The sequence below is a fragment of the Cryobacterium sandaracinum genome, assembly GCF_004403415.1.
GTDB classification, from domain to species: Bacteria; Actinomycetota; Actinomycetes; order Actinomycetales; family Microbacteriaceae; genus Cryobacterium; species Cryobacterium sandaracinum.
The window spans coordinates 1-57,671 of sequence record NZ_SOGO01000009.1 but is presented as its reverse complement, the minus strand read 5'-3'; the positions used below and the strand labels follow the sequence as shown (position 1 = coordinate 57,671).

The following is a 57,671-nucleotide window of genomic DNA, read 5'->3' as shown; positions in this document are numbered from 1 at the left end:
CGGGCGAGGTGACTGTGCTGGGCAAGGCGCAGGCACGCGTGCGCCTTGTCTGAGTGGTCGTTCCCGATGACGAGCCCGGCTGCCTCCGCGCCGACCTTTGCCGACCTGACCACCATGGGCGTCGGCGGCCCTGCCGCCCGGATGGTGTCGCCCGCCACCGAGCAGGACCTTGTCGACCAGACCCTGATCGTGTGGGCCTCGGGCGATGAGTGGCTGCTGCTCGGCGGCGGATCGAACACGATCGTGGCCGACGAGGGCTTCGACGGTACGGTGATCCGGGTGCTGACCCGCGGGGTGGACGTTGTCTCGGCTTCCTCTCCCGCGTCCCCTTCGCCGTCTGATCACCCGGACCGGCTGGTGCTGCGAGTGCAGGCCGGTGAGCCCTGGGACGAGCTGGTGGCCTACACCGTGGCGCAGGGCTGGTCCGGTATCGAGGCACTCTCCGGCATCCCCGGTTCGACCGGGGCCTCCCCGGTGCAGAACATCGGCGCCTACGGCCAGGAACTCGGCAACAGCCTGGCTGCCATCGACTTCCTCGACTACGACAGTGGCGAACGGCGACGGATGGGGGCTGGCGAGCTCGAACTGGGCTACCGCACCTCGGCTCTGAAACAGGGGCTCCGCGGTCTGGTGATCGCGGTCGAATTGAACCTGCACGACACGCAGAGCGAGGCATCCGTTCTCGGCGGCGCGCTCAGCCGGCCGGTGTCCTACCCGCAGCTTGCGACCGCACTCGGCGTGCAGCTGGGCGATCGGGTGCCGCTCGCGCAGCTGCGGGGCGCCGTCCTGGCCCTGCGTTCGGGGAAGGGCATGGTGCTCGACCCGAATGACGCCGATACCCGCAGCGCCGGCTCCTTCTTCACCAATCCGATCGTGTCGCTGGCGTTTTCGCGCACATTGCCGGACGCCGTGCCCCGCTGGCCGCTCGGCGAGCAGGAACTGCCCGACCGGGTGATCCCGCTCGACGAGTATGCCGGCGTCGGACCGATCCCCGGGGAGCGGTCCGTGCCGCTCGTGAAGCTGAGCGCCGCCTGGCTGATCGAGCACTCCGGGATCTCGCGCGGCTTCCGGCTGCCGGGCTCCCGCGCCGCGATCTCCAGCAAGCACACCCTTGCGCTGACCAACACTGGCGGGGCCACCGCCGACGAGATCGCGCAGCTCGCCCGGCTGGTGGAGGCTCGCGTGCAGTCCGAGTTCGGCGTGATCCTGCAGCCCGAGCCCGTGCTCGTCGGCCTCGACGCCTAGCGCGGCCCGCGCCGCTCTCGCGGGCCTGAAGCCGTCAAACCGGGGTGTGAGCGCGGGCGGGGGCGTCAGCCGGCGCGGCGGAGCGCTGCGATGATGCCGACCACGATTAGCAGGAGTCCGATCACAATCACGCCGCCGAGCAGCCAGAGCGTGGGATCGGCGGGAGCAGGTACCAGCACCCCGAGCAGCACGTAGCCGGCCAGGGCGAGCAGGATCACTCCCCAGACGATCGTGCTGAACAGCGGGCGGCGGAGGGGTCGCATGGATGCCTCGGGGTACGCCGGTTCGGCGGCGGCGGCGGCGGTCGGGGCCGCGGCGCGGGCCGTCGGCACCGGCGCGACCGGAAACGGCGGGTCCGAGGCGAGAAACGCCGGTGCCGTCGCTGGCGGCTCGACGGAGGGCTCCATCGCGTAGTCAGGGATGGGGCTCGGACAGGCGACCGTGTGAGCCGGGGCTGCACGGGTGGTCTCAACCTCCACCTCGTGACCGCTCTCCCCATGGCCCTCGGGCTCGGCGGGCGCGGGGTCAGGTGCTGCCGTCACGGACGTGACGGCATCCGTGGGCTGATCGTCGAGCGGCCGGGCGAACGGCGGGTTCGGCGGCTCGTTCGGCGGCTGGTTCGGGTCGGGGGTCGTGGTCATCAGGGTTCCAGACGCGAGGGGCCGACGACAGTGACCTGGCCGAGCGCCGTCCAGACGCGGACGCGGGCCACTGTGCCGGTGCCGTCGTCGTTGAAGGTACGCGAGTCAGAGTAGAAGGCGCCGCCCTGCTGCACGGCGACCGAGCCGCCGACGTAGTCGATCCTGCCGGCCAGCGCATTCGTCTCCACCAGCACGGCCCGGCCGCGGGGCAGGATCAGCTCGGTGACGCCCACGCCCATCCAGATATCGATCGTGCGGTCCTCCACGCTCGCCGCGTTGAGGGCCGTGAGATCGATGGTGGCCCGGCCGGAGAGCACGGCATACCCCGGGGGAGCAGCGTCGGCATCGGCGCTGACCGTCCAGACCGGGATGCCGACCAGGAAGAACGCGGTGCCGCTCGGGAATAGGCCCAGCAGCACCAGGGCCACCGCCGCAAGGAAGGCGAACCCACCCAGGGCGCCGCTCTGCTTTCCGCGAATGCCCGACACGATGATGCCAACGGCCAGCACCCCCAGCGTGACGGCCAGGCCCAGCACCAGTGCGGCATCCGACCAGTTGCCGCCCGACCACACACCGGCGGCGACCGCGCCGCAGAGCAATGCCGACCCGAGCACGATCGCGCTGAAGCCGGCCCCGGGGCGAAGGTCGCGCCAGGAGCCGCGTCCGGGTGGTGGCGCGGCAGGGCCGCCGACGGTGACGGCGCCGCCGGCTGTGCCGGCTGTCCCGGAGCTGCCCGCTGCTTCGGCGGGCTGCATGGCCCCGAAAGCGACACCGGCCCCGATGCCTTCCGCGGCGGTGCTGTGCGGGTACCCGCCGGCCGGCGCCGTGGTGCGTCGGGCCAGGAAGAACACCAGCCAGATGAGCCCGATCGTCACCCCGACGCTCCAGCCCACCGCGAGTGTGGTCGCCAGCCAGTCGGGCAGCACGGCCGCCGGGCTCTGCCACCACAGGCTGCGCGTGTAGGAGGCGAAGCTGATGCCCACCAGCGCGATGATCCCGATCATGACGGGCGGGAAGACGCCGCGAACGGCCTGTTCGGCATGGATGCGACCGGTCGGGCCGGGCAGGAGAGCCCAGCCGACCGCGTACGTGAACAGAACCGGACCGCCGAGGACGCCCAGCGCGATGGTCACAACTCGCACCAGCGTGGGGTTCAGCCCAGCTCGCAGTGCGACTCCGCCGCAGACGCCGGCCAGCCAGCGGTCGCTCCCGCGCACGATCCCCGTGGAACGGATTGCGGCGAAGAAGTCGTTGCTCTCGTCGGAGGGGGTGGGGGGAGTGCCGGGCCCCGCGGCCGACGGCGTCGTCTGGCTCTCGGGTGCGTCGGTCATGCTGCCAGTGTGCTCGCGGTGGCCCAAGCCGACAATGCCGGGTGTCGTTCGGTGAGTGAGCCCTGATGGCTGCGGGCGATGGGGGTTCGCGGCTCGGGGTTCCGAGGTCGTTGTTCTGGAGGCCGACGCAGGCGCGCAGTGGACCGCGACGCGGGATGGACGTGCGCTGCAAACGCCGTGTCGGTCGAGTCTGGGCACTGCCGCAACTCGTCCCGAACGAATTCGACGGAGATTTCGCTCTGAACAGCGCGTTTGAGCTCAAAAATGGGTGTTTGGCCCAAAATCTCCGTCGAATTGGTTCGACGCCGGGCCCGGTGCTCAACCTGTGATGAAGAGTGTCCACGCGGTGCGGTCAGCTCTGACCTTCCGTGAGCGACACAACAAGCCGTTAGGAGACACGCCCTAGGTGTCCTTGCGGATCCAGCGAAACGTGACCCGGCTGAGCACCAGCCCCACCACCAGCCAGATGAGCAGGCTCAGCGCGATCAGCGGAAAGTCCCGGGAACCGCTCTGCTCAAGGTTCGCGAAGCTGTCGGGCAGGAACACTCCGCGCATGCCCTTCGCCATCCACTTCAGTGGGAATACGCTGGCCGCGTTCTGCATCCAGTCGGGCAGCAGGTAGAACTGCAGATAGACGCCGGAGATGAACTGCAGGATCGGCACGATGGGGATGACCAGCGGCAGCGGAATGCCGACGATCAGGGCGGCGGTGTGATGACTGAGGAAGGCGCCGGGTGGTATCCGTCGCAGGATGGCGGTGCGGCGCTCGAGCGTGGACAGGGTGCCGGAGATTGTCCACAGCCCCGGCCGAGCGACAGGAAGGGGGGAGCAGAAGGGCCCCTGACCCCCCAAGCTGTCGGTTCACCGGCGAGCCGTTTGGCGCGCTGCGCTAGGCGAACAGCCGCTGGAGGCGCTGCACGCCCTCGAGCAGGGCCGCGTCGCCGAGCGCGTAGGAGAAGCGCAGGTAGCCGCTGGGGCCGAACGCCTCGCCGGGCACGACGGCCACCTCAGCCTGGTCCAGGATAAGATCGGCCAGCTCCAGGGAGGTGGTCGGGGTGACGCCGCCCCAAGTGCGTCCGAGCAGGCCGGTGACGTCGGGGTAGACGTAGAACGCCCCCTGCGGCGTCGGCGTGACGATGCCGGGGATCGTGTTCAGCTCGGCGACGATGACCTGTCGGCGACGGTCGAAGGCATCCCGCATGGCGATCGCGGCATCCTGAGGGCCGTTGAGTGCGGCGATCCCGGCGCGCTGGGAGATGTTCGACACGTTCGACGACAGGTGCGACTGCAGGTTGGCGGCGGCCTTCATCGCGTCCTGCGGGCCGACCATCCAGCCGAGCCGCCAGCCGGTCATCGCGTAGGTCTTGGCGACGCCGTTGACCAGGATGGTGCGGTCGGCCAGCGCGGGGACGGCCTCGACGATCGAGATCGCACGCACGCCGTCATACGTGAGGTTCTGGTAGATCTCGTCGCTGACGATCCAGAGGCCGTGTTCCTCGGCCCACTCGCCGATGGCCTTCGTCTGCGCGGGGGAGTAGACGGCTCCGGTGGGGTTGGACGGCGACACGAACAGCAGCACCTTGGTGCGCGGCGTGCGCGCCGCCTCGAGCTGCTCGACGGTGACGAGGTAGCTCTGGTCACTGCCGGCGAAGACGTCGACCTGCACGCCGCCGGCCAGCCGGATCGACTCCGGGTAGGTCGTCCAGTACGGCGTGGGCACGAGCACCTCATCGCCCGGGTCGAGCAGCGTGGCGAAAGCCTGGTAGACGGCCTGCTTGCCGCCGTTGGTGACGACCACCTGGCTGGGCGAGATCGCCAGGCCGCTGTCACGGAGCGTTTTGGCCGCAATGGCCTCGCGCAGGTCGGGCAGCCCGGCCGCCGGAGTGTACCGGTGGTTCTTCGGGTCGCGGACCGCCAGTAGGGCGGCTTCGACGATGTGCTCCGGGGTGGGGAAATCAGGCTCGCCCGCGGCGAAACTGATGACCGGCCGGCCGGCGGCCTGCAGGGCCTTCGCCTTGCCGTCCACCTTGAGGGTCGCGGACTCCGCAATGGAGCCGATTCGGGTAGAGATGCGCTTGGATTCGTGGGCCACGCTTCGAGCATACGGGGCTGCCTCGTTCTGCTGGGGCTGTCTCGGCTTTACAGTGGCCCCCGGGTGACCTAGACTCGACGAGGTAATTCAATTCTGCCAATTTTTTTTGCGCCCGCTTGTCGGTTCGTTCCGGGGTCCGAGTGCTACGAGGTAGTTTGACTTTCGTTCCATAGGGTGGTGGCTCAATTGGTAGAGCAGCGGTCTCCAAAACCGCAGGTTGCAGGTTCGAGTCCTGTCCGCCCTGCAAGTCGGTGGCATTCCGTCGGCACATGAAAGGTGTAATCAGGTGGCCCGAAAAGTTGTCGACGAACCCAGTGAGGAAATCGTCGCAAACGCGAAACTTGCGCTCGATTCCAAGCGCGGTCCTTTCGCTCGGATGTCCCTGTTCATCAAGCAGGTCATGGCGGAGCTCCGCAAGGTCGTCACCCCCACCCGCAAAGAACTCCTCAGCTACACGGGTGTGGTGCTGGTATTCGTTGTCATCATGATGGCCATCGTTTCCGCCTTCGACTGGATGTTCGCGCTCGCCGTCACGTACGTGTTCGGAACGCCGGGCGGGTAGGCAGCTTCCGGTGCCGCATCCGCTCCCAGCGGTCGCAGCCACGCATCAATGAAGAAGAGTCACTGCAGAACTCAGGGCAAACGCTGTTTGGGTCACGGTTTCGTACCCACGCAATAGAAAAGGATTGAAATTTAGTGACTGACACGAATCACGACGATGCCGACTGGGCCACCGCCGCCGAGCAGTCCTCCACCGAGGACGAGGCGCAGGAGGGCAACACCCTCGCCGCTGAAGAAGACTCCGTAGAGGCTGCCGAGCAGGTCGCCGTGCACGTGTTCGACCCGAGCATGGGCGTCGAAGTCAACCTCGACGCCGCGCTTGACGCGTTGGCCGAGCCCGCTGACCCCGACGCCGACGCTCTCGTCGACGAGGCCCTCGACATCGATTCCGACGACGAGGCCGAGGCCGCCGTCGAGGCCGTGGAAGACGAAGACGAAGTGGCAGTCGAGGCTGAAGAGGCAACGGATGTCGATGCCGAGCCCGCCGCGGACGAGACCCCCGAAGACCCCTACGAGGAATTCCGCAAGGAACTGCGCTTCCAGCCCGGCAAGTGGTTCGTCATTCATTCCTATGCCGGCTTCGAACGCCGCGTGAAGTCGAACATCGAGAACCGCAAGCAGTCGATGGCCATGGAAGATTTCATCTACCAGGTCGAGGTTCCGATGGAAGATGTCGTCGAGATAAAGAACGGCCAGCGCAAGATGGTCACCCGCGTGCGCATCCCCGGCTACGTGCTCGTTCGCATGGACCTCAACGAAGACAGCTGGTCCGTGGTGCGTCACACGCCCGGCGTCACCGGATTCGTCGGCAACGCGCACAACCCCACGCCGCTTCGCTTCGAGGAAGCCTTCGGCATGCTGAAGAGCCTCGTCGAGATCCAAGACGTCCCCACCGCCAAGACCGGCGGACACGGCGGCAAGGTCCCGACCCGCGCCCTCCCGGCCGAGATCGACTACGAGATCGGCGAGACGATCACGATCAAGGAAGGCTCGTTCGCGGGCCTGCCCGGATCGATCAGCGAGATCAAGGCGGAAAGCGGCAAGCTCATCGTGCTGGTTTCCCTCTTCGAGCGCGAAACCCCGGTCGAGCTCAGCTTCGACCAGGTCACCAAGCTCTAAAGGGACTGAACACCCTCCCCACGGATTTAAGTTCACCGGGGCCCGTCCGGGCCACCGGGAGAGCGGCCCCTGGCTGCTCGTCATTACAAAGTAAGGAAGAACAATGGCACCGAAGAAGAAGGTAACCGGTCTGATCAAGCTTCAGATCAAGGCCGGCGCCGCCAACCCCGCACCGCCCATCGGGCCGGCGCTGGGTCAGCACGGCGTCAACATCATGGAATTCTGCAAGGCGTACAACGCTCAGACGGAATCCCAGCGCGGCAACGTCATCCCGGTGGAAATCACCGTCTACGACGACCGTTCATTCACTTTCATCCTGAAGACTCCGCCGGCGGCGGAGCTCATCAAGAAGGCGGCCGGCGTCGCCAAGGGCAGTGGAACCCCGCACACCGTCAAGGTTGCGAAGCTCACCCAGGCCCAGGTCCGCGAGATCGCCGAGGCCAAGATGGTCGACCTCAACGCGAACGACCTCGACGCAGCGTCGAAGATCATCGCCGGCACCGCCCGCTCCATGGGCATCACGGTCGAGGCCTAACCACCTCCCCCAGGCATCCCGCCACCAGCAGTACGTGGAAGAGCCAGCCAGGCTCGCACCACACTCTCAATTTCGTTTTACAGGAGATTCAACATGGCACAGAAGTCAAAGGCCTACCGGGCCGCGGCCGAGAAGATCGACGCAGACAAGCTCTACACCCCGACCGAGGCCGTCACCCTGGCCCGGGAGACCGGCTCCGCGAACTTCAACTCGACCGTCGAGGTCGCCCTCAAGCTCGGCGTCGACCCTCGCAAGGCTGACCAGATGGTTCGCGGTACCGTGATTCTTCCTCACGGCACCGGTCGCACTGCCCGCGTCATCGTCTTCGCAACGGGCCCCGCGGCCGAAGCGGCAATCGCTGCCGGTGCCGACGAGGTCGGTGGCGACGAGCTCATCGAGAAGGTGGCCGCCGGCTACACCTCGTTCGACTCCGCCGTCTCGACCCCGGAGCTCATGGGCAAGGTCGGTCGTCTCGGTAAGGTTCTCGGCCCGCGCGGCCTCATGCCGAACCCGAAGACCGGAACCGTGACGCCTGACGTCGCGCGCGCCGTGTCCGACATCAAGGGCGGAAAGATCGCGTTCCGCGTCGACAAGCACGCCAACGTGCAGTTCGTCGTCGGCAAGGTGTCCTTCACCGCCGAGCAGCTGAATGAGAACATCAGCGCCGCTCTCGAGGAGATCGTTCGCCTCAAGCCCAGCTCCTCCAAGGGCCGTTACATCATGAAGGGTGCCGTTTCGACCACGTTCGGCCCCGGCATCGCTCTCGATGTGAACAGCATCTAGTCAGTTCCACCGCAGCCCGGCTGCACCAAGAGGGGCCCGTCGAAAGACTGGGCCCTTCCCTCGTTAACGGATGCTCACTCGCTGGCCATCGTGGGGCGTGCGTCTCTGCGTGCGGGGTCGTCCCGATCGGTGTTCTGCGGGTGCGCGCGAAGCATCGCGGCGACCGCGATCGCGTCGCCCTCCGGCTGGTGCGAGGTGGTGTGCGGCTTCGCGATAAAGAGGTAGAGCAGGCCGCTGCCCATCACTACAGCCAAACCGATCAGCACGATCCAGTCGTCGAGGAACACCCCGGTCGTGCCCGGGCGCGCCAGCAGGATCATGGCGGAGATCCCGTAGGCCAGGGCAATGATGTTCACGATGAACCCGAGAGGTCCCAGGCTGAACGGCCCGGCCGGACGCCACCCCTTGAACCGCTGGCGGAGCGCGGCCAGAACCACGGCCTGGAACGCGACATAGATGCCGAGCACCGCGAAGGCCGTGATCTGGGTCAGGATCGTGCTGCCGCCCAGGTAGATCACAACGCAGAGCAACAGCGGGATCGTGGACGCGACGATCAGTGCGTTGACCGGCACTGCCGTGCGCGGGGACACCTGGCCCAGCCAGGTCTTGCCGGGGACCATCCCGTCTCGTGCGAAAGAGAAGATCAGGCGGCTGGCCGCGGCCTGCAGGCTGAGCACGCAGGACAGGAAGGCCGTGATCGCCACTATGAGGAACAGCGTGGCACCGACCGTGCCGAGGGTCGCGTCCAGGATCGCGGGGATCGGGTCGATGTCTGTCCCGTCGACCACGGCCTGCAGGTCCGGCGCGGCCAGGACGTACCCGCCGAACGAGAACAGGGCGGAGACGCCGCCGACCAGGATGGTGAGGATCATGGCCCGGGGGATACCTCTGGCCGGGTCGGGCACCTCCTCGGCCACGTCGCCGCAGGCTTCGAAGCCGTAGAACAGGAACAGTCCGGCAAGCGCGGCCCCGAGGAACGCGGTGGCGTAACTGCCGTCACCCTCGACGCCCAGGGTGTCGAAGAAGACGCTGAACTCCTGCTTGCGCTGGAAAAGGAGTAGGTAGAGGCCGAGACCGATCACGCCGATCAATTCGGCAGCGAGCCCGATCCGGGCCGCGCGGGCCAGCATCTTCGTGCCGGAGAAGTTGAACGCGAAGGCCACGACGAGAAAGAGCACCGAGAGCCCGAGCGTGACCTCTTTGGTGACGGGCGCGTTGATCAGGCTGGCGAGGAACCCGCTGCCGAATTCCGCGACGGCGGTGATTGTGACGAGCATCGCCCAGACGTAGACCCAGGCGGTCATCCATGCGTACCTCTTGCCCCAGAGACGACGTGTCCACGGGTAGATACCGCCCGCGATCGGGTATTGGGACACCACCTCGCCGAAGACCAGTGCCACCAGCAGCTGGCCGGTGCCCACGATCACCAGCCAGAAGATCGAGGGTGGCCCGCCCGTGCTCAGGGCCAGGGCGAACAGCGAGTAGACGCCGACGAGCGGCGAGAGGTAGGTGAAGCCAAGGGCGAAATTGCCCCAGAGCGACATCGAGCGATGGAAGGTGTCTTCGTAGCCGAGGGCCTCGAGGTGCTCGGCGTCGCCGAGCCCTTTCCTCTGGGATGACGCGTGTGATGACATGGGAACCTTTCCGATCGAGCCGGAGAGCGAGAATGTGCTCACCATAGTGCTGTGCGCGCGCAAACGCACGGAACCGATGGATTCAACTTTCACCGAGAGTTCCCGTTCGCAGTTCCTGCCTCCGGGTCACGACCCGCCCGGTAGGATCGGAGTCAGAGCGGCCACTGGCGGAGTCCTGTGGTCCGAGTCGACGGGGACAGAGGTGGGTCGTGCCGCAGGACGCAACCGGGCAGCCGTTGGCGGGCCTTCGGGTCGCGGATTTCTCCCGGGTACTGGCCGGCCCCTACGCCACCATGATGCTGGCCGACTTCGGCGCTGACGTGATCAAGATCGAGAGCCCGGCCGGCGACGACACCCGGCAGTGGCTGCCGCCGGTCGACGCGCAGGGGGACTCCACCTACTTCGGGTCGGTGAACCGCAACAAGCGCAGCGTCGTCTGCGACCTCGGCACCGATGCGGGACTGGCCGTGGCCCGGCGACTCGCCGAGACCGCCGACGTCGTGGTGGAGAACTTCCGGCCCGGCGTGATGGACCGGTTTGCTCTGGGCTTCGAGCAGCTGCGGGCCGTCAATCCGAGCTTGGTCTACTGCTCGATCACGGGCTTCGGCGCGGGGGCCGGCGCCCGCCTGCCCGGCTACGACCTGCTCGTACAGGCTGTCGGCGGGCTGATGAGCGTCACCGGTCGCCCAGACGAAGAGCCGAGCAAAGTGGGGGTGGCCCTCGTGGACGTGCTCTCCGGGCTCAACGCGGTCAGCGGCGTCCTACTCGCCCTGCGTGCGCGTGACGCGACCGACGCGAGCGGGACCGCCGGCCACCGGGTGGAGGTGGACCTGCTGACCACCCTGCTCTCCGCCCTGACCAACCAGGCCGCGGGCACCCTCGCGACCGGGCAGTCACCGACCCGGATCGGCAATGCACACCCGAGCATCGCGCCGTACGAGCTGTTCGACGCCGCCGACCGTCCGCTGGTGATCGCGGTGGGCAACGATCGCCAGTTCCGCACACTGGTGCGACTGCTCGGGGCTCCCGCCCTGGCCGACGACGACCGGTTCCGCGGTAACGCCGACCGGGTGCGGCACCGCACGGTGCTGAAAAAGTTGATTGAGGACCGGCTCCGGCCCGAGCCCGCGGCGCACTGGGTGGGCGTTCTGACGGATGCCGGTGTGCCGGCCGGCCAGGTCAACACCCTCGACGAGGCGTTCGCCTTCGCCGCCGCGCTGGGGCTCGACCCGGTGGTGGAACTGGGTGCGGCCGGCCGCACCAGCCGCCAGGTTGCCAACCCCATCCACCTCGCCGGCCGCCCGGCCGCCTACCGCCTGTGCCCGCCGCGGCTGGGCGAGCACGAGGGCGCCGACTGGCTCGCCCCGTCCCCGACCGCTGCCCCAGGGCGAGCCCCCGTACCAGCCCCCGTACCAGCCACAGGTCTCTATCGTGTTCCGCCGACCCCCAAAGGACTCTCGTGACCGCCGCAGGCCGCCCCACCCCGCTTGTGCCCAGCCCGCTGGTCGACACCGTCTTCGACCTCGATGCCCTGCTCGAGCCGGAGGAGATCGTCTGGGCGCGCGCGGCGCGCGCTTTCGCGACCAACCGCATCCTGCCGACCATCGAGGACGACTTCGAGGAGAAGCACTTCCGGGCCGAGCTGATCCCTGAACTCGGGGCGGCCGGGTTCCTCGGCATGCACCTCACCGGGTACGGCTGCGCCGGCGCGGGGGCGGTGAGCTACGGGCTGGTCTGCCTCGAGCTGGAGGCCGCTGACAGCGGCTGGCGCACTTTCGTCTCGGTGCAGGGCTCGCTGGCGATGTCGGCCATCCACAAGTATGGGTCTGCGGAGCAGAAGCAGCGCTGGCTGCCGGGCATGGCCGCCGGCCAGCTCGTGGGCTGCTTCGCGTTGACCGAACCGACCGGCGGCAGCGACCCGGCCGCGATGGCGACCACCGCCACCCGGGGCGCCGACGGCTGGGTGATCGAGGGTGCCAAACGCTGGATCGGCCTGGCCAGCATCGCCGACGTCGCGATCGTCTGGGCCCAAACGGATGCCGGTGTGCGCGGCTTCCTGGTTCCGACCGACAGTATCGGTTTCACCGCCATCCCCATCGGCAAGAAGCTTTCGATGCGTGCGTCGATCCAGTGCGACGTGCACCTGGACGCCGTGCAGGTGCCATTCGATGCGATCCTGCCCGGTGCCACTGGGCTGTCCGGGCCGTTCGGCTGCCTCAACGAGGCGCGCTTCGGCATCGTCTGGGGGGCCATGGGCGCCGCCCGCAGCTGCCTCGACGCCGCCATCCTGCGCGCGAAGACCCGTGAGGTGTTCGGCAAACCGATCGGGGCCACCCAGTTGATCCAGGCCAAGCTCGCCGACATGCTCGTGGAATACGAGAAGGGGGTGCTGCTGGCCCTGCACCTCGGTCGGCTCAAGGAGCGCGGCACGCTGACCCCCACCCAGATCAGCATCGGCAAGCTCAACAGCGTGCGCGAGGCGATCCAGATCGCCCGCGAGGCCCGCGTCATCCTCGGCGGCGACGGCATTACCAGCGAATTCCCGGTGATGCGCCACCTGGCGAACCTGGAATCGGTGCGCACCTATGAGGGCACCGACGAAATCCACCAGCTCGTGCTCGGGCGGGCCCTGACCGGCCTGAACGCGTTCTCCTGAGGCCGCGATGTGACATAGTGGCAAGCAGATTGGCCGTCAGGCCGATCGACGGGGGAGGGGCACAGTGGGGATGACGGGGGGACAGACCGTGTTCGCGAACCTGCGTGCGCGCATCCTCTCGGGGGAATTGCCCGCCAGGGCCACGCTGCGGGAGACGGCGCTGGCCCAGGACCTCGGCGTCAGCCGCACCCCCGTGCGCGAGGCGCTGCGCCGGCTCGACGAGGCCGGCCTGGTGGAGTTCGTGCCGAACCGGGGTGCCACGGTCGTGGAATGGACCACCGAGCAGATCTGCGAGACGTATTTTCTTCGCGCGGCTCTCGAGAGCAGGGCGGCGGGCCTCGCGGCGGCGCGGATCGAGCCGGCCGACCTCGACCGGCTGGCCATCCTGATTGACGCCATGGAGGAGTTCGTGCGCGCAACCGACGCCGAGGGCATCGGCCGGCTGGGCGTGCTCGACGCCGAATTCCACCGCATCATCGTGGCCGCGTCGGGCGTCACCCAGCTGATGGCCCTGGCCGCGTCCGTCGGCCGCGCCCCGATGATGGCCTCGCTCTTCCGCCGCGACGCCGCCGTCTTCCGGGCCGGCAGCAACCACCACCACCGCGACATCCTCACGGCGCTATGGTCGGGAGACGCACTCTGGGCCGAGGTCGCCATGCGCTCGCACATTCTCGCAGCGCGCAACGCGGTGTCGTCGGGTCGGTCCGGATCGGGGACGGAACCGGCCTAACCGGAACCGGTAAGCCGCGCGCGGAGCGGGCCGCCTTGAGCAGGCTGTGGGTGTGCGGATGCCGCGGTGAAGCGAGGATCTCGGCCGCCGAAGCCTGCTCGACGACCCGTCCCGCTTCCACGACCGCCACTCGGTCGCAGGTGGCGGCCGCCAGGCCGAGGTTCCGGGAGACCACGATGATCGACAGTCCGAACTCCTGGAGGAACCCGCGGCAGAGCTCCAGTGCGGAGAGCTCGCCCGCAGCCTCGACGGCGCGCGTCGGCTCGTCCAGGATCAGGATGCCCGGGGGCTGTGAGAGCGCGGCCGCGATCGTCACCTGGAGCAGCGCGGTCGGTTCGAGCTGGGTCGGAACCACCAGCGACGTCGCCTACGGATCCGGCAGCCCGACCTTCTCGAGGAGTTCCAACGCACGCCGGGCGGCATCCGTTCGGGACAGACCCCCTGTCCGGCGCAGGGTTCGGGCGAGCTGGCGGCCGATGATCTGGTCCGGGGCCGGGGCCGGGCCCGTCGGCGCGGCAGGGGAAGTGAGAGGGATTTTCGTGTCGCGCAACCGGTTGAGGGCGCGCCACGATGCCCCGACGAGCTCGATACCGTCGATCAGGATGGAGCCGGCCGCGATCACCGCCGGTTCGGGCAGCCGGCCCACGATGGCCAGAGCGATCTCGTGTGCCCCGGAACCGGTGACATCGACCAGGCCGATGACCTCACCCCGCGCCGCCGAGAGGGAGATGCCCGTGGCCAGCACCGGGGCACCCGTCTGGGTGCTCTCGGTAATCTGCAGACCGCGCGGGTCGAGCAGTGCCGTGGCGCGGAATCCGTCGGAGGGGACAGGCTCATCGTCGGCCGACGTCGGGGCCGACGGGCGTGAGAGCAATGAGGTTCGCCGGGGGATTGCCAGGAGGAGAGGAAGGTCTTCACGACTCATCCCTCCGTTCCGACTCGATCCAGGGGGTTTTACTGTATGCAATCTTCTCGAATTCCGGTGCTCACTATGCCATATTCCTCTGAGTTGGCCCCTGAATCGGGGGGCACTGTTGCATACAACCGTGGTGTCTTGTGGGGACAAGATTCCGGCAACACCGGGCCGCTACGAGCCCAGCATGGTTGACCTCGTCGAGGGCTATGGCGGACCGCAGTCTTGCGGGCTGAGTGGCTGGACGCGCTGGACGGGGCGCGCCCCGGGCCGGGGATGAGATGTTCCCCGAGCTCACCTCGCTCACGGCCCGTCCCGCTGGCCGCGGTGCCCCGCGTGATCGAGCAGGAGGAGCGGCCCACGGTCGAGTCCGGCGTCAGCCGCGACGAGGCGTGGCACTTCTGCAACCTGGGCCGCAGCCTGTGGAGGGGGACATGACCGCACGGTTGCTGGCCAACCCGGTCGTTGACCGAGGCCAGCGGGCCTTCGGGGACGACCATCCGGCACTCCGTCGGGGGCCTACGAGGCCGGCTGTTTCCGCGGTCGGTGGCCTTGTTCATCTCGCGGGCGGAACAATGCCTGAGCGAGATGGAACCGCACACCGACCGCGTCGGTGTGACCGAGGGTCGCAACGGGTGCTGGGTCAGATCCGCAGCCAGCTGGAATACCGGCCGATCATGGACCTCCTGAACGACCTGTCGAATCAGATGGACATCGTGCAGGCCACCAGCACGGCCTTTGAGGTCATCGGCGACCGCTATCTCCTGATCAGCGCCGTCCCGACCTGAACCCGGGGAGGCCTGAGCCGCGCCGCGGCATCCGTTGCCTCGGACCCACGGATGCCGTGGCTCACCCACCCCGCCCGTCGAACCAATTTGACGGAGATTTTAAGGATGGAGCGCTCTCCCAACGTGGTTTAAACCGTTTTGAGCCAAATCTCCGTCGAATTCGTTCGGGCAGCGGACGCTGCCAGGGTTCCGAGCGCTCCGAGCGCTATCGAGCCCTACGAGTCGAAGCCGAGGCCCAGCGCGTCGAGCGTCTTCAGGATGATGTTGCGGCGGCCTCGGTTGTGGTCGGCGCGGTCGAGTGACCAGCGCGTGGTCTGGATGCCCATCGAAGCGAGGGGCTCCGGTGGGAACGGGAGCGGCCGCCCGCGCACCATCTCCAGCTGCGTGCGCTCGGTCCTGCGCTCCGCCAGTTGGTCGAGCATGACCTTCGCCGCGAAGTGCGTCGCGGCCACGCCCAGACCGGTGAACCCGGCGGCGTAGCTGATCCGTCCGCCGCGGGCCGTGCCATAGAACGCGCAGAACTGGGTCGACGTGTCGATGGCGCCGGCCCACTGGTGGCTGAAGCGCAGCCCGGCCAGCTGCGGAAATGTGGTGAAGAAGTGGCCGGCCAATTGTTGGAAGCTTTCCGGCCGGTTCTCATAGCCGCTCCGCACTCGGGCTCCGTAGTGGTAGATCGCGTCGTAGCCGCCGAAGAGTATGCGGTTGTCTGCGCTCAACCGGTAGTAGTGGAACTGGTTGGCCAGATCGCTCAGTCCCTGCCGCTTCTGCCAGCCGATGGCGGTGAGCTGATCGGGCGACAGCGGCTCGGTCATCAGCACGTAGTCGTAGACCGGCACCGTGGACAGGCGGTTGCGGGCCAGCAGCGAAGGGAACACGTTGGTCGCCAGCGCGGTCTTCGTCGCCCGCACCACACCCGAGTCGGTGCGGAGCCGGGTGCCCTGCGCCGGAGTGAGTCCCTGCGTGTCCAGGTTCTTCACCGGGGTGTGTTCGAAGATCTCGACCCCAAGTTCGGTGGCGACCCGGGCGAGCTCGGTAGCCAGCTTACCCGGGTGCACGAGCGCGTTGCTTCGCTTGTGCCAGATGCCGGCCAGGTACGTGGGGGAGCCGACCTCGGCGCGCAGGGCCGCGGCATCCAGGAACACGCTGTCGGTTCCGGTCGGTTCCTCGCGCAGCCAGTCGACCTGGTGCTCCTCGACGGCCAGGTCGATGGCGCCGGTGCGCTCGAAGTCGCACTTCAGCCCGAGCTCGGTGACGGCCCGCTCGATCTCGTCGAGGTTCTTGAGGCCGAGTTCGGTGAGCCGGTCGATCTCCGTCGGCCAGCGGCGTCGGCCGTTCTCCTCGCCGTGGGTCAGGCTGGCCTCGCAGAAACCGCCGTTGCGGCCCGACGCAGCCCAGCCGATCGTGCGCGCTTCGAGCAGCACCACGCGAGCGCCCGGGTTCTCCTGCTGAGCGAGCACGGCGGTCCAGAGTCCGAGGTAGCCGCCGCCGACGATGGCGAGATCACAGTCGAGGTCGGCCGTGAGGGTCGGGTAGCCGGTCTGCGGAGACACGTCGTCCAGCCAGAACGGCGCGGAGCGGGTGTCGGCGAGGGCGCCCGCGATGACGGATGCGGCGGGCCTGGCCCGCTCGAAAATGGTCGTGCCCACGGATCGTCCTTTGTTCGGCGCGGCTCTGCTACTCGTTCATCATCTCAGGCGCGGTCCCCGTCGGCCATGTGCCCGCCCCGCTCTCATCTCACCGGCGCGTGCGACTCCAGAAACTGGAACACCTCGGTCTGGTCGACGCCGGGAAAGGTGCCCGTGGGCAGGGCCGCGAGCAGGCTGGTGGGCGTGCGCGCGGCCGGCCAGGACTGCCCGGACCAGCGCTCCGAGAGATCCTCGGGCGCGCGGCGGCAGCACGACTCGTCGGGACAGGTGGACACGGCCCGGTTGTTGGTTTCGCGGCCACGGAACCATTTCACGTGCGTGAACGGCACGCCCACACTGACGGAGTAGTCGCCCTCTTTGGCCTTCTCGATGCGCGAGGTGCACCAGAAGGTACCGCTCGGGGTGTCGGTGTACTGGTACCAGGGGCTGAACCGGTCGGCGACGTGGAAGACGGTGCGCGCGGTCCAGTTGCGGCAGACCGTCGAGCCCTCGACCGCGCCGAGCGCGTCGCTCGGGAAGCGCACCGAATCGTTTTCGTACGCCTTGATCATGGTGCCGGACTCGTGCACCTTCATGAAGTGCACCGGGACGTCGAGCCGCGCGGTGGCGAGGTTCGTGAACCGGTGCGCCGCCGTCTCATAGGACACCGCGAAGGCGTCCCGCAGATCCTCCATCGAGATACGTCGCAGGTTCTTCGCCTCGGTGAGGAGTTTCACGGTGTCTTTTTCGGGCAGCAGGATGGCCGCGGTCAGATAGTTGGTCTCCACCCGCTGAGACAGAAATTCCGCATAGTTTCCGGGCTCCTCGTGTTCGCAGAGCAGGGTGGCGAACGCTTGCAGAATGGGGGAGCGGGAGTCGCGGGACGCCGACTGCTCGGTGGGCAGGTAGATGCGCCGGTTGCGCTTGTCCGTCACCGAGCGGGTCGAGTTCGGAAGGTCGCCCACGTAGTGCAGCGAGTAGCCGAGATGGGTCGCCATGTCGGCCACCACCTGGTGGGAAACCGGCCCGCCGGTGTGGCCGACCGCGGCGAGCAGGCGCTGCGCCTGTGCCTCGAGCTCGGGGAAGTAATTGTCCCGGGCCCGCATGGTGGCTCGCAGCTCCACGTTCGCTCGCCGGGCCTCCTCCGGGGTCGCCGCCCGCTCCCGGTGCAGGCGCAGGATCTCGTTGTGCAGGCTGAGCAGTGTCTGCAATGTTTCGTCGCTCGTTCCCCGGCCAACGCGGATATGCGGCAGTCCGAGGGCGGTAAACACGGGGCCCCGCTGAGCGCGCTCGACGGCGATTTCCAGCGCCGCCCGCTCGGACGGGGCATCCGTTTTCAACAGGTCGTCGACCGTGGTGCCGAGCGCGGTCGCGATGGTGCGCAGCATCGACAGGCGCGGCTCGCGCTTGCCGTTCTCGATCATCGACACCTGAGAGGGTGCCCGGTCGATGGCGGCCGCAAGGGCGTCCAGAGTCATGCGCCGGTTCGTGCGCAGTTCACGGATGCGCCGCCCCAGGGTGAGCGCATCGAGCCCTGCCTCCTCGGGAGGAGCCGCGGACAGGAAGGAGCGGAAGGCGGGATCGACGGTGACCATGCCCCATGCTCACATACTCCGGGGATAACTTCTCGTAGCCAGAAGAAATGCTGTTCTTCTGTTATGCCGGCGACGGCGTGACCGGGTCTCCTAGTCCACAGTGGGAGTCAGGCAAGCAATGGCGCTTTCCCCAGGCGGCGCCAGTCACGCAGCCCTCCCCGTTCAACTTCCGAAGGAGCTCAGCCCATGAACACCCCGCCCCTGGCGACATCCGACCAGGTCCAGGCCGCCAGTCTGACCACGAACACCGGCAGTTTTGCCACCATCGAACCGCACCTCGAGATCACCGGCGATCTCGGTCCGCGCTATGAGGAGATCCTCACGCCGGAGGCGCTGGTATTCCTGGCCGAGCTGCACGACCGGTTCGCCGGTACGCGGCAGGACTTGCTGGCGACTCGACTGCGCAAGCGCGTGGATGCCTCCAATGGGCGCGACCCGGGATTCCTCACCGAGACCGCGCACATCCGTCGTGACCTCACCTGGACGGCTGCCGGCGCGGGTCCCGGGCTGGTCGACCGCCGGGTGGAGATCACCGGGCCGACCGACCGCAAGATGGCCATCAACGCGCTGAACTCGGGCGCGAAGGTCTGGCTGGCCGACCAGGAAGACGCCACCAGCCCCACCTGGGCGAACGTCGTCGAGGGCCAGCTGACCCTGTTCGACCAGGTGCGCGGTCAGCTGAGCTTCACCAGCCCGGAGGGCAAGCAATACGCCGTCACCGGCGACGCCACCGGCGCCACGCCCACCATCGTGATGCGCCCGCGCGGCTGGCAGCTGGTGGAGAAGAACCTGACGTTCGTCGACCGCGCGAACCGCCGGACGAACGCGTCCGGCAGCCTCGTCGACTTTGGGCTGTACTTCTTCCACAACGCGCAGCACCTGATCGAGGGCGGCAGCGGACCGTACTTCTACCTGCCGAAGCTCGAGAGCCACGTCGAGGCCCGTCTCTGGGACGATATCTTCAGTCACTCGGAGGACCGCCTCGGCATCGAGTACGGCACCATCCGGGCCACCGTACTGATCGAGACGATCCAGGCCGCCTTCGAGATGGAGGAGATCCTCTACGAGCTGCGTGACCATTGCGCAGGCCTGAACGCCGGACGTTGGGACTACATCTTCAGCATCATCAAGACGTTCCGCACCCGCGGGAGCCGGTTCGTCTTCCCCGACCGCAAGCAGATCACGATGACCGTGCCCTTCATGCGCGCCTACACCGAGCTGCTGGTGTCGACCTGCCACCGGCGCGGTGCGTATGCCGTCGGCGGAATGAGCGCGTTCATCCCGAACCGGCGCGACCCGGAGGTGACCCGGCGTGCCCTCGAGGCGGTGGCCGCCGATAAGAAGCGCGAGGCCACCGACGGCTTCGACGGCACCTGGGTGGCGCACCCGGACCTCATCCCGACGGCCCAGGCCGAGTTCGACCGCGTGCTCGGCGACCAGCCGAACCAGCTGCACCGCACCCGCGCCGAGGTGAGCGTCACGGCCGCCCAGCTGCTCGACGTGGAGTCCGTCGGCGGGCAGATCACCGAGGCCGGCGTTCACGACAACCTCACGATCGGGTTGCGCTACATCGAGTCCTGGCTGCGCGGCGTCGGCGCGGCGGCCATCGACAACCTGATGGAGGACGCCGCGACCGCGGAAATCTCCCGCTCACAGATCTGGCAGTGGATCCACCTGGGCTCGATCACCGCCGAGGGCATCCGGATCGACGGAACCTGGGTCGAGGAACAGCTCGTCGACGTTTACGAGGCACTCGAGCGCACGCCCGGAGACCGGTTCGACGACGCGCTCGAGGTGTTCCGGGCATGCGCGCTCGAGCCCGAGTTCCCGACGTTCCTCACCGTGGGAGCGTACGCCCGTTACCTGTAGCTCCTGGCCGCGTAAGCGCGCACTCAGCCCGTTCAGCACTACTGAGGGGGCATCGTGCGCGCTCTCGCATGCAGTGGTGGGCTGGTGGGGGCGTCGATAAGCTGGATCGGTGATCGAGATTCGCACGGCGACGGCGACGGATGCCGCGGCGCTGGCCGAGCTGGCCGTCGCCACCTTCGCGCTCGCCTGCCCGCCACACACCTCGGCCGAGGCCATCGCCGCGTTCCTGCGTGACGTGCTCGCGGAGGGCAACTTCGACGCCTACCTGGCCGACCCGGACCGGCTGATTCTCGTGGCCGAAGTGGCCGGGGAGGCCGGGGAGGCCGGGGCGGCCGGGGCGGCCGGGGTCATGCTCGGCTACACGATGCTCGTATTCGCCGAGCCGGCCGATGACGATGCGCGGGCGGCGGCCACGATCCGACCCACGGCGGAACTGAGCAAGTGCTACCTGCGCGCCGAGACGCACGGCCGCGGGGTGGCGGCGGCCCTGATGAACGCGACCCTGGACGCCGCCCGGGCGCGGGGCGCGGCCGGCAGCTGGCTGGGCGTGAACCAGGAGAACGCGCGGGCCATTCGCTTCTACGAGAAGAACGGGTTCGTCACGGTCGGCGAGAAGCGCTTCCTGGTGGGCGAACGGTACGAGGACGACTTCGTGCTGGAGCGGGCGCTCTAACCGGTGCCCTCCGCCCCGGCCGCGCGGGCCGCGATCGACTGCTCCTTCATCCCCTTGATCTGTTCGTAGGCGGCGAGGGCCGCCCGTCTCGTCTCGCCGAGGTCGACGATCGGGGCCGGGTAGGCATCCGTGCCGTATTCCGGCACGTTCTGACGGATATACTCCGCGTTTGGATCGAACTTCTTCGCCTGCAGCTCCGGGTTGAAGACCCGAAAGAAGGGGGCGGCGTCGGCGCCGGACCCGGCCACCCACTGCCAGCCGAACGGGTTGCTCGCGGCGTCGGCGTCGACGAGGGTGTCCCAGAACCACTGCTCTCCGAGCCGCCAGTCGATCAGCAGGTTCTTGATCAGGAACGATGCCGTCACCATGCGCACTCGATTGTGCATGCTGCCGGTGCGCCAGAGTTCTCGCATGCCGGCGTCGACGAGCGAGATCCCGGTGCGGCCGCGCTGCCAGGCTTCGAGCACGCGCTGGTCAAGTTTCGGCCAGGGGAAAGCGTCGAATTCGGGCCGCAGGTTGACGGTGGCGAGGGTGGGGTTGGTGAACAGCACGTGGTAGCTGAACTCCCGCCAGCCGATCTCGGTAAGGAATCGGGTCGCACTGGCCTGGGCGGGCCCGGTGAGGCCGATCCTGGCCCGCTCGGTTGCATGCCAGATCTGGAATGGACTGATCTCGCCCCAGCGCAGGTGCGGCGACAGACGCGAGGTGACCGCCTGGGCCGGCTCGTCGCGCTCGTCGCCGTACCGAGTGAGGGACTCGCTCAGGAAGGTCTCGAGTAGGCGGTGAGCGGAGTCCTCGCCGGGCTGCCAGGCGCCCCGCAGCCCGGCCGCCCAGTCGGGCCGGGTCGGCAGGAGGCCCCAGCCGGCGAGCGCGTCGGAGGGGATCTCTCCGGGGAAGCCGGGGATCGACTCGGGTGCGGGGTAGGGTGCGCGCGGCGGCGGGCCGGCCGTGCACGCCCGCCAGAAGGGGGTGAACACCGAGTAGGTGCCCCCCTGGCCGGTCTGGATCGTCCATGGCTCGAACAGGAGAGCGCCGGCAAAGCTGCGGGCCTCCGTTCCGGCCGCGGTGAGGCCCGACTTGATCCGGGTGTCCACCTCGCGCTCGGCGGCGCCGTAGCGACGGTTCCAGAATACGGCGTCGGCGCCGACGGATGCCGCGAGCGCCATGATCATGTCCTCGGCCGGCCCCCGGCGCAGCGTCAACCGGCCGCCCAGGCGTTCCAGCGAGTCGGCCAGCGCTGTCACGCTCCCGTGAAGCCACCACCGGGCCGCGCCACCGAGCGGCCGGACCGCAGGGGACTCATCGTCCAGCACGTACACGGCCACGATCGGCTTGCCGCGTTCGAGCGCGGCCTGCAGGGCCGGGTTGTCCGCGAGGCGCAGGTCGTCGCGGAACCAGACGAGGGACGGGCCGTCGCCGCTCATGAGCGAGGCCCGGCAGAGTCGGAGCCGGCAGCGGTCGAGGCAGAGGCAGAGGCAGAGTCCGCAGAGGAGCCGGTCGGGTCATCCGTCACCCGCAGCACGATCTTGCCGCGTGTGTGTCCCTCCTCGATCAGGCGGTGCGCCGCCGCGCCGTCTGCGAGGGGGAACACCCGGTCCACGTGCACCCGCACGGCGCCGTCGTCGATGAGTTCGGTGATGACGTCGAGGGTGTGCCCGGAGGGCGCCACTTTGAATCCGGTGGCACGGATGCCCGCGGCCGCGGCCTCCTCCGCCATGGTCGGCCAGCTTCCGGTCGGCGCGTTCACCAGGATTCCGCCGGGGCGCAGCACGCCGAGCGACCGAGTGCCGGTGTTGTCGTGAACATTGCCGACCAGGTCGATCACCGCGTCCAGCCCGGAGAGCACCTCGTCGAACCGGGTCTGGGTGTGGTCGATGACGGCGTCGGCGCCGAGCTCTCGCAGGAAATCAAGGTTGCGGGTCGACCCGGTCGCGGTCACGTGGGCGCCGAAGGCCTTGGCAAACTGCACGGCGAAATGGCCGACCCCGCCGCTGCCGGCGTGGATGAGCATCCGTTGCCCGGGAGCCGCCGCGGCCAGGTCCACGACCATGCCCCACGCGGTGAGCGCCGCCACCGGTACGGCGGCCGCCTCGACGTGGCTGAGTCGCACGGGCTTGCGGGTGACGTTCAGGCTGGAGACGGTCACCAGCTCGGCGTAGCTGCCGGGGGTGCGGGGCACGCGGGCGATGCCGAAGACCGCGTCGCCGGGCTGCAGCGGGAACGCCTCGTAGGGAGCGCTGACCACGACGCCGCTGAAATCGAGTCCGAGCACGGCCGGGTAGCCGCGGATGGCCTTCGTGACGCCGCCGCCGGCCCTGGTTTTGGCATCGATCGGGTTGACTCCGGCGGCGACGACCCGCACGAGGAGTTCATCGAAAATCGCGATCGGGGCGTCCACCTCGGCAAGGTGCAGCTCGTCGGCCGGGCCGGGGCGGTCGATCACGAGGGCGCGCATGGTCGGTGAGTGATTCGTGGCGTTTCCCATCTGCCCATTCTCTCGTGGGTTGCGCGCCGCCGGGGCACAACCGGGACAAACCGGCACATCCCGGTGTCCCTCGAATTGGGGGTGCAAGAGGCCGAATCTGGTGGCGGCGAGGTCTGGCTGGAAGGGGGGCCAGGCGCATAGTCTGTCCACATAAAGGGGGACCGACCCCGGTGTGTGGAAGAGTCCCTGGTTTCCCGCATCCGGTCTCTCTTGGGTTCGGTTCATCCCCCACCGAGCCAGTACTCAGCACTCCGCCCGGCTCATCTGAAAAAGTCGTACCGCACCCGAAGCGGCGCGAACTTGCTCGATCAGTAGTGGCGTGACGCCGAGGGGAAAGCCGCCTGCGACACCCGGCAAGCGGCTTTCCCGCGGGCATCCGCGCGCTGCGAAACCGGTGGACGACCGGTCAGGCCTGCGTTGGCGGTGGACCCGAGGTGGTCTGTTGGTTGAGCAGGGCGATCAGGTTGTTGGCGTACCCCACCAGGATCGCGATCTGGTCTTCGTCACGGTCGATCCACCGGCACTCGGGCTCGGCATTCACGGGGACGAAGTCCTGGTGCTGTTCCCAGACGAGCAGGGTGCGTTCGGCGCCGAGCACGTACTGCTGCCACCACACCTGACGCAAGTACGAGCGCGGGATGCTGCGCCAGGCCTTGCTCGTCGTCTTGATCTCGGCCAGTTCAAGGCCGCCGGCACCCTGGCCTGAACCGGTGCCGACGCCGTCGGGGGTGGCCAGGTGCCGCCGGTGGTGGGCCGCGTGGAACAGGGCCGTGCTGGGCTCGATGCCGTAGCGGCCGAGCACCCAGGCCGCGATCTCGGGCTCCCGGGCGCGCCCGTGGTCCGTGAAGCTGTTGCCGTTGAAGCTGCTGCCGTTGAGCTTGTCGTAGACGGCGGTCTGCAGCGATTTCGGGGTGGCGAGCTTGGCGACATCCGTGGCCGTGATCCCTTGGGCGCGGGCCCGCAGCCAGGTCACCCGGTCGGTGGAATCGGCAACGATGCGCCGGAGGTGCGCCGCGGCGACCAGGGGCGCCACCGGCCGGGCGTCGACGGGCGACGGATGCACCTCCTCATCGAACAGGGAGAGCAGCTGGTTCGTCACTGTTCCATTGTGCCTGTTCGCCGGGCCTGCCCACGCCGGGCGGCATCAGCCGTCGCGCTATGGCTGCGGGGCGACAGCGGACGGATGACGGTTTCGCGTCACAGCAGAGACCAAGACTGCGCATAGCCGATTCATAGCCAACACTCGGATACTGGTAATCATGAGCACTAGCGAGAACGAGCGAGTGGTCCGCGCACCGCGCCTGACCAGGGCGGACGGCAGCCCCATCCGGGTGCTCGTGGTCGACGACGAACCCACGCTGACCGATCTGCTCCAGATGGCGCTGCGCTATGAGGGCTGGGAGGTGCGCACGGCCGGCGAGGGGCGTCAGGCGCTCACGATCGCCCGCGAATTCCGGCCGGATGCGATCGTGCTCGACATCATGCTGCCCGACCTCGACGGCCTGCAGGTGTTGCAACGCGTGCGGTCGGACGGCCACGAGACGCCCGTGCTCTTCCTCACGGCCAAGGACTCCCTCGACGACCGGCTCAAGGGGCTGACGGCCGGCGGCGACGACTACGTCACCAAACCGTTCAGCCTTGAAGAGGTCGTCGCCCGGCTCCGCGGGCTCATCCGCCGGTCCACCCTCACCGTGGCCGACTCCCTGGATCCCCGCATTTCGGTCGGCGACCTCACCCTCGACGAGGACAGCTACGAGGTGTTCCGCGGGGGAGACGCGATCGAGCTGACCGCCACCGAATTCGAACTGTTGCGCTTCCTGATGCGCAACCCCCGGCGGGTGCTCAGCAAGGCCCAGATCCTCGACCGGGTGTGGAGCTATGACTTCGGCGGCAAGTCCTCCGTCGTCGAGATCTACATCTCCTATCTGCGCAAGAAGGTCGACGCCGGCCGCGTGCCGATGATCCACACGGTGCGCGGCGCCGGCTATATGTTGAAGACCGCTTCGTGACCCCGAATTCTCCCCGCGAGCCGGGCGCTCGCCGGCGACGCGCGCCGTGGACCCTGCGCCGGCGGCTGGTGCTCGCCGTCGTCGGCCTCCTCGCCCTGGTCAGTATCGGTATCGGGATGGTCAGCGTCGCCATTCTCCGTGCCTCCCTGATCGACGGCCTCGACCAGCAGCTGCAAAGCGCGTCGGACCGGTCAGGCGCCGTGATCGACGTGCGCCGGGATGCGGACGACGAGGGCGGCAACGGGGCACTCTTCACGCCGACGGCGCAGATGATTCTGTCCGGTCCGGCCCAGCAGCCTGGAACGCTGGCCCTGGTCTACGACGGCTCGACCGTCACGGCCGGCTACACGGAGGAGGAGAGCGGCGAGATCGCCAAGCTGACCGGTGAGCAGGTGCAGTTGCTGGCCGAACAGATGCGGGAATCGACCGCGGTGACGGTGCATCTCGGCGAAGACGCCGGCAGCTACCGGGTCAGGGCCGACACGACCCGCAACGGCACCCTTTACCTGGTGGGCCTGCCGCTCTCCGGGGTGCAGAACACGGTCACCCAGCTGGGCATCATCATTGCGGTGGTCTCCCTGGTCGGCATCCTCATCGTCGCGATTCTGGCCACCTGGATCGTGCGGCTCGCCCTGCGCCCGTTGGTGCGCGTGACCGAGACGGCGGCGCGGGTGTCCGAGCTCCCCCTGGACCGTGGGGAGGTCTCGCTCGTCGACCGGGTACCGGCCGCCGACACCGACCCCCGCACCGAGGTCGGCCGGGTGGGATCGGCGCTGAACCGCATGCTCGACCACGTGGACGTGGCGCTCGAAACACGTCAGGCCAGTGAGCGCAAGGTGCGCCAGTTCGTCGCCGACGCCAGCCACGAGCTGCGCACGCCGCTGGCGTCGATCCGCGGCTACGCCGAACTCACCCGCCGCTCCGACCAGGAACTGCCGCCGGACGCGCTGCATTCCCTGGGGCGGATCGAGTCGGAATCGGTGCGGATGACCGGCCTGGTCGAAGACCTGCTGCTCCTCGCCCGTCTCGACGAAGGCCGGGAGCTGGTCAGCGGCCCGGTCGACCTGACCAGCCTGATCGTGGACGTCGTCAGCGACGCCCACGCCGCCGGCCCGGGACGGGTGCTGGGCTTGGAGCTGCCCGACGAGCCGGTGGAAATCGTCGGTGATGCCGCGCGGCTGCACCAGGTGTTCGCCAACCTGCTCGCCAACGCGCGCATCCACACGCCCCCCGAGACCACGGTCGACGTGGCCCTCGCGCGCCAGAACGACCGCGTTATCCTGACAGTGACGGATGACGGCCCCGGCGTCCCCGAGAACCTCCGGGCCACACTGTTCGAGCGTTTCGCCCGCGGCGACAGCACGCGCTACCGGGGAACGGGCAGCACGGGCCTCGGCCTGGCCATCGCCCACGCGGTCGTGGCCGCGCACCAGGGCGAGATCGAGGTCGAGAGCCGCCCCGGTTTCACGTGTTTCCGCGTCTCCCTCCCCGTCGCGCTCGCCTGACCCCGTCCCGTGCCGGTGCGTGGTCTGCCCGGTTCGCCATGCGAATTCGACGGAGATTTTGCTCCAGAACAAGGTTTTGAACCCGAAACCGGCCATTTCGGGCAAAATCTCCGTCGAATTGGTTCAGGGTCGGGTTCAGGAGTCGCAGGCGGGCAGGCGGGCAGCGGGCAGGCGGGCAGCGGGCAGCGGGAGGCGGGTTCGGGGATGCAGTGAACGGATGCCGATTTGCACCGGCCTCCACCATCCCGTATCGTGGGCGAAAGCCAAAGACCGCCGGTTATTGCCGTGTAGAAATGCACTGGCAATCGAAGGTTCATTCACGTGAACGGCCCGCGCAGGATTCGAAGTCAGACTGCATTCACTGGAATGCGTTCCCAGCTCCGGCGCCTGCGCCGGAGCTTTTTTCATGTCTGCTCCCCGGGCTACCGGCACATGAAACCAAGAGGAGCGCCATGGCGAACAAGGAAGCAACGGTCGCCGAGCTTACGGAGAAATTCCAGAGCTCGACCGCCGTTCTGCTCACCGAGTACCGCGGTCTCACTGTTGCGCAGCTCAAGTCGCTGCGCGTTTCCATCAGTGCGGACGCCACGTACGCCGTGGTGAAGAACACGCTGACCAAGATTGCGGCGAACAACGCCGGCATCACGTCGTTTGACGACGAGCTTGTCGGTCCGTCCGCAATCGCATTCGTTCACGGAGACCCTGTCGCCGTTGCGAAGACCCTGCGTGCCTTCACCAAGGCAAACCCTCTCCTGGTAGTGAAGGGTGGTTACTTCGACGGTAACCCGCTCACCGCCGCAGAGGTAGGCAAGCTCGCCGACCTCGAGTCCCGCGAAGTGCTGCTGGCCAAGCTGGCCGGCGCATTCAAGGCCTCGCTGTTCGGAGCCGCATATCTGTTCAACGCACCGCTGTCGAAGGCTGTTCGCACCATCGACGCGCTGCGTGAGAAGCAGGAGTCCGCGAACTAGGCATCTGCCTGGCATCGCGGTGAGTAACTAAGAAACTATAGGGAGAAAAATCATGGCAAAGCTTTCCACCGAGGAATTGCTCGAACAGTTCAAGGGACTCACCCTCATCGAACTCTCCGAGTTCGTCAAGGCGTTCGAGGAGACCTTCGAGGTCACCGCCGCTGCACCGGTCGCCGCTGCCGGCGCTGCCGGTCCCGCCGCCCCCGTTGAAGAGGTCGAAGAGCAGTCCGCTTTCGACGTCATCCTCGAGGCTGTCGGCGACAAGAAGATCCAGGTCATCAAGGTTGTGCGCGAGCTCACCAGCCTGGGCCTCGGCGAGGCCAAGGCCGTCGTCGATGGCGCGCCGAAGGCCGTCCTCGAAGGCGTTTCCAAGGAAGCCGCTGAAAAGGGCAAGGCTGCTCTCGAAGCTGCCGGCGCCACCGCCGTCCTCAAGTAGTCGGGGCCCCGCGAGGGGTTCTCTGCTTCTCGTAGAGGCGTGACGGCGCAAGCCGTCCACACACAGAAGGCGTCGCATCCATCGGATGCGGCGCCTTCTGTCGTTATGCCCGTTCCGTCAGGCCCGACGCACGGTGTCAGCCCCCGTGGGTGAGCCGTGGGCCGCTGGTGCTCGAGCGGATGACCAGGTTCGTGGGCAGCCGGGTCAGGTGATCCTCGTCGCCGTGCTGAGTGGGGTTCTCCAATTCCGTCAGGAGGGCCTGCACCGCGAGCCGGCCCTGTGTGCGCGGGTGCTGCTCGAGGGTGGTCAGACGGAACATATCGGCATACGGATGTCCGTCGATCCCGATCACGGACAGGTCGGCCGGCACCTGGATGCCCAGTTCCCTGGCGGCGACGATCAAACCGATCGCGATCTCGTCGCTCGCGGCGAAGACCGCGGTGGGGCGGGTGCGCGGGTCGCCGAACACGGCGAGGCCCACCTCGTAGCCGCCCGGCATCGTGAACTCGCAGGCGTAGAACAGGCCCGAGCGTTCGGTGGGCAGGCCTGCGGCGCTCATGGCGGCGTAGAAACCGGTGAGCCGGTTGCTGTGCACCTGGAAGTCCATCTCGTCTTCTTTGCTGCCGCCGATGTGCACGATGTCCGTGTGCCCCAGGCTGAGCAGGTGCTCGGTGGCGAGCCGGGCCGCGGCAACGTCGTCGATGGCGATCGTGTCCACGCCGCGGATGGGTCCGCCGATTCCGACCAGCGGGCGGCCCAGACGGTGCAGCAGGGTGACCTCCTCATCGCTGAGCGCCACACCGACCGAGATCACTCCGTCGAAGCGTTTGCGCGCGAGGAAGTACTCGAAGACCCTCTCCCGTTCAGGTGAGGGTGCCGGCAGGTTGTAGAGGGTCATGTCGTACCCCTTGTCCAGCAGCGCCTGTTCCATGCTCTCCAGAACCTCGGAGAAAAACCAGCGGCTGATGAACGGGATGATCACGCCGATGCTCTTGGTTCGGCCGGTGACGAGGCTGGCCGCGTTGGGTGAAGCGACGTAACCAATCTCCCTGGCTGCAGCGATGACCTTGATCCGGGTCTGCTCCGACACATAGCCACGACCGCTCAGGGCACGGGAGGCTGTGGCCTTCGCGACGCCGGCGAGGCGTGCGACATCCGCTATTGCGCTCATTCCAGCCTCCGCCCTTGGACCCGTTTCCAACACTGTACAGCTCTGGCAGGCTCGCTGGAACCGGTTCCATTATATCCGCCGGAATGCGACACGTCCCGCGGGACGAACTTTCGAAGGTGTCGTGGCGGGAGTGCGATCTTTGCCATTCCGTGACAAATCTGGTCTTGCGATTCGGCCCGGCGTACCGTACCTTGTGGTGTGGAACCGGTTCCTTATCTGATCGTTTTCGGCACAGAAGCTGTTCCTGCAGCACCTGGGTGTTTGTCCGGGGATATCCCCGGCGCATCTTCATCAAACTCAACGAGGAGGAAAAATGCGGTCATTCCACCGCCGAATCACAGCACCCATCGCCATTGCGGCGATCGCCGGTCTGACCTTGGCCGGCTGTTCCGGTGGCCCCGGCAGCACGAACACCGACTCCGGAGCTGAAGGCGACGGCGTCGTCTCCGTCTACGGCACCATCGGTGACACCGAGGCCAAGCTCCTCGAGAAGTCCTGGGCTGCCTGGGAAGAAGAGAACAACATCGACATCCAGTACGAGGCGTCGAAGGAGTTCGAGGCTCAGATCGCCATCCGCGCCCAGGGTGGCAGTGCTCCCGACATCGCGATCTTCCCGCAGCCCGGACTGATGGCCGACCTTGCCAGCCGCGACTTCCTCAAGCCTGCCCCGAAAGCCGTCGAAGACAACGTCGACGAGTTCTGGTCCAAGGACTGGAAGGCCTACGGCACCGTCGGGGACACGTTCTACGGCGCGCCACTGATGGCCAGCGTCAAGGGCTTCATCTGGTACTCCCCGGCTAAGTTCACCGAGTGGGGTGTCGAAGTTCCCGAGACCTGGGACGAACTCCTCGCCGTGACGAAGACCATCCAGGAGAAGACCGGCAGCGCTCCGTGGTGCGCCGGATTCGGCTCGGGCGACGCCACCGGCTGGCCGGGCACGGACTGGGTCGAAGACCTCGTCCTGCGTCAGGCCGGAGCGGAGACCTACGACAAGTGGGTTGCCAACGAGATCCCGTTCACGGACCCCGCAATCAAGGCCGCCTTCGACTCCGTCGGAGAGATCCTGCTGAACCCTGCCAACGTCAACGCCACGTTCGGTGATGTTCGCTCGATCAACAGCACCCCGTTCGGTGACGTGGCCACGCCGCTCGCCGCAGGAACCTGCGCGCTGCACCACCAGGCATCCTTCTTCGACGGCTTCATCACGGATGCCGGCGGAGAGGTCGGTCCCGACGGTGACGTCTGGGCCTTCATCACCCCGGCCGAAGAGGCCGGCAGCCAGGCCGTGACCGGTGGTGGCGAGATCGTCGCCGCATTCGCGGATGACGCCGACACCCAGGCCGTTCAGACGTACCTCTCCAGCGACGACTGGGCTAATAGCCGGGTGAGCCTCGGTGGAGTCATCAGCGCCAACTCGGGTCTTGACCCGGCCAACGCGAAGAGCCCCATCCTGCAGGAAGCCATCAAGATCCTTCAGGACCCGGAGACCACCTTCCGCTTTGACGCCTCCGACCTGATGCCCGGCTCCGTGGGCGCCGGCACCTTCTGGAAGGGAATGGTCAACTGGATCAACGGAGCCCCGACCGACGAGGTTCTCACCAGCATCGAAGCCGGCTGGCCCTCCAGCTAGTTCAATTCGGAACCAGCTCATCTAACAGCACCACAACCGTGCGGGTCGTCCTCCTGAAAAGGGGCGACCCGCACTCCCCTGCTGGTGTACCGTGGCGGTAGTTTTCCGCCCCACCAGCAAACTGTGAGCCCGCAGTCGTACTCGAGAGGTTTCATATGTCGGCGTTCCTTGCCTGGCTGGCTGACTTGCCGCCCCTGGTCCAAGTCCCCATCATCATCCTCGCGTTCGTCGCCCTGGTGGCCGCGATCCTGTTCGTCGTCGAGATAGCCCCGCGCAAGGGCACCGGCTACACCGTCATCCGTCTCGCCGTCTGCGTCGCCGCCCCGCTGCTCATCCTGCTCGCCGCGGGATCATACTGGTGGGCCATCGCCGCGGCCGCCGTGCTCGGCGGAGTCTTCTTCATCGTCGACTACCGCTCACGCTCCGGCGCCGGCTACCTCTTCCAGCTCTTCGGCTTCCTCGCTCCGGCCATCCTGCTCCTCATCGTCGGACTCATCATCCCGACCATCCAGACCACGGTGCAGGCGTTCATGAACTCCCGCGGAACCGAGTTCATCGGCCTCGACAACTTCGTCTGGGTGTTCACCCAGCCGGAGGCCATCCGCACGGTGCTCAACACGATCGTCTGGGTGCTCATCACTCCGCTCGTGTCTACGATCGCCGGCCTGGCCTATGCGGTCTTCATCGACAAGAGCCGCGGCGAGAAGTACTTCAAGATCATGGTCTTCATGCCCATGGCCATCTCTTTCGTCGGGGCGTCCATCATCTGGCGCTTCGTCTACACGGCCCGGCCGGCCGACCAGAACCAGATCGGCCTGCTCAACCAGGTTGTGGTGTGGTTCGGCGGCCAGCCCGTCGACTTCCTCGCCAACGCACCCTGGAACACGGTCTTCCTGATCGTCGTGCTGATCTGGGTGCAGACCGGCTTCGCCATGGTCGTGCTCTCCGCCGCCATCAAGGGCGTGCCTGCCGAGCAGATGGAGGCCGCCGAACTCGACGGCACCAACGCCTGGCAGAAGTTCACCAACGTCACGGTGCCCGGCATCCGCGGCGCCCTCGTCGTCGTGTTGACGACGATCTCCATCGCCTCCCTCAAGGTCTTCGACATCGTCCGGACCATGACCGCAGGCGCCAACGACACCAGCGTCATCGCGAACGAGATGTACACGCAGTTCAAGAACTTCGAGCAGGGCCGGTCCGCCGCCTTCGCCGTGATCCTGTTCCTGCTCGTGCTCCCGATCGTCGTCTACAACGCCCGCCAGATTCAGAAGCAGAGGGAAATCCGATGAGCGCGATTCTTCCGGTTGAGCTCCCCGTCGACAAGAACACCAAGAGCCAAACTCGCCGAGGCGAGCGCCGTCAGGAGTTCGCGGCGGCCAAGCGCACCAAGAAGCGGTTGACCAGCCGAGGCGCTACGATCGCGGCGCTCGTGATCGCCGTGCTCTGGACCGTTCCGACCTTCGGGCTCTTCGTCTCCTCCTTCCGCCCGGCGCAGGAAGTACGCACCACCGGCTGGTGGACGCTCTTCTCGAACTGGGGTCTGACCATCGACAACTACAGCGATGTGCTCCAGGCCGGCAACAGTCAGCTGAATCTGGCCGGTGCGTTCATCAACTCGATCGCGATCACCCTGCCGGCCACACTGCTGCCGCTGATCATCGCCAGCCTCGCGGCCTACGCATTCGCCTGGATCGACTTCCGCGGCAAGAACGTGCTGTTCATCGCGGTTTTCGCGCTGCAGATCGTTCCGCTGCAGATGGCCCTCGTGCCGCTCTTGCAGTTCTTCTCGCGGGGTGAGGTCTTCGGCTTCCCGGTGGTCTCCTCGATCAGCGACGCCGGCGGCTACTCGCAGGTGTGGATCGCGCACACGATGTTCGCCCTGCCGCTCGCCATCTACCTGCTGCACAACTTCGTGTCGGAGATTCCCGCCGACGTCATCGAGGCGGCGCGGGTCGACGGCGCCGGTCACGGGCAGATCTTCTTCCGCATCGTGCTGCCGCTGACCATGCCGGCGATCGCATCCTTCGCCATCTTCCAGTTCCTCTGGGTCTGGAACGACCTGCTCGTGGCGCTGATCTTCGCCGACGGTGCGGTGGCGCCGATGACCAAGCTGCTGGCCGAGATCACCGGTACCCGCGGCCAGGACTGGCACCTGCTCACGGCCGGCGCGTTCATCTCGATCCTGGTTCCGCTGATCGTGTTCTTCTCCCTGCAGCGCTACTTCGTGCGCGGCCTGCTGGCCGGTTCGACGAAGGGCTAGCCGCATCAGCGACTGTGCCCGTTCCGCCGCTGGCGCCCACCCGGGCCGCCGGTGTTCGGAACGGGCACATTTGTGTGCCGCGCGGGAGTTTAGAGTGAATTCATGAGTGGAATGCACGGTGGCGGCGGCGGTCGACGGGGGCGGGTAAGCGGCGCGGATGTCGTGGCGCAGCGGGCCGAGAACGCCGAGGCCCCGCGCATCCCGAATTTGCTTCGCCGGATCATCGGCCTGTTCGCGCCGCACCGCGCGAAGCTCACGGTCACCGTGGTTCTCGTATTCATCAGCGCGGCGCTCTCCGTCGTGCCGCCCCTGCTCGTGCAGCGGGCCTTCGACGAGGGGCTCTTCCCGCCCGGCGGCAGCCCGGACGTGCAGCGTCTCGCCGTGCTCGTGGGGGTGATGATCGCCATCTATTTGGGGACGCAGTTGCTCGGCGTCTGGCAGGCCTGGCTCACCGCCACGGTCGGCAACTCGGTGATGGGTGCCCTGCGGGTGCGGCTGTTCACCCACTTGCAGGCGATGGAACTGAGCTTCTTCACGCGAACGAAGACGGGCGTCATCCAATCCAGGCTGCAGAACGATGTCGGCGGCGTCGCGAGCGTGCTCACCAACACCATCTCCAGTCTGCTCGGCAACGCCGTGACCGTGATCGCGGCGCTCGTCGCGATGCTCCTGCTGAGCTGGCAGCTGGCGATCGTCGCCATCATCCTGATGCCCGTACTCGTCTTTGCCCAGCGCCGGGTCGGCCAGGTGCGGGCCCGCATCGCGTCCAGGACGCAGGAGTCGCTCTCGGACATGACGGCGATCACGCAGGAGACGCTGAGCGTATCCGGCATCCTGCTCTCGAAAAGCTTCACCCGCCAGAAGACCGAGATCCATCGGTATGCCGACGAGAATGCCAACCAGGTCGAGTTGCAGATCAGCCAGCAGATGAGCGGCCAGTGGTTCTTCGCCACGGTGAGCATCTTCCTCTCCAGCATCCCGGCGATCGTCTACCTCGTGGCCGGTCTGCTGATGGGCAGTGGAACGACCGACATCACGGCGGGCACGATCGTAGCCTTCACGACCGTGCAGTCACGGCTGCTGTTCCCGCTGCTCGGCCTGATGCGCGTTGCCCTCGACCTGCAGACCTCAAGCGCCCTGTTCGCCCGCATCTTCCAGTACCTCGACCTCCGGCCCGCGATCCGCGACGCCCCCGACGCCGCCCCCGTGCCGGCCCGCGGCGAGGCCGTCGGCCGGGTCGCCTTCGACGGGGTCACCTTCGCCTACCCGGATGCCGGCGCGGAATCGCGCCCCACCCTGGACGACGTCTCCTTCACGATCGAGCCGGGCCAGTTCGCGGCCTTCGTCGGCCCGTCCGGGGCAGGCAAGACCACCGTGTCCTATCTCATCCCGCGCTTCTACGAGGCCTCGGCCGGGCGGGTACTCTTCTCCGGCGTCGAGGTGCAGGGCCTCCAGCAGCAGTCCCTCGTCTCCCACATCGGCATCGTCAGCCAGGAGACCTACCTCTTCCACGCGACCATCGCCGAGAACCTCCGCTACGCGAAACCGGAGGCGACGGATGCCGAGCTCGAGGCCGCGGCCCGGTCGGCGAGTATCCACGACACGATCGCATCCTTCCCCGCCGGCTACGACACCCTGGTGGGGGAGCGCGGCTACCGGCTCTCCGGCGGCGAGAAGCAGCGCATCGCCATCGCGCGGGTGCTGCTCAAGGACCCCGAGGTGCTGATCCTCGACGAGGCCACCAGCGCCCTGGACGCCATCTCCGAGCGCGTCGTTCAGGCGGCCCTGGACACCGCTTCCCGCGGGCGTACGACCATCGCCATCGCGCACCGGCTGTCGACCATCGTGTCCGCCGACGTCATCTTCGTCGTCGACGCCGGCCGGATCGTAGAGAGGGGCACCCACGCCGAACTGCTCAAAGACGATGGCGTCTACGCGCGGCTGTACTCGGAGCAGGTCACGTCGCCGACGCCCACGGCCCCCACTCCGCTCACGCCGATAGAGTTGACCCGGCTCGAATCCGTGACGAAGAACCCTCGATGAAGGACTCTCGATGAAAATTGCCGACACCGTTCTCGACCTCATCGGTGACACCCCCCTGGTCAGGCTGCACAAGGTGACGGCTGACGTCAGCGCCACCGTGCTGGTCAAGCTGGAGTACCTGAACCCGGGTGGCTCCGCGAAGGACCGCATCGCGGTGCGCATCATCGATGCCGCCGAACGGGACGGCTTCCTGCTTCCCGGCGGCACCATCGTCGAGCCGACCTCGGGCAACACGGGCGTCGGCCTCGCTCTCGTTGCCCAGCAACGCGGCTACAAGTGCGTGTTCGTGCTGCCGGACAAGGTGGGCGAGGACAAGCGCAACGTGCTCACGGCCTACGGCGCGGAGATTGTGGTGACCCCGACATCCGTCGCCCCCGACCACCCTGACTCCTATTACAGCGTGTCCGACCGGCTGGCCCGGGAGATCCCGGGGGCTTTCAAGCCCAACCAGTACTTCAACCCGAACGGCCCGCTCAGCCACTACGAGACGACCGGGCCCGAGATCTGGCGCGACACCGACGGCACGATCACCCACTTCGTCGCGGGCGTCGGCACCGGCGGCACCATCACCGGTACCGGACGGTACCTGCGCGAGGTCTCGGGAGAGAGCGTGCGCATCATCGGCGCCGATCCGGAGGGCTCGGTGTACTCCGGTGGCACCGGCCGGCCGTATCTGGTCGAGGGCGTGGGCGAGGACTTCTGGCCGGGCGCCTACGACCCGGAGGTCGTGCACGAGGTGATCGCCGTCTCCGACGCCGACTCCTTCGCGATGACCCGCCGGCTCGCCCTCGAAGAGGGCATTCTGGTCGGCGGTTCGAGCGGCATGGCCGTCGTCGCAGCCCTGCGCGCGGCGAGAACCCTCGGCGCCGACAACACCATCGTCGTGCTGCTGCCCGACGGCGGGCGCGGCTACCTGGGCAAGATCTTCAATGACGGCTGGATGCGCAGCTACGGTTTCAGCAACGCGCCCACCGGGCACACGGTCGGCGACCTGCTCTCGTCCAAGACCGGCGCCCTGCCGCCGTTCGTCTACGTGCACCCCAGCGCCACGGTGCACGACGCCATCGGAGTCATGACCGAGGCCAGCGTCTCCCAGGTGCTGGTGCTCACCGAAAAGCCCCCGGTGGTGATGGGCGAGGTCGTCGGCGCGGTCGACGAACGCCGGCTGATGGAACTCGTCTTCTCCGGCGAAGCGAAACTGGCCGACCGCGTCGGCGAGTTCGTCGGCGACTCCCTCCCGCTGATCGGGGTGAACGAGCCCGTCGCGGCCGCGCGCGCCGCCTTCGCCGGCCACGATGCGCTCCTCGTCACAGACGGCGGAAAACCCCTCGGCGTCATCACCCGCCACGACCTGCTCACCTACCTGAGCGCCTGAACAGCATGACTAAGGACGAATCAATGGCTCGCACACGAAACTTCGACACCATCGCCATCCACGCGGGGCAGGAATTCGACCCGACGACCGGCGCCGTGATCCCGCCCATCTACCAGACGTCCACGTATGTGCAGGAGAGCATCGGCCACCTGCGCGGCGGCTACGAGTACAGCCGCGGCGGCAACCCGACCCGCACCGTGCTTGAGACCCTGCTGGCCGCGCTGGAGGGCGGAAAGCACGGCCTCTCCTTCGCCAGCGGGCTCGCCGCGGAGGACACCATCCTGCGCGCGCTGCTCGCACCGGGCGACCACATCGTGCTCGGCAACGACGTCTATGGCGGCACGCACCGGCTGATCAACCGGGTGCACGGTGCCTGGGGCATCCTCAACTCCACCGTGGAGATGAGCGACCTCGCCGCCGTCGAACAGGCCATCATCCCGGGCGAGACGAAGATCCTCTGGGTGGAGACGCCCAGCAATCCGCTGATGAAGGTCTGCGACATCGCCGCTCTGGCCCGGATCGGCCACCGCTTCGGCGTGACCGTGATCGTGGACAACACGTTCGCCTCGCCCGCGCTGCAGCAGCCGCTGGCCTTGGGGGCCGACGTCGTCGTGCATTCCACCACGAAGTACCTCGGTGGCCACTCCGACGTGCTCGGCGGCGCCCTGATCATCAACGACGACGAGCTCGCCGAGAAGGCCCAGTTCCTGCAGTTCGCCGCCGGCCCCGTCTCGGCCCCGATGGATGCCTGGCTCACCGTGCGCGGAATCAAGACCCTCTCGGTGCGGATGGACCGCCACTGCAGCAACGCCCAGGCGATCGCCGAGCACCTGCAGGGCCACCCGGCGATCGACCGGGTCTACTACCCCGGCCTGCCGACGCACCCGGGCCACGAGCTGGCGAAGAAGCAGATGAGCGGCTTCGGCGGCATGCTGTCGATCTCCTTCGTGGGCGGCGCGGCCGCGGCGCGTTCCTTCGCCGAGGCCACGCAGCTGTTCCAGCTGGCCGAATCGCTCGGTGGCGTGGAATCGCTGGTCAACTACCCCTCCGAGATGACCCACGCGTCGGTTCGCGGCACCGAACTCGAAGTAGCGGACAACATCATCCGTCTGTCCGTGGGCATCGAAGGCGTCGCCGACCTCATCGACGACATCGACCGGGCGCTCGCGGTCGTCTAGGCGGATAAATCCGTACAGCCGCGGCGGCCCTGGCTGCCGTGGCTGATGCGGCTGATGCGGCATCGCCGCTCAGGGAGATTACCTCCGCTTCGAACGAATTCGACGGAGATTTTGCCAGGATCAGCAGGAAACACGTCCAGAAGACGGTTTTACACCACAATCTCCGTCGAATTGGTTCGGAACAGGACACCGCGCTCCGATTGGGACTCACTCCTCGAGCCTGACGGTTTTTGCACGGAGTGTGTCTTTTCTTTGCCATTTCCGCCGTACCCCCGGTGCGGCAGCACGGTCAGATGACCACTTCCTCTCAGGCTCTGTTCCTGCAACCGGCTGTTCCTGCAACCGGCTGTGCCGGCGACGGATGCCGCGCTGGCCCGAGCCGGCAGCCTCGGCCAGGTCCAGGGCACGGCCCCGTATATCGCGGCGGTGCTCGGCACCGGCATTCTCGCACTGCCGGGCTTGGCCGGCACTGCGGCCGGGCCGGCGTCCCTGGTCGCGGTGTTCGTCGTCCCCCTTCTGTCGATCCCGCTGGCCAGCACGTTCGCCGCCCTGGCGGCCCGCTATCCGGACCCCGGCGGCGTCGCCAGCTATGTGCGCCGGGCCCTCGGCCCGACCTGGGCACGGATGACCGGGTACTGGTTCTTCTTCGGCGTCGGCACCGCGATCAGCCTGTTCGTGTGGGCCTTCGCGGGCCGGGAGGTCGGCACGCACATCGCGGCGGAGTTCACGAACCCCGGAGGGGTCACCCCCCTCGCCACGGCGGTCGCCCTCGTCCTGGTCGGCATCGCCTACCTGGCCCTGCAGTACGTGACCGTCGCCGTTCTGGGCCGGGCCGCGGGGCGGGGGCAGGTTGCGCCGCTCGACCTGGTCGCAACGAACGCGCCCGGCGTCGGTCCGGTTTTCGTCGCCGTGATTGCCGCTGTCGCGGCCGTCGGAGTGCTCAACGTCTACCTCGGGGTGTTCATCCTGATCCACACGAGTTCGATGGTGGCCATCATGTGCTCGGCATGATCGCGGCCGTGCGTCTGCTCGACCGCCACACGCTGGGCTAGTGGCTGGCCGTCGTGTCGGTCGTGCTCACGGTCGGCCTCCTCATTCTCACCGGTCTCAATCTGCTCGTTCCCGCGGTACTGGCCAGTGTGGCCGTGGCCGCGGCCGTGGCCGTGCGGCTGGTGAAGCGGTGGCAGCTGTCGCGCCGTGCTACCGGGAGTGGTGTACAACCCGGGTGAGCCCGGCGGGGACCAGTACGGTTCCGGTCACGACTGCATCAGTCAGGAGCTCGGTGCCGACGGCCGGGCATGGCCGGTCGGCATCCGTGTGGTTGATCAGAAACAGGAAATCGCCGGTGTCGTTCGACCGGGTGACCCTCTCGACGCCGTCGATGCCGGGGGCGGCATCGACACCTGCCGTGTCGAGCACGTCGAGCATTAGGGAATCGAGGTCGGCGCCGGTGAGCCGGGTCGAAATGTACCAGGCCGAGCCGGCCCCGAAAGCATTGCGGGTGATGGCCGGTCCGCCCTTGGCCGGGCCGTCCAGATACCGGGCCAGCACCTCGGCCGTGGAGACCGCGATGTCGTCGGCCCACAGGGTGCCGGTGCGGGAGTCGCTGAGGGTAACCGTTTCGTTCTCGTGCAGCGGCAGGAATTCGGGGATGCACAGGCCGAGCACCTCGCGCAGGGCGCCGGGAGCGGCGCCGAGGTAGACCGTGTCGTTATCGTCGACGATGCCGGAGAAGTACGACACGACCAGGTGGCCGCCTGCCCGAACGTACGCGGTGAGGTTGGCGGAGGCCGTCGGGCCAACCAGGTAAAGGCTTGGGGCGATCACGAGGTCGTAGCTGCCGAGGTCGGCGGTCGGGTGAGCGAAGTCCACCGTCACGTTGCGGTCCCACAGCGCTGCGTAGAAGGCCTCGACGCGCTCGCGGTGGCCCAGCTCGACGCTGGGGCGCCACTCCAAGTCCTGCGCCCAGAACGATTCGGTGTCCCAGAGCAACGCGACCCGAGCGCGCACGCGGGAGGTGCGCACGGGCTCCAACGCGCCGAGGGTCTGGCCCAACGCCAGGACCTCGCGCCACAGCCGGGTCTCGGCGCCGGCGTGCGGCAGCATGGCGGAGTGGAACTTCTCCACGCCAAAGCGTGAGGCCCGGAACTGGAAGAACAGAATGCCGTCCGCACCACGCGCGAGGTGGGAGAGCGAATTTCGGGCTAGTTCACCCGCCCGCTTGGCGATGTTGCGCGGCTGCCAGTTCACAGCCCCGGTTGAGTGTTCCATCAGGATCCACGGCGCTCCGCCAGCCAGCGACCGAGTGAGGTCGGCATCCATCGCCAGGAGCACGTGGTTGTCGGCGCGCTCGGCGACCAGATAGTGATCATTCGAGACGATGTCCACCTCCCTGCTCCACCGCCAATAGTCGGCAGAGAGGCAATTAGTTGCCATGAAGTTGGTGGTCACGGGAATGTCGGGCGTGAACCGGCGGATGACGTCGCGCTCGCCGATGTAGCACTCCAGCAGCGCGTCGGAGGTGAACCGGTGGAAGTCGAGGCGTTGGGCCTGGTTGCTCACCGAGGCCGACTGGCGCGGGGCGTCGATTTCGTCCCATTCGCCATAGACCTGTCCCCAGAACGTGGTGCCCCACAGCTCGTTGAGTACTTCGAGGGTGCCGTAGCGCTTCCGCAGCCACACCCGGAAGGCCGCGACGGAGTGGTCGTCATAGGAATCGCTGATCGGGGCGCCGTACTCGTTGTGCACGTGCCAGAGCACGAGCGCGGGGTGGTTCGCGTACCGGCGGGCGAGTTGTTCCGTGATCGCCGCCGCTGCCCGGCGGTAGTCGGGGCTCGACGGGCTGACCAGGCCACGCGAGCCGTTGCCCAGCGTGATTCCGTCGCGGGTGACGGGCCGGGAATCCGGGTATTTCTTCCAGAACCAGGCCGGTGGCGCGGCCGTGGGGGTGGCCAGGTCGACGTCGATTCCGGCCTCGTGCAGCAGCCCGATGATGTCGTCGAGCAGACCGAAGTCGTATTCCCCCTCGCGCGGTTCGAGCAGCGCCCAGGAGAAGATCCCGACGCTGACGAGGTTGATGCCGGCCTGCTGCATCAGCGCCACGTCCTCGAGCCAGGTCTCCCGCGGCCACTGCTCCGGGTTGTAATCGCCGCCGTAGCGCAGTCGGTTCGTGCCCTTCAGCCAGCGGTTCGTCGCTGACGGGAGCGTGGGTACTGCGGTCTCGATCGGCATTGGTCTGGATCTCCTTTTTACTGTGTGCGCTCCCAGTTTTAGCACAGTTACTTCTGGAATGCGTGAATTTATCTGCGTGTTGACAACGAATATGATTGTGTGCGTGACTAGTACCGCTCACAGTTAGAGTCGAGTTTCGACGCGACGATGCCGCGGGCGCCAACTCACAGCACCAGCTTTCTTCAAGGAGGACGAATGCGCACGTCGATACGAATCGGGACGGTGGCCCTGGCCACCGCCGCAACACTGCTCATGGCAGGTTGTTCAACGGATGCCGCGGGCGGTGACTCCGGGCCGGTCGAGCTCAACTACTGGGCCTGGGCCCCGAACCTCGACCAGGTCGTCGACACCTGGAACGCCGAGAATCCGGACATCCAGGTTACGGTTCAGAAGCAGGACGGCGGCGACCCGGCCATCACCAAACTTCTCACGGCCATCAAGGCCGGCAGCGGAGCTCCCGACCTGATCCAGGCGGAGTACCAGAAGATCCCGACCCTGGTCTCCTCCGACGCCCTCGCCGACATCTCCGAGCTGGGCGCCAATGACGTGGAGGACGAATTCGCCGTCGGCGTCTGGGACTCCGTCACGCTCGGCTCCGACGCCGTCTACGCCATCCCGCAGGACACCGGGCCGATGATGTTTTATTACCGCGCCGACATCCTCAAGCAGCTCGGCCTGGCCGTTCCCACCACGTGGGACGAATACGCCCAAGTGGCGCGCGCCGTGCACGCCTCCGACCCGGCCAAGTACCTGGGCACCTTCTCGTCGAATGACGCCGGCTGGTTCACCGGCATGGCGCAGCAGGCCGGTGCCTCCTGGTGGGGCATCGATGGCGAGTCCTGGAGCGTCAACATCGACGAGACCCCCACCCAGACGGTCGCCGGCTACTGGGGCGGCCTCGTGGAAGAGGGAGTCATCGACAACAAGCCGATGTACACGCCCGAGTGGAACGCCGGCCTCAACAGCGGCGAACAGGTCGGCTGGCTGAGCGCCATCTGGGCACCCGGCGTCCTGGCGGGCAACGCCGCGGACACCGCCGGTCTCTGGATGGCCGCACCCATGCCACAGTGGGACGCCGCGGCGCCCGCCACGGGCAACTGGGGTGGCTCCTCGACCGCGGTTACCACGCAGTCGAAACACCAGGAAGCCGCCACCGAGTTCGCCACCTGGCTGAACACCGACCCCGACGCAGTGCAGGCGCTCGTCACCGCGACGGGCATCTACCCCGCCAACGTCGATGCCGCCGCCTCCGCGCTCACGGCGCCGCCGGAGTTCTTCAATAACCAGCCCGACTTCTATGAGGTGGCCGCCGAGGTCGCCCAGACCGTGACCCCGTTCAGCTACGGACCAAACGTCAACGTCGCCTATAGCGCGTACAACGACGAATTCGCCAAGGCTGCCGACGCGAGGAAGAAGAGTGCATTCCTCGACGCCATCGCGGCAATGCAGACGATCACCACGGCCGACATGAAGAAGAGCGGCTTCACCGTCAAGTAACACCCAGCACCATCCGGGCCGCCCGCCGCGCGGGCGGCCCGTTCACACCGAACACCGTGACCGCGTCGATTGAGGACAATCCGTGACAGTGATAGAGGCCCCCGTGGCCACCAGGAGCAGCACACCGCCTCCGCAGCAGCGTAGGGAGAAGGGCAAGTTCCGCTCAAGGGTGCTCGTGCCCTACGCGATGCTGGCGCCGGGCATCATCCTGTTCGTGGTCTTCATGGCCGCACCCATCGTCTACACACTCTTTCTCAGTTTCCAGAAGACCAAGGTCTCCGGACTGGGTCTGGGCGCCGGCGCACGCTCGACCGTCTTCGCGGGCATCGACAACTACGCCGCCACCCTCACGAACGCCGAATTCGGTGCCAGTGTGGGGCGCGTCCTGCTCTACGGCCTCATCCTGATCCCCGTGATGCTGGGTCTGGCCCTGCTGTTCGCCCTGTTGCTCGACTCCCGGCGAACGCGGGCCACCGGGTTCTCCCGCACCGCGATCTTCCTGCCGTTCGCCGTGCCGGCTGTGATCAGCTCCCTCCTCTGGGGATTCCTGTACCTACCCGCCGTGAGCCCGTTCTACTTTCTCTTCGAACGGTTCGGCTGGGACGTCCCGTCGCTGCTCTCCTCGTCGGGCGTCATCTTCGCGATCGCCAACATCGCCCTGTGGGGCGGCGTCGGCTTCAACATGATCGTGATGTACACCTCGCTGAAGTCGGTGCCCACCGACATCTACGAGGCTGCGAAGCTCGACGGCTGCACCGAGGTGCAGATCGCACGGCGCATCAAGATCCCGATCATTGCCCCCGCCATCGTGATGACCGCCCTGTTCTCGATGGTGGCCACGCTGCAGGTCTTCGCCGAGCCGACCACCCTGCGACCACTCACGAACTCCCTGTCCACCAGCTGGTCACCGCTGATGCTGGTCTACCGGGACGCCTTCACCCGTGACGACATCTACTCGGCGGCCGCAACCTCGATCGTCATCGCCGTCGTGACCTTCGCCTTCTCATTCCTGTTCCTGCGCGTTGTGCAGAAACGCGCATTCGGTCAGGAGGACTGACCATGACCACCTCATCCACCGTGACCCGTCCAGGCCGCGCCCTGCTCAAGGCAGAGCGCGTCGCCGCCCGCACCTTCCGCCAGAAGGCCAGCCCGGTCTCTACGGGCATCCTTCTCGTCGGCGCCATCTACTGCCTCTTCCCCGTCTTCTGGGTGTTGATGGCCTCGAGCAAGGACGCCTCCGAGCTTTTCTCCACGTTCACGCTGATGCCGAGTTCGCACCTCTGGGACAACATCGTGGAGCTGAGCCGGTACCGCGACGGCCTCTACTGGCGCTGGGTGCTCAACACGGCGATCTACGCCGGCGTCGGCGCCCTCGCCTCCACCTGGGTCTCGGCAATCTCCGGCTACGTTCTGGCCAAGTTCGGGTTCCCCGGCAAGCGCGCGGTCTTCGCGGTGCTGCTGATGGGAGTGCTCGTGCCCGGCGTCATCCTCGCCATCCCGCAATACTTCCTGCTGGCCGAGGTCGGCCTGACCAACACGATCTGGTCCGTGCTGCTGCCGCAGATCATCAGCCCCTACGGCATCTATCTGGCGCGCATCTACGCGGCGGCGTCGGTGCCCACCGAGGTTGTCGAGGCATCCCGCACCGAGGGAGCCGGTGAGCTCTACATCTTCAATCGCATCGCCCTGCCGATGATGGGCCCCGGGCTCGTGACGATCTTCCTCTTCCAGTTTGTTGCGGTCTGGAACAACTTCATGCTGCCCTACATCATGCTCGGCAATGACAGGCTCTTCCCGGTCACGGTCGGCCTGAGCGGCCTGCTCAATCAGGGTGCGACCGCGCCGTCCATGTACACGCTCGTAATCACGGGCGCCTTACTGTCGATCATCCCTCTGGTAATACTGTTCCTTGTGCTGCAGCGCTACTGGAAGGTCGACCTTGCTGCGGGCGCGGTCAAAGCCTGAGGATGGATAGAATTCTGACGTGACCCCGCCCCCTTCGAAGCGCCGGCCGACCATCGATGATGTGTCCGCAGCCGCCGGCGTATCCCGGGGAACGGTTTCTCGGGTGCTGAACGGCGGTCACTGGGTGGGTCCGGATGCTCTGGCGGCAGTGAACGCGGCCATCAAGAAGACGGGCTACCGGGTCAACCCGCATGCACGCAGCCTCGCCACCAGCCGCGCCAACTCGGTGGCCTTCCTTCTCACCGAGTCCCACGAGCGGTTGTTCGAAGACCCGAACTTCGCTGTACTGATGAGCGGGGCGTCGCGGGCGCTCTCCGTGCACGACATCTCGTTGGTCTTGATCATGGCGGGCAATGAGGACGAACAGCGCCGGGCCACGGAGTTCGTCACGGCGGGCCACGTCGATGGTGTGTTGCTGGTTTCCTCGCACAGTGGTCGCCGCGGACTGTCCGAGATCATTGCGGCCGGCGTGCCGGCGATTGCCTGTGGGGTGCCGTTGGGCTTCGAAAACAAGATGGGGTATGTGGCCGCCGACGACTACGAAGGCGCTCGGGAAATGGTGCGCTACCTGACCAGCCTCGGCCGCACTCGCATCGCTACCATCACCGGGCCAGAAGATACCTCCGGAGGCATGCGTCGCTTCGAAGCGTATGTCGATGAACGCGCCGATGTATTCGACGAGACGTATGTGGCCCATGGCGACTACAGCCGGTCGAGCGGCGCGGCGGCAATGACGGCTCTCCTGACACGGCACCCCGATCTGGACGCGGTGTTCGCCGCCAACGACGTGATGGCAGCCGGGGCACTCGATGTGCTTCTTGCGTCGGGCCGCCGAGTGCCGGAAGACGTCGCAGTCGGGGGCTTTGATGACGGTCCCATCGCGGCCACGACGCACCCTCCGCTCACGACCATGCGGCAGCCGTTCGACCGCATCAGCGAAGAAATGGTGCGCTTGCTCCTGCAGGTTATCGGGGGCGAACGCCCCGCTGCCATGGTTCTGCCGACTGATCTGGTGGTGCGCGAGAGCGCCTGATCAACCGAGGCGCAATGTGCGCCAGGGGGCGTCACCGGAGTGCATACTTGATTTGCGTTCACAATTGTGACCGTGCACATGCCAACAAGGTCTTCCTGTGACTATCGATCTGCCCAAGGGGCGTGCCCCGAGCATCCGTGATGTGGCGCGCCTCGCGGGGGTCTCGCATCAGACCGTTTCGCGCGTGCTCAACGACCACCCCAGCATCCGTGATTCCACCAAGGCGAAGGTGTTGCAGGTCATGGAAGACCTGCAGTACCGGCCGAACCGGGCGGCCCGCGCACTGTCGCGCGGGCGTTCGCGCACCATCGGCCTGCTCTCGGCGGAGAGTGCCTACGGGCCGGCGAGCAGCATCGCCGCCATCCAGGACGCCGCCCAGGAAGCCGGCTATTACGTCAACACCGCGAACCTCACATCCGTCGACACGGAGTCGATCGAGGCGGCGCTGGAGCACCTGATGAACCAGTCCGTGGAGGGCATCGTCGTGATCGCGCCGCAGGTGCGGGTCTTCGACGCCCTGGAACAGCTGTCCATCGACGTGCCGTTCGTCACCCTGCAGTCCACCGGCCGCCTCGACAATTCCCTGTCCGTCGACCAGATGACCGGTGCCAGACAGGCCACGCGGCACCTGATCGACCTCGGCCATCGGAGTATCTACCACCTTGCCGGACCCCAGGACTGGATTGAGGCCGAGGCCCGAATGCGCGGCTTCCTCGACGAGATGTGGGAAATGGATGTGCCGACCATGGCGCCGATTCTGGGCGACTGGACCGCCGACTTCGGATACCGTGCCGGACGAGAACTGCTCCGGAGGCGGGACTTCACGGCCATCTTCGCGTCGAATGATCTGATGGCGCTCGGGTTCATGCACGCCTGCCGCGAGGCGGGCCTCGACCTGCCGCGCGACATGAGTATCGTCGGCTACGACGATATTCCCGAAGCGGCACACTTCTGGCCACCGCTCACGACAGTGCGCCAAGACTTTGCCGAACTCGGGCGGCGGTGCATCGCCCTTCTGCTCAGCAACCTCAGCGGCGGGGTACCGATCGAGCGGAGCGACCCGATCATTCCCGAGCTCATCGTGCGCGGCTCGACCGCACCGCCCGCGTTCTGAGTTCGGCACATGCGCGACCTCGCCTCGATCACCCGTGAAGGGTTCGCTCTCCCCCGCGACTCTCTCCGGAGTTCCTTGAGCGCATTGTCGAGCAGTTCCCTGTTTCCGCGCAGCACTAAAGAAGTGGTAAGCCGCCCCGCCGGAACCGTCCGTGAGCCGGCTGGGCTCGGCGGAATGTCCTGACCTCAGACCCCGCTCAGGGGAGCAACAGCCTGTTACGCAAGCGTGACAAAACGAAACTTGACACCGGGACTATCACCGGGTCTATAGTGTCAATGTGATCGGTCACATGGACTCGATTTCCAGCACTTTTTACCAAACGCATGACATTGAGGTCAAGCTTGTGAGCACACTTTTCCACCTGCCCGGCAGCTCCGCTGCCGCCCTGCTGAGCGGGAGCGGGATGATCCTTCGCGCGTCCATTCCGTTGTCGGTATGGGATACCTGTAGTGGCCCCCGGGCGTGAGGAGTCCAACGATGTCCACTGACCACGTAATCCTTGAGATGCGGTCCATCACCAAGGAGTTTCCCGGGGTCAAGGCCCTGTCGGACGTCTCCATCACGGTGAATCGCGGCGAGATCCACGCGATCTGCGGCGAGAACGGTGCCGGCAAGTCCACCCTGATGAAAGTGCTCTCCGGGGTCTACCCCTCCGGCACATACACGGGCGACATCATCTACCAGGGTCAGAACGTGCACTTCAAGGACATCCGCTCGAGCGAAGAAGCGGGCATCGTCATCATCCACCAGGAACTTGCGCTCATCCCGGAACTCTCCATCACCGAGAACATCTTCCTCGGCAACGAGCCGACCAAATGGGGTGCAATCGACTGGATCACCGCCAAGAAGACGGCGCTCGAGTTGCTGGCGCGCGTCGGGCTGCGGGACGACCCCGACACCCTGATCAAGAACATCGGCGTCGGCAAGCAGCAGCTGGTCGAGATCGCCAAGGCCCTCAACAAGTCGGTCAAGGTGCTCATCCTCGATGAGCCGACCGCGGCCCTGAACGAGTCGGACTCCATGCATCTGCTGGACCTGATCCGCGGGCTGAAGGGCAGGGGAATCAGCTCGATCATGATCTCCCACAAGCTCAACGAGATCGAACAGGTCGCAGACTCGATTACGATCATCCGCGACGGCAAGACGATCGAAACCCTGAATGTCGTGGCCGACGGAGTCAACGAAGACCGGATCATCCGGGGCATGGTCGGGCGCAGCCTAGAGAGCCGTTTCCCGGACCGCACACCGCACATCGGCGAGGTCTTCTTCGAGGTGCGTGACTGGACCGTGCAGCACCCGCAGGTCGCCGAGCGCATGGTCGTGAAGGGTTCCAGCCTGAACGTGCGCAAGGGTGAGATCGTGGGCATCGCCGGCCTGATGGGCGCCGGGCGCACCGAACTGGCGATGAGCATCTTCGGGCGCTCCTACGGCAATTTCCTTTCCGGCCACCTCTACAAGGACGGAAAGGAAATCGTCCTGAAGAGCGTGGCCGACGCGATCGACCACGGCCTCGCCTACGTGAGCGAGGACCGCAAGGCACTCGGCCTGAACCTGCTCGACGACATCAAGCGTTCCGTCGTCTCGGCCAAGCTCTCGAAGATCTCGGCCGGGCAGGTCGTGAACGACTCCAAAGAATTCGGAATCGCCGAGCAATACCGCAAAAGCCTGCGGATCAAGACACCCAGCGTCAATGCGGGCGTCTCCAAACTCTCCGGCGGCAACCAGCAGAAGGTCGTTCTGGCCAAGTGGATGTTCACGGACCCTGACCTGCTGATCCTGGACGAGCCGACCCGTGGCATCGACGTCGGCGCGAAATACGAGATTTACGGCATCATCCAGCAGCTCGCCGAACAGGGCAAGGGAGTCATCCTGATCTCTTCTGAGCTCCCGGAGCTCCTCGGCCTCGCAGACCGGATCTACACGGTCTTCGAGGGTGCGATCACCGACTGCATCCCGGCGGAGTCCGCCGATCCCGAAACCCTGATGAAAAGTATGACCTCCGCACGGAAGAAGGTTCAGAGCATATGAGTGAAGACACGAGTACTCGCAGAGGCGCTCTTGGTGATCTGAAGAAGATCTTCGGCAGCGGCAGCTCGAACCTGCGGCAGTTCGGCATCCTCTTCAGCCTGATCGCCATCATTCTGCTCTTCCAGTACCTGACCGACGGACTGACGCTGTCGTCCGGCAACTTGATCAACCTGGTCAGCCAGTACTCCTATATCCTCATCCTCGCCATCGGCATGGTCATGGTGATCATCGCCGGCCACATCGACCTGTCGGTCGGATCCGTTGCCGCTTTCGTCGGCATCGTGGTGGCCACCGCGATGCGGGACTGGAACTTCCCGTGGCCGCTGGCCATCCTGCTCGGGCTGTTCGTGGGAATGCTGATCGGCGCCTGGCAAGGTGCGTGGGTTGCCTACGTTGGGGTTCCCGCCTTCATCGTCACCCTGGCCGGCATGCTCATCTTCCGCGGCGGCAACCAGGTCATCGGTAACGCCAACACGGTCCCCGTTCCTGACGGCTTCACGATCATCGGCTCCGGCTACCTTCCTGAGGTCGGCCCGAACACGGGCTACAACAACCTGACCCTGCTTCTGGGGCTCATCATCGTGGTCGCGGTCGTCTACTCCGAATGGCGTGCCCGCCGGGTTCAGAAGATCATGGGTTCGACGCCCGCACCGCTGTGGGTGAGCATCGTGAAAGTCGCCCTTCTCTGTGCCGTCATCGTCTACGCATCCGTCCTCTTCGCCGGTGGCCGCGTCGGCACAAGCTTCCCGGTCTCCGGAATCATCCTCGGAGTGCTCGTTCTCTTCTACGCGTTCGTCACTCGTAACACGATCTTCGGCCGTCACGTCTACGCGGTCGGCGGCAACAAGCTCGCCGCCGAACTCTCGGGGGTCAAGTCCCGTCGGGTGAACTTCCTCGTCATGATGAACATGTCGATCCTCTCGGCCCTGGCCGGCATGATCTTCGTGGCCCGCTCGGTGGCCTCCGGCCCGCAGGACGGCCTCAGCTGGGAGCTCGATGCGATCGCCGCCGTGTTCATCGGTGGCGCTGCCGTGTCCGGCGGAATCGGAACCGTCGTAGGCTCCATCATCGGTGGTCTCGTCATGGCGGTGCTGAACAACGGCCTGCAGCTGCTGGGTGTCGGCTCCGACTGGGTTCAGATCATCAAGGGCATGGTGCTCCTGGTGGCCGTGGGTGTCGACGTGTGGAACAAGAGCCAGGGTCGTCCCTCGATCATCGGCCTCCTGACCCAGAAGAAGAAGACTGCCGAATTCCCGGCGGAGCCACCCCTGGTCGTGCCCGACACGGGCACCCCGGAGAGCGCGCGGCCGCAGGCCACGCGGCCCAACTAGCCCAGATTTTTCCCTTCACCAAACCACAACGAACAGAAAGAAATCGACAATGCGAAAGATTCTTGCGACAACTGCGATCGCCGCAGTGGCCTTGATGGCACTCTCAGGTTGCTCCACCCGCACGGACACCGCCGGCGAAGACGGCGCTGCTGCCGGCTTCGCCCAGGATTCGGTCATCGGCGTCGCCCTCCCCTCAAAGACCTCTGAGAACTGGGTCCTCGCCGGCGGGCTCTTCGAAGACGGCCTCAAGGAGGCCGGCTACAAGGGCGACGTGCAGTATGCCGGTGCCTCGACCACGGTCAAGGACCAGCAGGACCAGATCTCGGCCATGGTCACCAACGGTGCCAAGGTCATCATCATCGGTGCCGCTGACGGTGGCCAGCTCGCCACCCAGGTGCAGTCGGCCCGCGACGCCGGCGCCATCGTGATCGCCTACGACCGCCTCATCCTGAACACCGAGGCCGTGGACTACTACGTCGCCTACGACAACTTCAATGTCGGCGAACTCCAGGGCCAGGCGCTCCTGGACGGACTGGCCACGAAGAAGCCGGAAGGCCCGTACAACATCGAGCTGTTCTCCGGTTCCTCGGATGACGCCAACTCCGCCGTCTTCTTCGGCGGCGCGATGAGCGTGCTGCAGCCGAAGATCGATGACGGAACCCTCGTCGTCGCCTCCGGCCAGACCGACATCAAGCAGACGGCGACCGCCGGCTGGAAGGCTGAGAACGCTCAGAGCCGCATGGACGCGCTGCTTACCAGCACGTACGGCGACAAGACGCTCGATGGCGTTCTTTCCCCGAACGACACCCTCGCTCGTGCGATCATCACCTCGGTGAAGGCCGCCGGCAAGGACATCCCAGTCGTCACCGGGCAGGACTCCGAGGTCGAGTCGGTCAAGTCGATCATGGCCGGCGAGCAGTACTCCACCATCAACAAGGACACCCGCGTGCTCGTTGACAAGGCCATCGAGATGGTCAACGTTCTCCAGAAGGGCGACACCCCCGAGGTCAACGACACCGAGTCCTACGACAACGGCAAGATCGTCGTCCCGGCTTACCTGCTGCCCCCGGTCATCGTGACCAAGGAAAACGCGTCCGAGGCATACGCGAACGACCCGAACCTCGCCCCGCTGACCGAGTAACAACCCGGCAGTACACCTGCATCACAGCATCTCGACACCAGGGCCGGCTCCTCACGGGGGCCGGCCCTCTCGCGTGTCCGGCTCGCTGCCGCCGCCCGCAGGGTGAGGTAAGACCAAACTCCCCGACATCGTCAGCGCCCGCTTCGACGGGCTCGTCACCTATGCCGCGCTCCGGGAACGCGGCCTCAACTCACACTCCGTCGACGCCCTGATCCGCCGCGGTGAACTCGTGCGCACGCGCCGCGGCATCTACGTTTCGGGGGAGTTGCGGCGTTCCGCCGATCCCGATCAGCGCTACCGCCCGTTTGTGCTTTCGACGGTCGCGGCCGCGGGCCGGCCGCTCGTGCTGTCGCACGCGTCCGCGGCGAGCACGAGCTTTCTCGTGAGCGTCGCCATGATCGACCATGCCCTGCAGCTTCGACCGCTGGGATTGGGCGACCGCGTTCGCGGCGCGCCTCAGGGCGAGCGACACGCCGACAGGGTTTCCACAGGCTCGAGTTCTGCCTCTGCGCTGCCTGTGGATAACTTTGCCGCATTCCGCGTGATTTGGCTCGAATCGCATCCGTGGGGCTGTGCACAACCGGTGGAATGTCGGTGGATAACTACATACTTGTAACTACTGTATGTAGTGGCCTTTCCCTTCGAGCATCACTAGATGTAGTATTGAAGTTCAACACACAGCACGCCTTGAACTTCAGATTTCACATGAAAACCGATTTTGAGCACTGATGTTTGAACCGATTTTGAATACTGATCCCTGAACGACGAGAAAGGCCCTTCATGGCAATCACGGTCTACACCAAGCCCTCCTGCGTGCAGTGCACTGCGACTTACCGCGCCCTGGACAACAAGGGCATCGAATACGAAATCCTCGACCTCTCGCTCGACGAGAACGCCCTGGAAGCCGTCAAGGCCCTGGGCTACCTGCAGGCTCCCGTCGTTATCACCGACGAGGATCACTGGTCGGGCTTCCGCCCCGACAAGATCAACGAACTCGCGCAGCGCCTCGCGTAGCACCGCGGCGCCAGGGGGTGGCGTCGCAACAGTCCGTAAAAAAGCGTCGTTTGGCGTGCCGACTTCTCAGCAACAGGAGGTGTTCCATGACCGATATCGTGTATTTCTCCAGCACCTCGGGCAACACGCACCGCTTCATTGAGAAGTTGGGTCGCCCGGCCGCTCGCATCCCGATCTACGCGCGCGATGAGCCGCTCCAGGTCAGCGAGCCTTACGTGCTGGTCGTGCCGACGTATGGCGGCGGCGACAGCAAGGGAGCGGTGCCCAAACAGGTCATCACGTTCCTGAACGACGAGCAGAACCGCTCGCTCATCCGCGGCGTCATCGGCGCGGGCAACACGAATTTCGGCACCGGCTACTGCCTCGCCGGGGACATCATCGCCCAGAAGTGCAAGGTGCCCCACATGTTTCGCTTTGAAGTATTTGGAACTCCGGATGATGTGCGCATCGTCCACGACGGATTGGAATCATTTTGGAAGCAACAGCCGTGAAGACCATGGCTCACCCGGCTCCCGGCCTGGCGATGGATTATCACTCCCTCAACGCCATGCTCAACCTGTACGGCCCGAACGGGGAAATCCAGTTCGAGAAGGACCGCGAGGCTGCGCGGGAGTTCTTCCTGCAGCACGTCAACCAGAACACGGTGTTCTTCCACACGTTGCGCGAACGCCTCGACTACCTCGTCGAGAAGGAATACTACGAGCAGGCCGTGCTCGACCAGTACTCGTTCGAGTTCATCACCGACCTCAACAAGCTGGCGTACTCGAAGAAATTCCGCTTCCAGACCTTTCTCGGCGCGTTCAAGTACTACACCTCGTACACGCTGAAGACGTTTGACGGAAAACGGTACCTCGAGCGTTTCGAAGACCGAGTCGTGATGACCGCGCTGGGCCTCGCTCAGGGTGACGAGCAGCTCGCGATCTCCCTCGTCGAGGAGATCATCGCGGGGCGTTTCCAACCCGCCACCCCCACCTTCCTGAACTCCGGGAAGGCGCAGCGCGGGGAGCTCGTCTCCTGCTTCCTGCTCCGTATCGAAGACAACATGGAGTCGATCTCCCGCGGCATCAACTCGTCGCTGCAGCTGTCGAAGCGCGGCGGCGGCGTCGCGTTGCTGCTCAGCAACATCCGTGAGTCCGGTGCACCGATCAAGCAGATCGAGAACCAGTCCAGCGGCATCATCCCGGTGATGAAGCTGCTCGAAGACTCCTTCAGCTACGCCAACCAGCTCGGTGCCCGTCAGGGTGCCGGCGCGGTCTACCTGCACGCGCACCACCCCGACATCATGCGCTTCCTCGATACCAAGCGTGAGAACGCCGACGAGAAGGTGCGCATCAAGACGCTGTCCCTCGGCGTGGTCGTGCCCGATATCACGTTCGAGCTGGCGAAGAAAGACGAGGACATGTACCTGTTCTCGCCTTACGACGTCGAGCGCGTCTACGGGGTGCCGTTCGCCGACATCTCCGTCAGCGAGAAGTACCACGAGATGGTTGACGACCCGCGCATCAAGAAGTCCAAGATGAAAGCCCGCGACTTCTTCCAGACGCTCGCCGAGATCCAGTTCGAGTCCGGCTACCCGTACATCATGTTCGAGGACACCGTCAACGCGGCGAACCCGATCAAGGGTCGCGTCAACATGTCGAATCTCTGCTCGGAGATCCTCCAGGTCAATACCCCGACCACCTACAACGAGGACCTGTCGTACGACCAGATCGGCAAGGACATCTCCTGCAACCTCGGGTCGATGAACATCGCCCTGTCCATGGACTCGCCCGACTTCGGCAAGACCGTCGAGACCGCCATTCGCGGCCTCAGCTCGGTGTCGGAGCAGAGCCACATCTCCTCCGTTCGCTCGATCGAAGACGGCAACGACAAGTCGCACGCCATCGGCCTGGGCCAGATGAACCTGCACGGTTACCTCGCCCGGGAGCGTATCTACTACGGCAGCGAGGAGGGCATCGACTTCACCAACATCTACTTCTACACGGTGCTGTTCCACGCCCTCCGCGCCTCGAACAAGTTGGCCATCGAGCGCGGCAATGCGTTCGTCGGCTTCGAGGACTCCACCTACGCCTCCGGCACGTTCTTCGACAAGTACACTGACCAGCTCTGGGAGCCGGCCACCGCGCGCGGCGCCGAGCTGTTCGCGCAGGCCGACGTGCACATTCCCACGCAGGCAGAGTGGGCCGAGCTCAAGGCATCCGTTGTGGAGCACGGCATCTACAACCAGAACCTGCAGGCCGTGCCGCCGACCGGGTCGATCTCCTACATCAACAACTCGACCGCATCGATCCACCCGATCGCGTCGAAGATCGAGATCCGCAAGGAAGGCAAGCTCGGCCGCGTCTACTACCCGGCGCCGTTCATGACGAACGACAACACCGGGTTCTACCAGGATGCCTACGAGATCGGCTACGAGAAGGTCATCGACACCTACGCCGCTGCCACGCAGCACGTCGACCAGGGCCTGTCGCTGACGCTGTTCTTCAAGGACACCGCCACCACCCGCGACATCAACCGCGCGCAGATCTACGCGTGGAAAAAGGGCATCAAGACCATCTACTACATCCGTCTGCGCCAGATGGCCCTCGAGGGCACCGAGGTCGAGGGTTGTGTTTCCTGCGCTCTCTGAGTGAGTTTGCCCCGAGCTCCCCGAACCCGAGCTCTCCGAACGCTGAATCGCCTATGCACCGCCGACTAAGGAACAACCAATGATTGACAAGCTCAAGCTCGTCTCCCACGTTGACGCGATCAACTGGAACAAGATCGAAGACGAAAAAGACGTCGAGGTCTGGAACCGCCTCACGAACAACTTCTGGCTGCCGGAGAAGGTCCCGCTGTCAAACGACGTGCAGTCCTGGGCCACGCTCACCCCGGCGGAGCAGCAGCTCACCCTGCGCGTGTTTACGGGGCTGACCCTGCTCGACACGATCCAGGGCACTGTGGGTGCCGTGTCGCTGATTCCGGATGCGATCACGCCCCACGAAGAGGCCGTCTACACGAACATCGCGTTCATGGAGTCCGTGCACGCCAAGAGCTACTCCTCGATCTTCTCGACCCTCGCGTCGACGAAGGAGATCGACGAGGCGTTCCGCTGGTCGACGGAGAACGTCAACCTGCAGCGCAAGGCCGAGATCGTGATGAAGTACTACCAGGGCGACGACCCGCTCAAGCGCAAGGTCGCCTCGGTTCTGCTCGAGTCGTTCCTGTTCTACTCGGGCTTTTACCTGCCGATGTACTTCTCGAGCCGCGCCCGCCTCACCAACACGGCCGACCTCATCCGTTTGATCATCCGGGACGAAGCCGTACACGGTTACTACATCGGTTACAAGTTCCAGAAGGGGCTCGAGGCGTCGTCGCAGGAGCGCCGCGATGAGATCAAGGATTACACCTTCAATCTCATGTTCGAGCTTTACGAGAACGAGATCCAGTACACGCAGGACCTCTACGACGAGCACGGCCTGACCGAGGACGTCAAGAAATTCCTGCACTACAACGCCAACAAGGCGCTGATGAACCTCGGCTACGAGGCCATGTTCCCGAAGACCGTCACCGACGTGAACCCGGCCATCCTGGCCGCGCTCTCGCCGAACGCCGACGAGAACCACGACTTCTTCTCCGGGTCGGGCTCCTCCTACGTCATCGGCAAGGCCGTCAACACGGAAGACGCCGACTGGGACTTCTAGTCCCGGGTGTGTGACCGCACCACCGACATCGACCGTTCCGGTCGAGATCGCCTGCTTCGCCGGGCGAACTCGACCGGAACGGTCTGTTTCGGTGGCCTACTCGGTGACTCATTCGGAGGCCGCCGCCGGCGCGGGGTCGTCGCCCCGGGACCAGGCGATCGCGACCAGCCGACGCAGAACACCGAGGTCGATGTCGTCGAGCTTCTTCACGTAGACGCACCCCGCCCCCTCCGTGTACGCGCCGAGCCGCGGGAGGAGCGCGGCGCCCTCGGGGAGGTCTTTGAGCCCGTAGATCGACAGTTGCGCCTTGCGCGGAGAGAACCCCGTCTTCGGCCAGTCTCCGCGGTTGCGCGGGTTCGCGGGCGACACGTAGCGGTAGCTGCCGTAGCCCACGATCGATGGACCCCACAGGACAGGGTTGGCGCCCGTCACCTCGCGGAAGAGCGCGTCGAGGGCCTTGCCGTCCGCGCGGCGGCGGGTGGGCGTCGCGGCATCCAGGAAGTCCTCGACGGAGGCATCCGTCGGCTGCGTCTTGATTTCGGCCATGGCGCCATTATGGCGCGGGCACCCCTGACCGGGCATGTGTGCCGAGGTCCTGACGCGTTTAGGGATTCAAACGGTCCTGGGACCATGCGTTTAGCTGTTTGAACGCCCCCGCCGTTCCCGAGGATCCGGCGCAGACATACCTTCGTGGGAGGGATGGCCCACCCGAGGGTCTTCCCGCCGAGCGCAGGGGCAGCCACCATGAAACGAATATTGAAGCGAACGGGTATCGCAACAACGATCACCGCCATCACGGCGGTGAGCGTCCTGGCCTTCGGTGGGGTTGCCTACGCGGACATCATTCAGGACAGCATCGAGGGTTCGGCCAGTGTCACCCTCGTTGCGGGATCGGAAACGGCCGGAAGCGCCACGATGAGGCTCAACGCCAACGGCAAGAGTGACGGCGACATCGGATGCAACATCGATGCGGGGGATAGCCCGCTGAAACTCACCGTGGTCGCACCCTCCGGCGTCACGGCCAGCCCCAACCCCGTGGTCATCACGAACTGCACCGACGATTTCCCGGTCAGTTTCACAGCGGGCACCGCTGCCCAGAGCGGTACCGTGACGGTCCTCATCCTGGCGCAGCCGGCCGGCGGCGGAGAATTCAAGAACCAGGTCGGTATCCCCATTATCATCACCCAGCCGGTTCCGACGAACACCGCGCCTTCGGTCTCGGTCAACGGGGTGAGCAACGGGGCTAGCTATGAAATCGGTACCGTGCCGACCGCCACCTGCCTGGTGGTCGACGCCGAAGACGTCAACCCCACGGCCGCCTCCGTGACCACCGGGGCGCTGCTGAATGGCCTCGGCACCCAGACCACGACCTGCGACTACACCGACGCCGGCGGGCTCAACGCCCCAACGGCGACGGTGACCTACACGGTCGTCGACACGGTCGACCCGACCATCGGGTACACGCTCAACCCGGTAGACCCCGACGGTACCAATGGCTGGTACACGACGGACTCGGGCGTCCTGGTCCACTTCGCGTGTGAAGACGTCGGAGGATCCGGCATCGCCACGTGCCCGGCCGACGTGATCCTGATGGACGGTGCGGACCAGTCGGTGACGGGTACCGCGACCGATAATGCCGGTAATACCGCGTCCGTGACAGTGTCCGGGATCACCGTCGACACCGTCGACCCGACGATTTCGTACACGCTCGACCCGGCCGACGCGAACGCCAACGGCTGGTACACGAGCTTCGTCACAGTCGACTTCACCTGCACGGATGTCGG

Annotated in this window: 51 protein-coding genes and 1 tRNA gene (1 of these 52 running past the window's edge); 38 read left to right on the top strand and 14 right to left on the bottom strand. The window is 66.4% G+C overall.

Annotated features, from left to right (window positions below; translation table 11 throughout):
* Together E3T25_RS02790 and E3T25_RS02785 are read left to right on the top strand one after the other, a co-directional pair.
* Positions 1-53, top strand: the final stretch of a protein-coding gene (locus tag E3T25_RS02790; RefSeq protein WP_104100750.1) for a MaoC/PaaZ C-terminal domain-containing protein. 382 nt of this gene lie to the left of the window's left edge; only the last 53 of its 435 coding nucleotides appear in the window; its start codon lies off the left edge, out of view; its stop codon occupies positions 51-53.
* A 13-nt stretch (positions 54-66) separates the two neighbouring features.
* A complete protein-coding gene (locus E3T25_RS02785; protein WP_134372064.1) occupies positions 67-1,245 on the top strand; it encodes a UDP-N-acetylmuramate dehydrogenase in 1,179 nt (392 codons plus the stop codon).
* A 65-nt stretch (positions 1,246-1,310) separates the two neighbouring features.
* Here the strand turns inward: E3T25_RS02785 and E3T25_RS02780 are convergent, their stop codons facing one another.
* The 4 genes from E3T25_RS02780 to E3T25_RS02765 all read right to left on the bottom strand — a co-directional run bounded on the left by E3T25_RS02780 (position 1,311) and on the right by E3T25_RS02765 (position 5,309).
* Complete coding sequence (locus E3T25_RS02780) at positions 1,311-1,886, bottom strand: hypothetical protein (RefSeq protein WP_134372004.1); 576 nt, start codon at positions 1,884-1,886, stop codon at positions 1,311-1,313.
* Entirely contained in the window at positions 1,886-3,217 is a 1,332-nt protein-coding gene (locus E3T25_RS02775; protein ID WP_134372002.1) for a PspC domain-containing protein, read from the bottom strand. The genes E3T25_RS02780 and E3T25_RS02775 overlap by 1 nt, the downstream gene beginning before the upstream one ends.
* 402 nt (positions 3,218-3,619) lie before the next feature.
* Positions 3,620-4,069 (bottom strand): ABC transporter permease, encoded by a 450-nt coding sequence (locus tag E3T25_RS02770; RefSeq protein ID WP_134343001.1) that lies wholly within the window; start codon positions 4,067-4,069, stop codon positions 3,620-3,622.
* Positions 4,070-4,106: 37 nt separating this feature from the next.
* A complete protein-coding gene (locus tag E3T25_RS02765) occupies positions 4,107-5,309 on the bottom strand; it encodes a pyridoxal phosphate-dependent aminotransferase (protein WP_134372000.1) in 1,203 nt (400 codons plus the stop codon).
* A 171-nt stretch (positions 5,310-5,480) separates the two neighbouring features.
* Here E3T25_RS02765 and E3T25_RS02760 point away from each other — a divergent pair.
* From E3T25_RS02760 to rplA, 5 genes are all read left to right on the top strand, one after another.
* Positions 5,481-5,553: transfer RNA gene (locus tag E3T25_RS02760), tRNA-Trp, on the top strand.
* Positions 5,554-5,595: 42 nt separating this feature from the next.
* Positions 5,596-5,871, top strand: coding sequence for a preprotein translocase subunit SecE (gene secE, locus E3T25_RS02755; RefSeq protein ID WP_104100756.1), 276 nt, complete (start codon positions 5,596-5,598; stop codon positions 5,869-5,871).
* Between the two features lie 134 nt (positions 5,872-6,005).
* On the top strand, positions 6,006-6,989 hold the full coding sequence (gene nusG, locus E3T25_RS02750; protein WP_134343003.1) for a transcription termination/antitermination protein NusG: 984 nt from the start codon (positions 6,006-6,008) through the stop codon (positions 6,987-6,989).
* Positions 6,990-7,092: 103 nt separating this feature from the next.
* Positions 7,093-7,524 (top strand): 50S ribosomal protein L11, encoded by a 432-nt coding sequence (gene rplK, locus E3T25_RS02745; protein ID WP_104100758.1) that lies wholly within the window; start codon positions 7,093-7,095, stop codon positions 7,522-7,524.
* Between the two features lie 93 nt (positions 7,525-7,617).
* Positions 7,618-8,307, top strand: a complete 690-nt coding sequence (gene rplA / locus E3T25_RS02740) for a 50S ribosomal protein L1 (RefSeq protein ID WP_104100759.1) — start codon at positions 7,618-7,620, stop codon at positions 8,305-8,307.
* 74 nt (positions 8,308-8,381) lie between these two features.
* On the opposite strand, the gene E3T25_RS02735 is transcribed toward rplA, so the two are convergent.
* Complete coding sequence (locus E3T25_RS02735) at positions 8,382-9,941, bottom strand: APC family permease (RefSeq protein WP_104100760.1); 1,560 nt, start codon at positions 9,939-9,941, stop codon at positions 8,382-8,384.
* Positions 9,942-10,150: 209 nt separating this feature from the next.
* On the opposite strand from E3T25_RS02735, the gene E3T25_RS02730 reads away from it, so the two are divergent.
* From E3T25_RS02730 to E3T25_RS02720, 3 genes are all read left to right on the top strand, one after another.
* Positions 10,151-11,404, top strand: a complete 1,254-nt coding sequence (locus E3T25_RS02730; protein WP_174843910.1) for a CaiB/BaiF CoA transferase family protein — start codon at positions 10,151-10,153, stop codon at positions 11,402-11,404.
* Between the two features lie 38 nt (positions 11,405-11,442).
* Positions 11,443-12,597 (top strand): acyl-CoA dehydrogenase family protein, encoded by a 1,155-nt coding sequence (locus tag E3T25_RS02725; protein WP_134372060.1) that lies wholly within the window; start codon positions 11,443-11,445, stop codon positions 12,595-12,597.
* Positions 12,598-12,667: 70 nt separating this feature from the next.
* A complete protein-coding gene (locus E3T25_RS02720; protein WP_134371998.1) occupies positions 12,668-13,327 on the top strand; it encodes a GntR family transcriptional regulator in 660 nt (219 codons plus the stop codon).
* A gap of 367 nt (positions 13,328-13,694) precedes the next feature.
* Here the strand turns inward: E3T25_RS02720 and E3T25_RS02715 are convergent, their stop codons facing one another.
* On the bottom strand, positions 13,695-14,252 hold the full coding sequence (locus E3T25_RS02715) for an ABC transporter ATP-binding protein (RefSeq protein ID WP_134371996.1): 558 nt from the start codon (positions 14,250-14,252) through the stop codon (positions 13,695-13,697).
* Between the two features lie 623 nt (positions 14,253-14,875).
* On the opposite strand from E3T25_RS02715, the gene E3T25_RS16615 reads away from it, so the two are divergent.
* Positions 14,876-15,028: a hypothetical protein gene (locus tag E3T25_RS16615; protein ID WP_158250260.1), complete on the top strand. Its 153-nt coding sequence runs from the start codon at positions 14,876-14,878 to the stop codon at positions 15,026-15,028.
* Between the two features lie 215 nt (positions 15,029-15,243).
* Here the strand turns inward: E3T25_RS16615 and E3T25_RS02710 are convergent, their stop codons facing one another.
* Both E3T25_RS02710 and E3T25_RS02705 read right to left on the bottom strand, forming a co-directional pair.
* A complete protein-coding gene (locus E3T25_RS02710) occupies positions 15,244-16,674 on the bottom strand; it encodes an NAD(P)/FAD-dependent oxidoreductase (protein WP_134371994.1) in 1,431 nt (476 codons plus the stop codon).
* Positions 16,675-16,757: 83 nt separating this feature from the next.
* Complete coding sequence (locus E3T25_RS02705; protein WP_134371992.1) at positions 16,758-18,248, bottom strand: helix-turn-helix transcriptional regulator; 1,491 nt, start codon at positions 18,246-18,248, stop codon at positions 16,758-16,760.
* A gap of 186 nt (positions 18,249-18,434) precedes the next feature.
* On the opposite strand from E3T25_RS02705, the gene aceB reads away from it, so the two are divergent.
* Together aceB and E3T25_RS02695 are read left to right on the top strand one after the other, a co-directional pair.
* Positions 18,435-20,117: a malate synthase A gene (gene aceB / locus E3T25_RS02700; protein WP_104100766.1), complete on the top strand. Its 1,683-nt coding sequence runs from the start codon at positions 18,435-18,437 to the stop codon at positions 20,115-20,117.
* A 109-nt stretch (positions 20,118-20,226) separates the two neighbouring features.
* The gene (locus tag E3T25_RS02695; protein ID WP_134371990.1) at positions 20,227-20,790 is read left to right on the top strand and encodes a GNAT family N-acetyltransferase; all 564 of its coding nucleotides are present in this window, start codon (positions 20,227-20,229) and stop codon (positions 20,788-20,790) included.
* Here E3T25_RS02695 and E3T25_RS02690 read toward each other — a convergent pair.
* From E3T25_RS02690 to E3T25_RS02680, 3 genes are all read right to left on the bottom strand, one after another.
* Positions 20,787-22,214 (bottom strand): cryptochrome/photolyase family protein, encoded by a 1,428-nt coding sequence (locus E3T25_RS02690; protein WP_134371988.1) that lies wholly within the window; start codon positions 22,212-22,214, stop codon positions 20,787-20,789. The genes E3T25_RS02695 and E3T25_RS02690 overlap by 4 nt on opposite strands.
* Positions 22,211-23,275: an NADP-dependent oxidoreductase gene (locus E3T25_RS02685; RefSeq protein ID WP_241980557.1), complete on the bottom strand. Its 1,065-nt coding sequence runs from the start codon at positions 23,273-23,275 to the stop codon at positions 22,211-22,213. Before E3T25_RS02685 ends, E3T25_RS02690 begins: the two co-directional genes overlap by 4 nt.
* A gap of 406 nt (positions 23,276-23,681) precedes the next feature.
* A complete protein-coding gene (locus E3T25_RS02680) occupies positions 23,682-24,338 on the bottom strand; it encodes a YqaJ viral recombinase family protein (protein ID WP_370295361.1) in 657 nt (218 codons plus the stop codon).
* A 196-nt stretch (positions 24,339-24,534) separates the two neighbouring features.
* Between E3T25_RS02680 and E3T25_RS02675 the strand changes: the two genes are divergently transcribed.
* The 4 genes from E3T25_RS02675 to rplL all read left to right on the top strand — a co-directional run bounded on the left by E3T25_RS02675 (position 24,535) and on the right by rplL (position 28,193).
* Entirely contained in the window at positions 24,535-25,284 is a 750-nt protein-coding gene (locus E3T25_RS02675; RefSeq protein WP_134371984.1) for a response regulator transcription factor, read from the top strand.
* Entirely contained in the window at positions 25,281-26,789 is a 1,509-nt protein-coding gene (locus tag E3T25_RS02670; protein ID WP_241980555.1) for a sensor histidine kinase, read from the top strand. Before E3T25_RS02675 ends, E3T25_RS02670 begins: the two co-directional genes overlap by 4 nt.
* 452 nt (positions 26,790-27,241) lie before the next feature.
* Positions 27,242-27,757 carry a 50S ribosomal protein L10 gene (gene rplJ / locus E3T25_RS02665; protein ID WP_104100771.1) on the top strand — a complete coding sequence of 172 codons (516 nt, stop codon included), beginning with the start codon at positions 27,242-27,244 and terminating at the stop codon, positions 27,755-27,757.
* A gap of 52 nt (positions 27,758-27,809) precedes the next feature.
* Positions 27,810-28,193 carry a 50S ribosomal protein L7/L12 gene (gene rplL, locus E3T25_RS02660; RefSeq protein ID WP_104100772.1) on the top strand — a complete coding sequence of 128 codons (384 nt, stop codon included), beginning with the start codon at positions 27,810-27,812 and terminating at the stop codon, positions 28,191-28,193.
* 136 nt (positions 28,194-28,329) lie between these two features.
* Here the strand turns inward: rplL and E3T25_RS02655 are convergent, their stop codons facing one another.
* Positions 28,330-29,364, bottom strand: coding sequence for a LacI family DNA-binding transcriptional regulator (locus E3T25_RS02655; protein ID WP_104100773.1), 1,035 nt, complete (start codon positions 29,362-29,364; stop codon positions 28,330-28,332).
* A 313-nt stretch (positions 29,365-29,677) separates the two neighbouring features.
* On the opposite strand from E3T25_RS02655, the gene E3T25_RS02650 reads away from it, so the two are divergent.
* From E3T25_RS02650 to E3T25_RS02620, 7 genes are all read left to right on the top strand, one after another.
* Positions 29,678-30,994, top strand: a complete 1,317-nt coding sequence (locus tag E3T25_RS02650; protein ID WP_104100774.1) for an ABC transporter substrate-binding protein — start codon at positions 29,678-29,680, stop codon at positions 30,992-30,994.
* 155 nt (positions 30,995-31,149) lie between these two features.
* Positions 31,150-32,283 carry a carbohydrate ABC transporter permease gene (locus E3T25_RS02645; protein ID WP_134342291.1) on the top strand — a complete coding sequence of 378 codons (1,134 nt, stop codon included), beginning with the start codon at positions 31,150-31,152 and terminating at the stop codon, positions 32,281-32,283.
* Complete coding sequence (locus E3T25_RS02640) at positions 32,280-33,254, top strand: carbohydrate ABC transporter permease (RefSeq protein ID WP_104100776.1); 975 nt, start codon at positions 32,280-32,282, stop codon at positions 33,252-33,254. Before E3T25_RS02645 ends, E3T25_RS02640 begins: the two co-directional genes overlap by 4 nt.
* Positions 33,255-33,356: 102 nt before the next feature.
* Complete coding sequence (locus tag E3T25_RS02635) at positions 33,357-35,297, top strand: ABC transporter ATP-binding protein (protein ID WP_134371982.1); 1,941 nt, start codon at positions 33,357-33,359, stop codon at positions 35,295-35,297.
* 10 nt (positions 35,298-35,307) lie between these two features.
* The gene (locus E3T25_RS02630) at positions 35,308-36,672 is read left to right on the top strand and encodes a cystathionine beta-synthase (RefSeq protein ID WP_134371980.1); all 1,365 of its coding nucleotides are present in this window, start codon (positions 35,308-35,310) and stop codon (positions 36,670-36,672) included.
* 23 nt (positions 36,673-36,695) lie between these two features.
* Entirely contained in the window at positions 36,696-37,850 is a 1,155-nt protein-coding gene (locus E3T25_RS02625) for a cystathionine gamma-synthase (protein WP_134371978.1), read from the top strand.
* 348 nt (positions 37,851-38,198) lie between these two features.
* Entirely contained in the window at positions 38,199-38,861 is a 663-nt protein-coding gene (locus tag E3T25_RS02620; protein ID WP_241980553.1) for an amino acid permease, read from the top strand.
* 189 nt (positions 38,862-39,050) lie between these two features.
* Here E3T25_RS02620 and E3T25_RS02615 read toward each other — a convergent pair whose 3' ends face one another.
* Positions 39,051-41,081, bottom strand: coding sequence for a beta-galactosidase (locus E3T25_RS02615; protein ID WP_134371976.1), 2,031 nt, complete (start codon positions 41,079-41,081; stop codon positions 39,051-39,053).
* Positions 41,082-41,276: 195 nt separating this feature from the next.
* Between E3T25_RS02615 and E3T25_RS02610 the strand changes: the two genes are divergently transcribed.
* The 13 genes from E3T25_RS02610 to nrdF all read left to right on the top strand — a co-directional run bounded on the left by E3T25_RS02610 (position 41,277) and on the right by nrdF (position 55,887).
* Complete coding sequence (locus E3T25_RS02610; RefSeq protein ID WP_134371974.1) at positions 41,277-42,578, top strand: ABC transporter substrate-binding protein; 1,302 nt, start codon at positions 41,277-41,279, stop codon at positions 42,576-42,578.
* Between the two features lie 82 nt (positions 42,579-42,660).
* Entirely contained in the window at positions 42,661-43,635 is a 975-nt protein-coding gene (locus tag E3T25_RS02605) for a carbohydrate ABC transporter permease (protein ID WP_370287886.1), read from the top strand.
* A 2-nt stretch (positions 43,636-43,637) separates the two neighbouring features.
* Positions 43,638-44,543 carry a carbohydrate ABC transporter permease gene (locus tag E3T25_RS02600; RefSeq protein ID WP_134371972.1) on the top strand — a complete coding sequence of 302 codons (906 nt, stop codon included), beginning with the start codon at positions 43,638-43,640 and terminating at the stop codon, positions 44,541-44,543.
* A 19-nt stretch (positions 44,544-44,562) separates the two neighbouring features.
* On the top strand, positions 44,563-45,576 hold the full coding sequence (locus E3T25_RS02595; protein WP_134371970.1) for a LacI family DNA-binding transcriptional regulator: 1,014 nt from the start codon (positions 44,563-44,565) through the stop codon (positions 45,574-45,576).
* 97 nt (positions 45,577-45,673) lie between these two features.
* A complete protein-coding gene (locus tag E3T25_RS02590; RefSeq protein WP_104170404.1) occupies positions 45,674-46,690 on the top strand; it encodes a LacI family DNA-binding transcriptional regulator in 1,017 nt (338 codons plus the stop codon).
* 477 nt (positions 46,691-47,167) lie between these two features.
* Positions 47,168-48,718: a multiple monosaccharide ABC transporter ATP-binding protein gene (mmsA, locus tag E3T25_RS02585; protein ID WP_104099279.1), complete on the top strand. Its 1,551-nt coding sequence runs from the start codon at positions 47,168-47,170 to the stop codon at positions 48,716-48,718.
* Positions 48,715-50,049, top strand: a complete 1,335-nt coding sequence (gene mmsB, locus E3T25_RS02580; protein ID WP_134371968.1) for a multiple monosaccharide ABC transporter permease — start codon at positions 48,715-48,717, stop codon at positions 50,047-50,049. The genes mmsA and mmsB overlap by 4 nt, the downstream gene beginning before the upstream one ends.
* A gap of 49 nt (positions 50,050-50,098) precedes the next feature.
* The gene (locus E3T25_RS02575) at positions 50,099-51,190 is read left to right on the top strand and encodes a substrate-binding domain-containing protein (RefSeq protein WP_104099277.1); all 1,092 of its coding nucleotides are present in this window, start codon (positions 50,099-50,101) and stop codon (positions 51,188-51,190) included.
* A 127-nt stretch (positions 51,191-51,317) separates the two neighbouring features.
* Positions 51,318-51,806 carry a type IV toxin-antitoxin system AbiEi family antitoxin domain-containing protein gene (locus E3T25_RS17845; RefSeq protein ID WP_134372052.1) on the top strand — a complete coding sequence of 163 codons (489 nt, stop codon included), beginning with the start codon at positions 51,318-51,320 and terminating at the stop codon, positions 51,804-51,806.
* Positions 51,807-51,970: 164 nt separating this feature from the next.
* Positions 51,971-52,204: a glutaredoxin-like protein NrdH gene (gene nrdH, locus E3T25_RS02565; RefSeq protein ID WP_104099275.1), complete on the top strand. Its 234-nt coding sequence runs from the start codon at positions 51,971-51,973 to the stop codon at positions 52,202-52,204.
* A gap of 86 nt (positions 52,205-52,290) precedes the next feature.
* A complete protein-coding gene (nrdI, locus tag E3T25_RS02560) occupies positions 52,291-52,695 on the top strand; it encodes a class Ib ribonucleoside-diphosphate reductase assembly flavoprotein NrdI (RefSeq protein ID WP_104099274.1) in 405 nt (134 codons plus the stop codon).
* Between the two features lie 5 nt (positions 52,696-52,700).
* Entirely contained in the window at positions 52,701-54,833 is a 2,133-nt protein-coding gene (gene nrdE / locus E3T25_RS02555) for a class 1b ribonucleoside-diphosphate reductase subunit alpha (RefSeq protein ID WP_134372050.1), read from the top strand.
* Between the two features lie 79 nt (positions 54,834-54,912).
* A complete protein-coding gene (nrdF, locus tag E3T25_RS02550; protein ID WP_104099273.1) occupies positions 54,913-55,887 on the top strand; it encodes a class 1b ribonucleoside-diphosphate reductase subunit beta in 975 nt (324 codons plus the stop codon).
* A gap of 108 nt (positions 55,888-55,995) precedes the next feature.
* On the opposite strand, the gene E3T25_RS02545 is transcribed toward nrdF, so the two are convergent.
* Complete coding sequence (locus E3T25_RS02545; RefSeq protein WP_134371966.1) at positions 55,996-56,433, bottom strand: DUF1801 domain-containing protein; 438 nt, start codon at positions 56,431-56,433, stop codon at positions 55,996-55,998.
* 198 nt (positions 56,434-56,631) lie between these two features.
* On the opposite strand from E3T25_RS02545, the gene E3T25_RS02540 reads away from it, so the two are divergent.
* The coding region (locus E3T25_RS02540) for a hypothetical protein (protein ID WP_198415629.1) at positions 56,632-57,671 on the top strand (1,040 nt) is incomplete at its 3' end.

Excerpts from the sequence above, each read along its gene's own strand:
- E3T25_RS02785 (WP_134372064.1), top strand. The coding sequence starts at position 67 with ATGACGAGCCCGGCTGCCTCCGCGCCGACCTTTGCCGACCTGACCACC.
- E3T25_RS02780 (WP_134372004.1), bottom strand. The coding sequence starts at position 1,886 with ATGACCACGACCCCCGACCCGAACCAGCCGCCGAACGAGCCGCCGAAC.
- E3T25_RS02775 (WP_134372002.1), bottom strand. The coding sequence starts at position 3,217 with ATGACCGACGCACCCGAGAGCCAGACGACGCCGTCGGCCGCGGGGCCC.
- rplK (WP_104100758.1), top strand. The coding sequence starts at position 7,093 with ATGGCACCGAAGAAGAAGGTAACCGGTCTGATCAAGCTTCAGATCAAG.
- rplA (WP_104100759.1), top strand. The coding sequence starts at position 7,618 with ATGGCACAGAAGTCAAAGGCCTACCGGGCCGCGGCCGAGAAGATCGAC.
- E3T25_RS02735 (WP_104100760.1), bottom strand. The coding sequence starts at position 9,941 with ATGTCATCACACGCGTCATCCCAGAGGAAAGGGCTCGGCGACGCCGAG.
- E3T25_RS02720 (WP_134371998.1), top strand. The coding sequence starts at position 12,668 with ATGACGGGGGGACAGACCGTGTTCGCGAACCTGCGTGCGCGCATCCTC.
- E3T25_RS02715 (WP_134371996.1), bottom strand. The coding sequence starts at position 14,252 with ATGAGTCGTGAAGACCTTCCTCTCCTCCTGGCAATCCCCCGGCGAACC.
- E3T25_RS02705 (WP_134371992.1), bottom strand. The coding sequence starts at position 18,248 with ATGGTCACCGTCGATCCCGCCTTCCGCTCCTTCCTGTCCGCGGCTCCT.
- aceB (WP_104100766.1), top strand. The coding sequence starts at position 18,435 with ATGAACACCCCGCCCCTGGCGACATCCGACCAGGTCCAGGCCGCCAGT.
- E3T25_RS02690 (WP_134371988.1), bottom strand. The coding sequence starts at position 22,214 with ATGAGCGGCGACGGCCCGTCCCTCGTCTGGTTCCGCGACGACCTGCGC.
- E3T25_RS02685 (WP_241980557.1), bottom strand. The coding sequence starts at position 23,275 with ATGGGAAACGCCACGAATCACTCACCGACCATGCGCGCCCTCGTGATC.
- E3T25_RS02675 (WP_134371984.1), top strand. The coding sequence starts at position 24,535 with ATGAGCACTAGCGAGAACGAGCGAGTGGTCCGCGCACCGCGCCTGACC.
- rplJ (WP_104100771.1), top strand. The coding sequence starts at position 27,242 with ATGGCGAACAAGGAAGCAACGGTCGCCGAGCTTACGGAGAAATTCCAG.
- rplL (WP_104100772.1), top strand. The coding sequence starts at position 27,810 with ATGGCAAAGCTTTCCACCGAGGAATTGCTCGAACAGTTCAAGGGACTC.
- E3T25_RS02655 (WP_104100773.1), bottom strand. The coding sequence starts at position 29,364 with ATGAGCGCAATAGCGGATGTCGCACGCCTCGCCGGCGTCGCGAAGGCC.
- E3T25_RS02650 (WP_104100774.1), top strand. The coding sequence starts at position 29,678 with ATGCGGTCATTCCACCGCCGAATCACAGCACCCATCGCCATTGCGGCG.
- E3T25_RS02645 (WP_134342291.1), top strand. The coding sequence starts at position 31,150 with ATGTCGGCGTTCCTTGCCTGGCTGGCTGACTTGCCGCCCCTGGTCCAA.
- E3T25_RS02640 (WP_104100776.1), top strand. The coding sequence starts at position 32,280 with ATGAGCGCGATTCTTCCGGTTGAGCTCCCCGTCGACAAGAACACCAAG.
- E3T25_RS02635 (WP_134371982.1), top strand. The coding sequence starts at position 33,357 with ATGAGTGGAATGCACGGTGGCGGCGGCGGTCGACGGGGGCGGGTAAGC.
- E3T25_RS02630 (WP_134371980.1), top strand. The coding sequence starts at position 35,308 with ATGAAAATTGCCGACACCGTTCTCGACCTCATCGGTGACACCCCCCTG.
- E3T25_RS02625 (WP_134371978.1), top strand. The coding sequence starts at position 36,696 with ATGGCTCGCACACGAAACTTCGACACCATCGCCATCCACGCGGGGCAG.
- E3T25_RS02615 (WP_134371976.1), bottom strand. The coding sequence starts at position 41,081 with ATGCCGATCGAGACCGCAGTACCCACGCTCCCGTCAGCGACGAACCGC.
- E3T25_RS02610 (WP_134371974.1), top strand. The coding sequence starts at position 41,277 with ATGCGCACGTCGATACGAATCGGGACGGTGGCCCTGGCCACCGCCGCA.
- E3T25_RS02600 (WP_134371972.1), top strand. The coding sequence starts at position 43,638 with ATGACCACCTCATCCACCGTGACCCGTCCAGGCCGCGCCCTGCTCAAG.
- mmsA (WP_104099279.1), top strand. The coding sequence starts at position 47,168 with ATGTCCACTGACCACGTAATCCTTGAGATGCGGTCCATCACCAAGGAG.
- mmsB (WP_134371968.1), top strand. The coding sequence starts at position 48,715 with ATGAGTGAAGACACGAGTACTCGCAGAGGCGCTCTTGGTGATCTGAAG.
- E3T25_RS02575 (WP_104099277.1), top strand. The coding sequence starts at position 50,099 with ATGCGAAAGATTCTTGCGACAACTGCGATCGCCGCAGTGGCCTTGATG.
- nrdH (WP_104099275.1), top strand. The coding sequence starts at position 51,971 with ATGGCAATCACGGTCTACACCAAGCCCTCCTGCGTGCAGTGCACTGCG.
- nrdI (WP_104099274.1), top strand. The coding sequence starts at position 52,291 with ATGACCGATATCGTGTATTTCTCCAGCACCTCGGGCAACACGCACCGC.
- nrdE (WP_134372050.1), top strand. The coding sequence starts at position 52,701 with ATGGCTCACCCGGCTCCCGGCCTGGCGATGGATTATCACTCCCTCAAC.
- nrdF (WP_104099273.1), top strand. The coding sequence starts at position 54,913 with ATGATTGACAAGCTCAAGCTCGTCTCCCACGTTGACGCGATCAACTGG.
- E3T25_RS02545 (WP_134371966.1), bottom strand. The coding sequence starts at position 56,433 with ATGGCCGAAATCAAGACGCAGCCGACGGATGCCTCCGTCGAGGACTTC.